Genomic DNA, 56,188 nt, shown 5'->3' with positions numbered 1-56,188 from the left:
GCGGCAGCCGGCGCCCAGCGCCATGACGTTGGCGGCCACGTTCCCGGCGCCGCCGAGCATGGCCGTCTCGCGCTCGATCCGCAGGACGGGGATCGGCGCTTCGGGGGACACGCGGTCGACCGACCCGTAGATGAAGCGGTCGAGCATGACGTCGCCGACGCACAGCACGCTGGCGCGGGACAGGGAGTCGATGTGACGGGCAAGGTCGCTCATGCAGTTCTACTACCAACCTTGCGCGCAGGGCGCCAGTGGGGAGCGCACGGCATCTGGTCCGATGCCCGCTCCTGCCCTATCCTCCGGCCTTTTCCGCCCTCCGGACGCCCCCGCTCCCGCCCATGCCCATGCCCCTGCCCTCCGTGACGCGAAGCCTGTCGGCCAAGCTGCTGGTGCTGACCGTGCTGTTCGTCCTGCTGGCGGAGGTGCTGATCTACACGCCGTCCATCGCGCGCTACCGCCTGACCTATCTGGAGGAGCGGCTGGCCGCGGCCCATCTCGCCGCCCTGTCGGTGGAGGCAACCCCGGACATGATGGTGGCGATGGAGCTTCAGAACGAGCTGCTGGCCCATGTCGGCGCCCACGCGGTGGAGCTGATCCGGCCCGACAGCCGCGTCTACATGCTTTCGCGCTCCATGCCGCCGGCGGTGGACGCCGTCTTCGACCTGCGCACCGCCATGGCGCCCCGGCTGATCGGCGACGCCTTCATGGCGCTGGCCCAGCGGCGCGACCGGGTGATCCGGGTCATCGGCCCGTCGCCCAAGGACCCCGCCTTCCAGGTCGACATGGTGATGGACGAGCGGCCGATGATCCAGGCCATGGCCGACTTCTCGTGGCGCATCCTGGCGCTGTCGGTGGCGATCTCGCTGATCGCGGCGGTGCTGGTCTTCGTCTCGCTGGCCCGGCTGCTGGTGCGGCCCATGCGCCGCCTGACGGAGGGGCTGGTCGCCATCCGCCGCGACCCGGACGGCACCCCGCCCTTCCAGCCCAGCGCCCGCACCGACGAGATCGGCGTGGCGGAGCGCGAGCTGGCCGACATGCAGACCACCGTCCGCACCGCGTTGCGCCAGCGGGAGCGGCTGGCCGCGCTGGGCACCGCGGTCGCCAAGATCAACCACGACCTGCGCGCCATCCTGTCCACCGCCGCCCTGCTGTCCGAACGGCTGGCCGAGAGCGCCGATCCGGAGGTGCGGCGGGTCACGCCGCGGCTCATGGCCTCCATCGACCGGGCGGTGGAGCTGTGCGGCCAGACCATGGCCTACACCCGCGACGGCGTGCTGCCCCTGGCGCGGGACGAGCTGGCGCTGCGCCCGCTGGTGGAGGAGGCCGGGGCCGCGGCGCTCGCCGCCCTGCGCCCGGACACGCTGCGCCCGGATGGGGAACGGGCGGAGCTGCGCTGGGACAACCGCGTGCCGGAGGGGATGACCGTCCGCGCCGACGCGGCGCAGCTTTCCCGCGCGCTGGTCAATCTGGGACGGAACGCGGTGCAGGCGGGGGCGGGCGCCCTGACGGTGACGGCGCAGACGCGGCCCGGCGGGGGGCTGGTCCTGCTGGTCGCCGACGACGGGCCGGGCCTGCCGCCGCGGGCGCGGGACAACCTGTTCCAGCCCTTCGCCGGTTCCGCGCGGGCGGGCGGCATCGGGCTGGGCCTCGCCATCGCGCGGGAGGTGCTGCGCGCCCATGGCGGGGACCTGCGGCTGGTGGAGAGCACCGCGGCGGGGACCGTCTTCGCTCTGGAGCTTCCCGCCGGGACGGTCGCCGCCGGGACGGTCACGGAAACCGCGATTCCGGCAACGGCCCCGCCCATGCCGGATTGATTTCCGCCGCCCGCTCCACCAGAATTCGCGCTACGGTCAAACCCGCCGGCCATCCGCCGGGCAGACGCCCCGCGCGGGACCGGCAGCAAAGGAAGGGGACGGGATTTTGGAAGGCACGGGCAAGTGGATCACCGGGGGTGTCCTGGGCTTCATGGCGTTCCTTGGGCTGCTGGCGGCGTCGCGTGCGGCGGACGAGGCGTTCTATTACGGCGGCTGGCTGCTGGCCATCGGCTGCGTCGTGGCGATCTTCTATATGGTCACCAAGCATTACGACCGCATGGACGACCGGATCGCCCGCCAGCGCGGCCACGACTGAGCGGGCCGGCGGTACGAGAGGGCCAGCGCTACAAAAGGAAAGAGGCCGGGCATGCCGTGGGACCCTGAACACTACGCGCTGTTCGACTCCTGGCGCCGCCGCCCGGCCCACCACCTCGTGGCGGCCCTGCCCTCCCTGACCCCGCGGACGGTGGTGGATCTCGGCTGCGGCGCCGGGCACCTCGCCCGCCTGCTGGCCGACCGCTGGCCGGACGCCGACGTGCTGGGGGTGGACAACTCCCCCGCCATGCTGGAGCGGGCACGGGCCACACCGTCCCGTGTGCGCTGGCAGCAGGCCGACCTGCGCGTCTGGCGGCCCGACCGCCCCGTCGATCTGCTGATCTCCAACGCCGCCCTGCACTGGCTGGACGGGCACGAGCGGCTGTTTCCCGAACTTCTGGGGTGTTTGACCCCCGGCGGGGTGCTGGCGGTGCAGATGCCCCGCAACTTCGAGGCGCCCTCGCACCGGCTGCTCTACGAGACGGCGGCGGACGGCCCCTGGGCAGAGCGGCTGGCGCCGGTCCTGCGCACCGCCCCGGTGCACGCTCCGGACAGCTATTACGGCTGGCTCGCTCCGCTCACCCGCCGCCTGGACATCTGGGAGACGGAGTATCTCCAGGTTCTGGAGGGCGACGACCCGGTCCTGCAATGGACGCGCGGCACCACGCTGCTCCCCGTCCTGGACACGCTGGCGGGCGCGGAACTGGACGCCTTCCTGGCGGCCTACCGCGCCCGGCTGGACACCGCCTATCCCCGGCGCCCGGACGGCGGCACGCTGTTCCCCTTCAAGCGGCTGTTCCTCGTGGCGCGGGTCTGAAGCGAAGCTCCGCGGGAATTCACGACGCCGGTTTGGGCTGCCGGCTCACACCGTCTCGATGTAGGCCAGCAGCGGCTCCCAATCGGCCCGGTGCTCCGCGGCGCGCTTGCCGGTCAGGTCGAACAGGCTGAGGCCGGAGGCCGCGGCGTCCGCGTAGATCTGGCTGTCGCGCAGCCGGGTCACCACGCTGTGCCCGACCCCGCCCAGGAACTGGTCCAGCCGGTCCGCCGCCTTGGTGCGGGCGCGCAGGCGGTTGCCGACCACCGCCACCGACTTGCGGTTCTTGGCGATGGACTTCAGCTCCTCCAGCTTGCCGAGGAAGCGCTGCGTGGCCTGCTCGTCGAAGGCGCTGGGCAGCACCGGCAGGACCACGACGTCGGCCATCCGCACCAGATCCTCGATCTGCCTCGTCTTCAGCGCGGCGGGCGCGTCGATGACGAGGCGCTGGATGCCCTTCGGCGCGTCGGACAGGTCCTTGGCCCAGTCCAGCCCCAGCAGGGCGGGGGCCGTCGCCGGACGGCGCGCCAGCCAGCCGAGCGAGGAGCGCTGGCGGTCCACGTCGGCCAGGGCCGTTCTGTGCCCCGCGGCGGCGCAGGCCGCGGCGAGGTGGGTGGCGATGGTGGTCTTGCCGCACCCGCCCTTGATGTTGGCGACGAGGATGGTCCGCATGGCCGGAGAGGTTACCCCTCCCGGTCGGGTTTTGACCAGAAGGCTTTCGCGTCGGCGAACCCGTCCCACAGGCCGAGCAGCGCCGGTTCGGAGTCCGTCACGCCGCGGGCGTGCCAGCCGATGACGATGCCGGCGGCGCGCGGCTCGCCCGGCTCGGAGCGGCTGCCGTCGTCGTGCAGCTCGTGCAGCAGGCGGGTCGCCGTCGCCACGTCGTTCAGGTGGCCCAGCGCGTCCTGGAAGGCCGACAACTCCTGGATGTAGCGGCGCGCCGGCTTGTCGTCGTAGAGGCTGCGGAAGAATTCCGCCGCATAGCGCAGCTTCTTCAAGGTGATGCGCAGTTCGTGCCGCTCGGTCACCGACAGGTGGGCAAAGCCGTGGCCAGCGCGGCGGGCCTTCTTGGCGCGGCGCGACAGCAGATGATCGGCCAAGCCCTCCACCGGGTCGAACAGGCGGGCGGAATGCTCGCTGACCGGCTGGTCGCGCCAGCCCCGCGACTCGACCCAGGCACCGAATTTCAGCAGGAAGGTGGTGTAGCGGTCGGACCGGATCGCCTCCCGCACCCCCTCGTAGGCACGGTCGCGCCGGGCGCGCGCCGCGGCGGCGAGCGCGTCGATGTCCTCCTGCAGCGGCTTGCCGTGGCCGTCGGCGCGGTGGAAGGCGTCGCGCACCGGCTCCAGCAGTTCGGCCAGGAAGACGTCCCAATCGCGCGCCGGGCCGAGGCTGCCGCCCAGCCACTTCACCTCCCCCACCAGCCAGGCGTAGGAGTCGGCGGGGATGAAATCCTTGAACAGGGCGAGCGCCGAGCGCAGGCGGCGCAGCGCCACGCGCATCTGATGGACGCCCTCCGGGTCCTGCCCGATCAGGGTGACGGCCTCGTTCGCCATCATGTGGCCGATGCAGGACCGCAGGATGCGGGCCAACGCGCCTTCCACCGTGGTGTCGGGACCGAATTCCAGCTTGCCCGCCTTGATCACCTTGTCCGCCGTCCCGTCGGCGAGCGCCCCATCGGCCAGGGCGTAGCCGCGCTCCGCCTTGGTCCGCGGGTCCAGGCGCAGGGGTGCGGCCAGAGCCAATTCCAGCGCCAGATCGTAGAGGGCGGCGGGGGAGCCCTCCAGAAGCTCCAGTTCCACCTCCGACACGGGGATGGCGGTGCCGTCCGGGGCGCGGATCTCGCCGCTGTCGAAAGCGACCTCGATTCGGCTGGCGGCTTCGCCCTCGCCCATCGTCACCACGCGGACGGTGCGCTGGATGACCGTGGTGAAGAGCGGCTGCAACTCCGCCTCGCCGACGGAGCCCAGCAGGTCCAGCGCCTCCTGCGCCGCGATGGCCGACAGGTCGGGCGCCGGGCCGGAGACGGGATGCTCCCACTCCGCCCGGCCAAGCTCGCCGCGCTCCGGCGCGCCCTTCACGGTCTGGAGATGGCGGTCGCCGACCTTGCGCACGCGCAACGTCACCAGACGCCCGGCCAGACGCCGGTCGGCGGTGTCGTAATAGGTGCTTTCCAGGGTCTTGGTGCCGGCTTTTCCCTTGGCGCGGGATGCGACCGCCGGGCAGGACCGGAGCTTCGCCATGTCTTCGGCCCTGACGGCCAGCTTCAGCTCGGTTTCCCGGTTGGACTCCGCTTCGACCACCATTCGTGCCCCGTGATTTCCGGTGGATTCCCGTTTTGCACAGGCCCCAGCCCCGGTCAAGTTACAGAACCATGACGCTTTTGTTGCACCCGGCGGATCAGGCTCCCGCCCTCTCCAGCACCAGGAGCTTGGACATGTAGGCCAGCGACGTTTCCCGCACGCGCAACCCGGCGGCGGCGAACAGGGCGGGCAGGTCGTCGCGGGCGTAATGGGCGTAGTAGGGCTCGTGGAAGGACTGCGGGAAGCGGTCGATCAGCCCGTCCATCATCGGGTTGTCGCCATATTGCAGGCTGTCCATGAAGACCAGGATGCCGCCGGGCTTCAGCACGCGGGCCATCTCCGCCACGGCCTGGGCGCGGACCTTCGGCGGCAGTTCGTGGAACAGGTAGATGCAGGTCACGATGTCCTGCGACCCGTCGGCCAGCGGGATCGCCTCCGCCGCCGCCTGCACCAGCGCGCTGCTGCGCCCCCCAGGGGGCGAGGTTGCGCCGCGCCTCCCGCAGATAGGCGGGGGAGAGGTCGAGCGCGGTGACCGGCAGGCGCGGGTGGTTGTCCTTCACGAAGGTCAGGAACCGCCCCGTCCCGGCGGCCACGTCGAGCAGGCGGCAATCCGCGCCGCGCCGCGTTCTCAGATGCTTGAAGATCGGCACCAGGACTTGGCGGCGCATGGCGTCGGCCCCGCCGCCGAACAGCACCTCCACCTGATGGTCGTAGAGGCGGGCGCTCTCCTCCGTCAGATAGCCGCCGGTCTGGTAATGGAAGTTCTGGCGGTAATAAGCGGGCAGGCCCCCGCTGCCGGGCGGCGGGGCGGCGCGCACCTCCACCGCGGCACGATCGCGGCGGCGGCGCGACACCTCCGGCACGTCGCGGAAGAAGGCCGCGGCGTCGGCCAGCAGCCGGCGCGGGTCGGGCAGCAGGTCGTGCGGCAGGCGGTAGTATCCCGCCTCGATGTTGGCGAGGTCGCGGGCCAGCAGGGCGCCCAACTCCTCCAGCACCGCGCGGGTGCCGGGCACCGGCACCTTGGAAGGCGCCTTGGGCGGCGGCCCGGTGATGCGCCGCCCGATCCGCGCGGCCATCATGTACTGGCCCAGGAACCAGGCGACGCGGGCGGACTGGCTGGCCGCGTAAGCCAGCCGGGGAGCCAGTTTCGGGGTCGGCTGGGCGGAGGAGGGATGCGGGGCGATCCTGTTCATGGACATAGACATGGGATCGACGGCCCCGCCCGCCCAGAGCCCCGTCTTTTCGCCGCATGGGGCAACCGGTCGCCCACGCGGGCCGTTGCAAAGCGGGCGCCCCTGTGCTGGATTGCCCGGCAAAAGTTCAACCCGTGGGAAACAGCAGCCATGACCGAGTTCAACACCATCGACGACCTCGACGTGAACGGCAAGACGGTGCTGGTGCGTGCCGACCTGAACGTCCCGATGCAGGACGGCAAGGTTTCCGACACGACCCGCATCGACCGTCTGGCGCCGACCCTGACCGAGCTGGCGAAGAAGGGTGCCAAGGTCGTCGTGCTGTCGCATTTCGGCCGTCCGAAGAACGGTCCGGACGCCAAGAACTCGCTGCGCAACGTGCTGGACGCGCTGAGCGCCGCCGTCGGCCAGACCGTCGCCTTCGGCGAGGATTGCGTCGGCGACAAGGCCAAGGCCGCCATCGACGGCGTGCAGCCGGGCGCCATCGTGCTGCTGGAGAACACCCGCTTCCACGCGGAAGAGGAGAAGAACGACCCGGCTTTTGCGAAGCGCATCGCCGAGCTGGGCGACCTCTACGTCAACGACGCCTTCTCCGCCGCGCACCGCGCCCACGCCTCGACCGAGGGCGTCGCCCGGCATCTGCCCGCCGCCGCCGGCCGCCTGATGCAGGCCGAGCTCGAGGCGCTGACCAAGGCGCTGGAGAAGCCGGAGCGTCCGGTGGCCGCCGTGGTCGGCGGCGCCAAGATCTCCACCAAGCTGGACCTGCTCGGCAACCTCGTGAAGAAGGTGGACATGCTGGCGCTGGGCGGCGGCATGGCGAACACCTTCCTCTACGCCCAGGGCGTGGATGTCGGCGCCTCGCTTTGCGAGAAGGACATGGCCGATCAGGCCCGCGCCATCATGGAGACCGCCAAGGCGTCCAACTGCGAGCTGCTGCTGCCCAAGGACTTCATCGTCGCCAAGGAATTCAAGGCCGGTGCGGCCCACCGCGCCGTTCCGGCGGACGGCATCGGCGCCGACGAGATGGCCCTGGACGTCGGCCCGGCGACCGTCGAGTTCCTGGGGCTGAAGCTCCAGGGCGCGAAGACCGTGGTGTGGAACGGCCCGCTGGGCGCCTTCGAAATCCAGCCCTTCGACGCCGGCACCAACGCCGTCGCCGGCCTCGTGGCCGAGCGCACGTCGGAAGGCGGCCTGCTGTCGGTGGCCGGCGGCGGCGACACGGTCGCGGCCCTGGCCCACGCGGGTGTCGAAGAGAAGTTCACCTACATCTCCGCCGCCGGCGGCGCCTTCCTGGAGTGGCTGGAAGGCAAGGACCTGCCGGGCGTGGCCGCGCTGAAGAAGTAAGGAAGGGTCATTAGGGGTGGGTGGTCGAGACGGGCCCCCACCCTTCCCGCTTCGCGGGCCCCTTCCCTCCCCCGCTTCGCAGGGGAGGGGATTTGAGCCCTCCCCCGCGAAGTGGGGGAGGGTTGGGAGGGGGCCCAACGCCTACCCCTCCCCACAAAATTCACAAAGGCCGTCGCGCCTTCAGCGCCGCGGTCAGCGTTCCATCATCCAGATAATCCAACTCCCCGCCCACCGGCACGCCGTGGGCCAGACGGGACACGGACACGCCGCTGCCGGACAGGCGGTCGGTCACCACATGGGCGGTGGTCTGGCCGTCCACCGTGGCGTTCAGCGCCAGGATGACCTCGGTCACCGCCGGGTCCTTCGCGCGCTCCACCAGGGACGGAATGTTCAGATCGTCCGGCCCCACCCCCTGCAAGGCCGACAGCGTGCCGCCCAGCACATGGTAGGTGCCGCGGAAGGCGCGCGTGCGCTCCAGCGCCCACAGGTCGCCGGCATCCTCCACCACGCAGATGGTCGAGCGGTCGCGGCTGTGGTCGGAGCAGACGGAGCAGGGGTCGCGGCTGTCCAGATTGCCGCAGACCGAACAATTGCGGATGGCCTCCGCGGCGAGCGCCATGGATTCGGACAGCGGTACCAGCAGACTGTCGCGGCGCTTCATCAGGTGCAGCGCCGCCCGCCGCGCCGACCGCGGCCCCAGCCCCGGCAGCTTGGACAGGAGCTGGATCAGGCGCTCGATTTCAGGTCCGATCATTCACGGCATCGTCTGTCAAAGGGTGGCCGGGCCATGGGTTCGGCCCGGCCTTTCAACGCTTAGAACGGCAGCTTCATGCCCGGCGGCAGCTTCATCCCGCCCATCAGGTTCTGGGTCTCCTGGGCGACGTGCTGCTCCACCTTGGCCTTGGCGTCGTTGAAGGCGGCGATGATCAGGTCCTCCAGAACCTCGATGTCCTCCGGATCGACGATCGACTTGTCGAGCTTGATCTTCTTCATCTCGCCCTTGCCGTTGACCGTGACGTTGACCATGCCGGCGCCCGACTGGCCGGTCATCTCGACCTCGCCCAGGCGGGCCTGCATCTCCTGCATCTTGGCCTGCATCTGCTGGGCCTGCTTCATCATCTGGCCGAGGTTCTTCATGGGTCAGAAATCTCCTTCATCGTCGAGCGGGTAATAGACCCCGTCGTCCTGCTGCATGACCATAAGGTCGGGATTCTCGCCGTCATCCGCAACCTGGGGCTCGGCCTCGACCGCCGCCTTGAGGTCGCGGACATCGGTGATCTTCGCGCCGGGAAAGGCGTCCAGAACGGCGCGCACCACCGGGTGGGCCTCCGCCTCCTCCAGAGCGCGCTTCTGCGCGGCCTGCTCCTGCTGGATCAGCGTCGGCTCGCCCGGCGCGTCCGACACGATGACGACCCAGCGCTGGCCGGTCCATTCCGTCAACAATTGGCCGACGCGATTCGGCAGGGTCGACGGTGCCAGCGTCGTCAGCCGCAGTTCCAGCCGCCCCGGCTCCATGCGCACCAGATGCACGCTGCCGGTCAGGTGGCCGTAGAGCGCGCCCTCGCGCTTCTCCGCGAAGACCTGGACCAGCGCGCGGAAGTCGCGCGGCATCGCCACGCGCTCCTCGTCCGCGGCGGCCACGGCCACGGTCTGCACCGGCTGGGGAGACGGCTGCGTGCTTGGCTGAGAACTCGGCTGTGCCTGGGCGACGGCGCGCACGGCGGAACCGCCCACCGCCACCGGCCCGCCGCCGGGGCCGCGCGGCGCCGAACCGCCACCCTGGCCGGAACCGCCGCCGTTCTGCACATTCTGGAACTGGCGGATCAGGTCGCCCGGAGTCGGCAGGTCGGCGGCGTAGGACAGCCGCACGATGACCATCTCCAGCGCCTGCTGCGGCACCGGGGCCGCCTGCACCTCGCCCAGCCCCTTCAGCAGGAGTTGCCACGCGCGGGTCAGCGCCGGCATGCCGAGCTTCGCGGACAGGGCGGCGCCGCGCGTGCGCTCCGCCTCCGGCAGGCCGGGATCGTTGGCGCTGTCCGGCACGACCTTCAGCCGCGTCAGATTGTGCACGAGGTCCAGAAGATCCTGGAGGATCACCACCGGATCGGCGCCGACGCGGTGCAGGTCGGACAGGAGGTCCATGGCCTCCGCCGGCTTGGCCGAGACGGCGGCCTCGAACAGGTCGATCACCTTGCTGCGGTCGGCCAGCCCCAGCATGTCGCGCACCTGCTGGGCGGTGACGGTGCCGGCGGCCAGCGCGATGGCCTGATCGAGCAGCGACAGCCCGTCGCGCACCGACCCGTCGGCGGCGCGCGCGATCAGGGCCGCGGCGTCCGGCTCGATCCCCGCCCCCTCCAGCCCGGTGACTCGGGTGAAATGCTCGTTCAGCACCTGGGCGTCGACGCGCCGCAGGTCGAAGCGCTGGCAGCGCGAGAGCACTGTCACCGGCACCTTGCGGATCTCGGTGGTGGCGAAGACGAACTTCACATGGGCCGGCGGTTCCTCCAGCGTCTTCAAAAGCGCGTTGAACGCGCTCTTGGAGAGCATGTGGACCTCGTCGATGATGTAGAGCTTGTAGCGCGCCGAGACGGGGGCGTAGCGCACGCCGTCGATGATCTCGCGGATGTCGTCCACGCCGGTGTGGCTGGCGGCGTCCATCTCCATCACGTCGACGTGGCGGTCCTCGGCGATGGCCCGGCAATTGTCGCAGACGCCGCAGGGCGTCACCGTCGGCCCGCCGGTGCCGTCCGGCCCGGTGCAGTTCAGCGCGCGGGCGATGATTCGGGCGGTCGTCGTCTTGCCCACGCCGCGCACGCCGGTCAGCATGAAGGCCTGGGCGATGCGGCCGGAATTGATGGCGTTGGTCAGGGTGCGGACGAGCGCATCCTGCCCGATCAGCTCCGCAAAGCTCTTCGGGCGGTATTTCCGCGCCAGAACCCGGTAGGCGAGGCCCCCGGACGATCCGGAAACGGAAGAGGAGATGTCGGCAACAGTGGTATCGGTCACGCGGCTGGCCCGGTAATCGGCTTCACGACGGAGCGCAGGATAGCGTCACGGCGCGGGGCTGTCGCCGTTTCAATTCGCTACAGCGAATTGGGTGGGAACGAATTGGATGGGAAGGTGGGAGACTGGACGAACGACCCGAGCCGAAACTCGTTACGGCTGCTTCCTTCCGGACCTGACCGGGTTGGCGAGGGACTCGTCCGCCGCCAGCCTCCCGCGCCTTATATCGGCGATGGCGCCGCCGGATGCAAGGCCAATCTGCCGGCCTTCCGTCTGACGCTGAACGAAAAAGCCCCGCGTCCGGACGGGACGCGAGGCTTTTCCTGATCCCGGATGGGGCCGGAGCGCCTTACTGCGGCAGCGGCGCCGGGCTGTCGGACAGCGAGCGCAGATAGGCGATGATGTTCGCCCGGTCCTGGTCCTTCTTCACGCCCGCGAAGGTCATCTTGGTGCCCGGCGCGTAGGCCTTCGGGTCGTAGAGGAAGTGGTTCAGTTCGTCGTAGTTCCAGGGACCGGCCTTGCCCTTGATGGCGTCGGAGTAGGCGAAGCCGTCGATGTGGCCGTGAGCGGCGCCGACGATGCCGTACAGGTTCGGACCGACCTTGTTCGGGCCGCCCTTGTCGAAGCTGTGGCAGGCGGCGCAGGCCTTCGCCGCGGTCTGGCCGGCGGCGGCGTCGGCCTTGGCGAGCAGCGGGGCGATCTCGCCGGGGCCGGACGGGGCCGCACCGCCGGTGGGTGCCGGAGCGGCGCCGTCCGGCATCGCCACCACATAGGCGGGCTTCTCAAGCGACTTCGGGTGCACCAGAACTTCCGCGGCGAAGCCCGCCAGCATGGCGATCAGACCCGCCAGCAGCACGGCGCCGAATATCTTGTTCCACTCCATGCTCATACGTCTCATTCCCCTTTGTGTCGTGCCCCGGGTCCGTCCGCCAGGAATGGCTGGTTCTCTCCGCCGCACGATAGCGTGACCGCGGCGGCTTGTCACCGCTTCGGCCCCCTCCCTTGCCACAGGAATGTTGGCGCCTTGAATGTTGGCATCGCACCGCTTGACGGAAAGGGCGATCCATGGTTCACCCGCGCCACCTTCCCGACGCGACAGGAGGCCGTTCCGACATGAACGCCGACGCAGACGTCCAGACGACGCCGAATCCGCCGCCTTCGAATCCAATCGTGGTGATTCCCGCCCGCATGGCCTCCACCCGCCTGCCGGGGAAGCCGCTGGCCGACATCGGCGGGGTCCCGATGATCGTGCAGGTGTGGCGCCGCGCCATGGAGGCGGAGATCGGCCCCGTGGTGGTCGCCTGCGCCGAGCCGGAGATCGCCGCGGCGGTGAAGGCCGCGGGCGGCACCGCCGTCCTGACGCGGCCCGACCATCCCTCGGGCTCCGACCGCATCTTCGAGGCGGTCGGCCTGCTCGACCCGGAGGGTAGATACGACGCGGTGGTGAACGTGCAGGGCGACCTGCCGACCATCGAGCCCGCCGTGGTGCGCGCGGCCTTCGCCCCGCTGTCCGACCCGCAGGTGGACATCGCCACCCTGGTGGTGGAGATCACGCGGGAGGAGGAGCGCACCGACCCCAACGTGGTGAAGGCCGTCCTGGAGCTGCCGCCCGGCGCCCGGCGGGGCCGCGCCCTCTATTTCAGCCGCGCCACCGCCCCCTGGGGCGACGGGCCGCTGTTCCACCACATCGGGCTGTACGCTTACCGCCGCGCCGCGCTGGAACGCTACGTCCGTCTGCCGCCCTCGGCGCTGGAGCAGCGGGAGCGGCTGGAGCAGCTCCGCGCGCTGGCCTTCGGGATGCGCATCGACGCCGCCGTCGTTGACGCGGTTCCGCTCGGCGTCGATACTCCCGCCGACCTGGAGCGCGCCCGCGCGATCCTCGCCAAGCGCGCCTCCCTTTAAAAGAAGAAGCCCCACCGATGCCGACCTCGAACGTGATCGCCTTCCAGGGCCTGCCCGGCGCCTATTCGGACCTGTCCTGCCGGACGGTCTTCCCGGACATGACGACCCTGCCCTGCGCCACGTTCGATGACGCCTTCGCCGCCGTGCGCGAGGGGCGCGCGGCGCTGGCGATGATCCCGGTGGAGAACTCCATCGCCGGGCGCGTGGCGGACAACCACCATCTGCTGCCCGAAGGCGGCCTGCACATCATCGGCGAGCATTTCCAGCGGGTGAACCACCAGCTCCTGGCCCCGAAGGGCGCCACGCTGGCCGGGCTGAAAACCGTGCGCAGCCACATCCAGGCGCTGTCCCAATGCCGCAACATGACGCGGGAACTGGGGCTGACGGCGATTTCCCACGCCGACACGGCGGGGGCCGCCGCCGAGATCGCCAAGCTGGGCGACCCGCAGCACGCCGCCATCGCCTCGTCCCTGGCGGCGGAGATCTACGGTCTGGACATCCTGAAGGGCGGCATCGAGGACGCGGAGCACAACACCACCCGCTTCCTGATCCTGTCCCGCGAGCCGAAGACCCCGCCGCTGCCCGTGGACGGGACCGGCGGCAAGATCATCACCACCTTCGTCTTCCGCGTGCGCAGCGTTCCGGCGGCCCTCTACAAGGCGCTGGGCGGCTTCGCCACCAACGGCATCAACATGACGAAGCTGGAAAGCTACATGGTCGGCGGGCATTTCACCCAGACCCAGTTCTACGCCGACGTGGAGGGCCATCCGGAGGAGCGTTCCCTGCGTCTGGCGCTGGAGGAGCTGGCCTTCTTCGCCCGTGCCGGCGAGGTGAAGATCCTCGGCGTCTACCCCGCCAACCCCTTCCGCCATCAGGAAAGCCAGCGCATCGGCGAGGATTGAGGGGCGGGAGAGGGGCGCTTGCCCCCACCCTTCCCACGGCTTCGCCGCGGGCCCCTTCCCTCCCCCGCTTCGCAGGAGAGGGAGCTTAATCTCCTCCCCTGCGAAGCTCTCGCGCAAACCTTTGGTTTGCGCTGACGCGGCAGGCGGACCTTCGGTCCGCCGAGAGCAGGGGAGGGTTAGGGAGGGGGCACGCGATGCAACGCCTTCACTCCCCCTCGGCGATCCACTCGTCGATCAGGCGGCGGGCGATGCTGTCGGGGCGGGCGAGGCGGAAGTCTTCGCTGGGGGTGAAGGTCCGCAGGAACGCGCGGTCGAACCAGCGCGCCTCCTCCAGTTCCTCCTGATCCGTCCGGATGTCCAGGCTCACCGCCCGCGCGCTGAAGCCCAGCATCAGAGAGGACGGGAATGGCCAGGGCTGGGACGAATGGTAGCGGATGTCCGTCACCTCCAGCCCCACCTCCTCCATCACCTCGCGCTTCACGCTGTCCTCCAGGCTTTCGCCCGGCTCGACGAAGCCGGCCAGCACCGAATGCATGCCCGGCGGAAAGCGGGAGTTGCGGCCCAGCACCATGCGCCCGGCCCCATCATGGACCAGCATGATGACCGCCGGATCGGTGCGTGGGAAATGGTGGGTGGCGCAATCCGGGTTGGTGCAGACGCGCACATGCCCGCCCTCCGCCCCCGCCGCCGCAGAGCCGCAGACGCCGCAGAAGCGGTGCCGGGCGTTCCACCAGGTGATGCCGCGGGCGTAGGCGCACAGCCCCGCCTCCGTCGCCTCCATCAGCGGGCCGACGGTGCGCAGGTCCTCGAAGCGGCCCAGCCCGGCGAGCGCCGGATGCTCCTCCGGCGCCTCCAGACCGGTCAGGTCCACGGTGAACTGCGGCACGCCGTCCAGCAGGCCGAGGAAGACGGGCTCCACGCCCCAGTCGCCCCCGGCGGGCACGCTGACCGCCCGGGCCGAGTCGGTGTCGCCGGTCACGAAGTTGCGCGATTTCGCCACGGGCAGCAGGCACGCCTGCGGCGAGGTCCAGGCGTCCTTCAGCCAGTCCATGTCCTTGCGGCGCAGGGCGGCGCGGTCGAGCGGGATGCCGGCATAGGCGTTCGGGCGGCCGGGGTTCGGGCGGCCAGGGTTCAGGCGGTCGGGTCGGGAGCGGTCGTGCATGGCGAAGAGGCTGCCACAACCCCGCAAGCCGGGGAAGCGGCGTCCTGCGCAACCCTCCCTTCGCAATGACGGTTTGCGGCGGAGCATCGCCCGATTAGGATGCGGCCTTTCCCACCACGCGCAACCCGGCGGAGCGATCATGACCGAACCCTGCCCCACCCCCCTGGTGACCCTGGCGGAGCGTCTGGCCGACGCCTCCGGTCCGGTCATCCGGCAGTATTTCCGCACGCCGGTGGCGGTGGACGACAAGGCCGACTCCTCCCCCGTCACCATCGCCGACCGCGAGGCGGAGCGGGCCATCCGCGCCATCATCGAGGCCGAACGCCCGGACGACGGCATCTATGGCGAGGAGTTCGGCACGAGGAATCTGGACGCCGAATGGGTGTGGGTGATCGACCCCATCGACGGCACCAAGTCCTTCATCACCGGGCGTCCGATCTTCGGCACGCTGATCGCCCTGCTGCACCGCGGGCGCCCGGTTCTGGGTGTCATCGACCAGCCCATCGTCAACGACCGCTGGCTGGGCGTCGAGGGCCGCCCCACCCTGTTCAACGGCCAGCCGGCCCGCGTGCGCGCCTGCGCCGGGGGACTGGCCGCGGCGACGCTGGGCACCACCTCGCCCGACCTGTTCCCCGGTTCGGACCAGGACGCCTTCCGCCGGGTGGCGGGGGCGGCCAAGGTGTCCGTCTATGGCGGGGACTGCTACAGCTACGGCCTGCTGGCGGCGGGCTATTACGACCTCGTGGTCGAATCGGGGCTGAAGCTCTACGACTTCGCGGCTCTGGTGCCGGTGGTGACCGGGGCCGGCGGGCTGATGACCGATTGGGACGGCAAACCGCTCGACGCCAACTCCAGCGGACGCGTGGTCGCCGCGGGCGATGCCCGCACCCACCGCGAGACGCTGGCCGCCCTGGCCGGCTGAGGAAAAGGGACGAAACGCATGGCAACCATCGCGAAGCCCGCCCGCTCCGTTTTCGAGACCTCACCGGAAAAGCTGCGCCCCTTCCTGCACTCGCTGGCCGACCGGGTGTCGGGCGGGGCGAACTGGATGGTCCGCAAGAAGACCGTCTGCGACCTGTTGCTGGGGCTGGACGCCTTCTTCGCGCTGCCGGCGGGGGAACGCCAAGCCCTGATGGGCGCTACGGACGACGCCTTCGCCGCCCACGGCAGCCAGGACGGCACAGGCCCGGAGGACTTCCGCAACGTCCTGCCGCTCTATGTCGGGGCGATCCTGGAAGGGCTGAACGAAAAGGCCGTCACCGGGCCGGAGCAGGCGGCGATCTACATGCTGTCCATCCACCCGGAGCACCAGATGGCCGCGGAGGAATGGATGCTGGCCGACCCGCGCAACGGCAAGGCGGTGCGCCGGATGATGCGGTCCGACCGCCGCTATCGCCAGCTCATGGAGCGCATGGCCGACCACTGGAGGAAGGCGAGAGCCGGTCAGGGCAGCAGCGAGACGGCCAGCAGCCCCAGGTAAATGCCGATGAACAGGCCGAGGACGATCCCGTAATCCTCGTCGGTCATCGGGTTGGAATCGGGGTCGAACTGCCGCATGATCTACTCCCTGTGCGTCAACGGATGCCCATAATAACCGTTGACGCACAGGGAGTTCCCGCGACAAGGCCGTGACCTTCCGCCGGGCGGGGATGAACCACGGAGACACGGAGACACGGAGGTCCTCCGCGTCCACGCCTCTCTGTGCCTCTGTGGTGAAAATCCCCACAAAAAACGGACCGCACCGGAATGGCACGGTCCGCGAAAGTCGGGAGGGACCCGAAGGAAAACGGTTCAGGCGGCAGGCATCATGCGGACGGGCGGGCCTCGCCGGTGATGGCGGGCTTGGGCGGCATCTCCTCGGCCAGCGCGCGGTAGGCCAGCCCGCCGAGCACCCCGCCCACCAGAGGCGCCACCCAGAAGACCCAGAGCTGTTGCAGCGCCCAGCCGCCGACCACCAGCGCCGGCCCCGTGCTGCGCGCCGGGTTCACCGACGTGTTGGTGACCGGGATGCTGATGAGATGGATCAGCGTCAGCGCCAGCCCGATGGCCAGCGGCGCGAAGCCCGCGGGCGCCCGCCGGTCGGTGGAGCCCAGAATGACGATCAGGAACATGAAGGTCAGCACCACCTCGGCCACCAGACCGGAGGTGAGGTTGTACGCGCCCGGCGAATGCTCCCCGTACCCGTTGGCGGCCAGCCCCTTGGCGGCCAGCGACCAGTCGGCCTTGCCGCTGGCGACGACGTACAGCACCATCGCCGCCAGGAAGGCGCCGACCACCTGCGCGATGACGTAGGGCAGGATGTCCTTGGCCGGGAACCGCCCGCCGGCCCACAGCCCCACCGTCACCGCCGGGTTCAGGTGGCAGCCGGAGATGTGGCCGACCGAATAGGCCATGGTCAGCACCGTCAGCCCGAAGGCCAGGGACACGCCGGTCAGCCCGATCCCGACCTCCGGAAAGGTGGCGGCCAGGACGGCGCTGCCGCAGCCGCCGAAGACCAGCCAGAAGGTGCCGAGAAACTCCGCGGACGTGCGCCGGAACATCGACATGTCGCCACCTCGTCGGGCTGCCGCATTTCCGCCGTTTTTGCGCCCGCAAGAGAGCGGACGCCAGCGGACGGGCGTAAGATACCGTTGCGTACGCGGACTTGACGCGCCGCGGGGCGCGTACATGCTTAGGGCTGATCCGCCAACCATGTCGGGATTGACGATGCGCCGAGTTCTCGCTGCCGCCCGGATGACCGCTTTTCTGGCCCTCCTCGCGCTGTCGGCACCCGCTCTAGTTGAGAGCGCCCGGGCGGAAACGGTCACCGTCCCCGCCCTGAAGCAGTTCGGAGAGCCGGAGTTCAAGCCGGGCTTCCCCCATTTCCCCCACGCCAACCCCGACGCGCCGAAGGGCGGCTCGATCACGCTGGCCGCGCAGGGCAGCTTCGACAGCCTGAACCCGATCATCCTGCGCGGCGTCACCCCGCGCACGCTGGGGCTGATCGGCAGTTCGCTGATGGTCGGCTCCGGCTGGGAAATGGACGCCGCCTACGGGTCGCTGGCGGAGACGGTGGAACTGCCCGACGACCTGAGCTGGGCCGTCTTCCACCTGCGCAAGGAAGCCCGCTGGCACGACGGCGTTCCGGTCACCGCCGGGGACGTGGTGTTCGCCTGGGAGTCCATCCAGGCGCACGGCAACCCCTTCCTGAAGTCCTTCCTGGACCGCGTCGGCGCGGTGGAGGCTCTGGACGACCATCGGCTGAAGATCACCCTGAAGACCACGGGGGAGATGAAGCCGATCATCGACTTCGCGACCAGCATCGCCCCCCAGCCGAAGCATTGGTGGACCGCGGAGGGGCGCGACATCTCCCGGACGACGCTGGAGCCGGTGCTGGGCAGCGGCCCCTACCGCATCAAGACCGTCGACCCGGGCCGCTCCATCACCTTCGAGCGGGTGGCCGACTGGTGGGGCCGCGACCTGCCCACGGCGAAGGGCTTTTACAACTTCGACAGCGTGAAGGTCGATTACTACCGCGACGACGACGTGATGTTCGAAGCCTTCAAGGCCGGCGCCTACGATTTCCGGACCGAGCACCGGGCGCAACGCTGGACCACCGGCTACGACTTTCCCGCCGCGAAGGACGGGCGGGTGAAGCGGCTGGAGGTGAAGAGCGACCTGCCGCTGGGCGCCCAGGGCTTCCGCCTGAACACCCGCCGCGCCAAGTTCGCCGACCCGCGGGTGCGCGAGGCGCTGGGTTATCTGTTCGACTTCGAATGGATTCAGAAGAACATCCTGTACGGCCAGTATCTCCGCACCGCGTCCAACTTCCCCAACTCCGATTTCGGCGCCAAGGGACCGCCGACTCCCGAGGAGTTGGCCCTCCTGGAACCTTTCCGCAGCCAGTTGCCGGAGCGCGTCTTCACCACCGCCTTCGAACCGCCGAAGACGGACGGCAGCGGCAACAACCGCAACAACCTGCGCGAGGCCATGCGCCTGTTCCGCGAAGCCGGGTGGGAGTTGAAGAACGGCCGGATGACCAGCGCCAAGACCGGCGAGGCGCTGAGCATCGAGTTCCTCGACGGCACCGGGGCGCTGACCCGCGTGATCCAGCCTTATGTGGAGGCGCTGCGCAAGGCGGGCATCGACGCCGTCCTGCGGGTGGTGGACACCGCCCAGTTCCAGGCGCGCACGGACGAGTTCGACTTCGACGTGGTGGTGGCGAACTTCAACTTCTTCACCCCGCCGGGAACGGAACTGCGCAGCTATTTCGGCTCCGCCGCCGCCGACGTCCGGGGATCGGCCAACTACGCCGGCATCAAGGAGCCGGCGGCGGACGCGATGATCGAAAAGGCGCTGGCGGCGAAGGATCTGGCCTCCGTCCAGGCGGCGACCCGCGCGCTCGACCGCGTGCTGCTGTGGGGCTTCTACATGGTGCCTCACTGGTACAACCCGGAGAGCTGGATCGCCTACCGGACGCGGTTCGGCTTCCCGGAAAAGACGCCGAAATACGACCTGGGCTTCCGCAACACCGGCTTCCCCGAGGCGTGGTGGGCGCAGCCCTGATACGGCCAAGCCGAGGCTCCGCCTTGATTGTGCCACAGGGGAGCCCCTACCTTACGGGAAACAAAGGACCGAGAGGGGCATGAGGAAGACCGGTAAAGCGATCCTGGCCGCCGTCATGTGCCTGTATCTGGCGGAGCCCTTCACCCTGGCCCACGCCCAGACCGCCCGGAACGAAACCGCCCGGAGCGAAACCGGCGAGCACGCCGTCACGGCCCACGGGACGCCCAAATACGGGCCGGACTTCCAGCATTTCGACTACGTCAACCCCGACGCGCCCAAGGGCGGCGAGGTCAAGCTGGCGACCTACGGCAGCTTCGACAGCCTGAACCCCTTCATCCTGCGCGGGTCGCCGGCGGGCGGCGCCTCCCTGCCCTTCGAGACGCTGACGGTGGGCAGCGGCGACGAGGTGCTGACCGAATACGGGCTGCTGGCCGAAACCATCACCGTCGCCGAGGACCGGAGCTGGGTCCGCTTCACGCTGCGCCCGCAGGCGCGCTTCCACGACGGAAAGCCGGTGACCGCCGACGACGTGGTGTGGAGCTTCGAGACGCTGCGCGAGAAGGGCCACCCGATCTACCGCACCTACTACGCCGATGTGACGAAGGCGGAGAAGACGGACGGGCGGACCGTCACCTTCACCTTCCGCGACGGCGGCAACCCCGAGCTGCCGGTCATCATGGGCCAGTTGCCGGTCCTGCCGAAGCATGTCTTCGAGGGCGACGGCAACGGGGTGCGCGACTTCGCCAGCACCACCCTGGACCCCATCGTCGGCAGCGGCCCCTACCGGATCGCGGAGGTGCAGCCCGGACGCTCCCTCGTCTATCAGCGGGTGGAGGACTGGTGGGGCCGGGACCTGCCGGTCAACCGCGGGCGCTACAACTTCGACCGCATCCGCTTCGACTATTACCGCGACCTGGACGTGGTGTTCGAAGCCTTCAAGGCGGGTGCCATCGATTTCCGGGTCGAGCATTCGTCGAAGAACTGGGTCACCGGCTACGACGTGCCCGCCGTCCGCGACGGCCACATCGTGCGCGAGGAGATCAGGCACCAGGACCCGCAGGGCATGCAGGCCTTCGTCCTCAACAGCCGCCGCCCGGTCTTCGCCGACCGCAAGGTGCGCGAGGCGCTGAATCACCTGTTCGATTACGAATGGACGCGGGCGAACCTGTCCTACGGCCTGTTCAAGCGCACCAAGAGCTTCTTCTCCAACTCCGAACTGGCGGCCACCGGCCTGCCCTCCCCGGAGGAACTGAAGCTTCTGGAGCCCTTCCGCGGCAAGGTGCCGGAGGAGGTCTTCACCAAGCCCTTCGAGCCGCCGCAGACCGACGGGAGCGGCAACATCCGCCCGAACCTGCGCACCGCCCTGGCCCTGCTGAAGGAGGCGGGGTGGGAGCTGAAAGGCAACAAGCTGCTGAACGCGCGGACCGGCGAGCCGATGCGCTTCGAGATCCTGCTGGTGCAGCCGGACATGGACCGCATCGTCCAGCCCTTCGTCCGCAACCTGGAGCGCGCCGGGATCGAGGCGGCCATCCGCGTGGTGGACACCGCCCAGTACCAGAACCGCACCGACCGCTACGACTTCGACATGATCGTCCAGCGGATGCCGCAGTCGCTGTCACCCGGCAACGAGCAGCGCGACTATTGGCAGTCCGCCCGCGCCGACCAGCCGGGAAGCCGCAATCTGGCCGGCATCAAGGACCCGGTGGTGGACGCGCTGATCGACCGGCTGATCCAGGCCCCCGACCGCGAGAGCCTGATCGCGGCGACCCGCGCGCTGGACCGCGTGCTGCTGTGGGGCTGGTACGTCATCCCGCAATGGCACGACGACGTGCGGCGCGTGGCCTATTGGAACCGTTTCTCCCATCCGGCGGTTGCGCCCAAATACGGCTTGGCCTTCACCGACACCTGGTGGGTCGATCCGGAGAAGAACGCGAAGCTCGGCGGCACGGCCCGCCGCGCGGCTCCCTGAGACGGTTGGACTAGGAAAGGCGAACCCGCGCGATGCTGGCCTACATCATCCGCCGTCTGCTGCTGATCATCCCGACTTTGTTCGGGATCATGGTCATCAACTTCCTGATCGTGCAGATCGCCCCCGGCGGCCCGATCGAGCAGATGATCGCCCGCGTCCAGGGCACCGCGGTGGAGGCGACCGCCCGCATCGGCGGCACCGGCGGCGGCGAGACCGGCGGCCCCGGCGCGCAGCAGCAGGCCCCCGGCGGCGACACCGGCAGCCGCTACCGCGGCGCCCAGGGGCTGGACCCGGAATTCATCAAGCAGCTCGAACGCGAGTTCGGCTTCGACAAGCCGCTGCACGAACGCTTCATCCACATGATGTCGAACTATCTGATGTTCGACTTCGGCAAGAGCTATTTCCGCGACCGCAGCGTCGTCGATCTGGTGATCGAGAAGATGCCGGTGTCGATCTCGCTGGGCATCTGGACGACTCTGATCGTCTATCTGGTGTCCATCCCGCTGGGCATCGCCAAGGCGGTGCGCGACGGCCAGCCCTTCGACGTCTGGACCTCCGGCGTGGTCATCGTGGGCTACGCCATCCCCAGCTTCCTGTTCGCGGTGCTGCTGATCGTGGTCTTCGCGGGCGGGCGCTATTTCGACCTGTTCCCGCTGCGGGGGCTGGTATCGGACAACTGGTCGGAACTGCCCTGGTGGCGGCAGATCCTGGATTATGCGTGGCACATGGTGCTGCCGGTGCTGTCCATGGTGATCGGCGGCTTCGCCGGCCTGACCATGCTGACCAAGAACTCCTTCCTGGAGGAGATCAACAAGCAGTACGTCGTTACCGCCCGCGCCAAGGGGCTGGCGGAGCGGCGGGTTCTGTACGGCCACATCTTCCGCAACGCCATGCTGATCGTCATCGCCGGCTTCCCCGGCGCCTTCATCGGCATCCTGTTCACCGGCGCCCTGCTGATCGAGGTGATCTTCTCGCTGGACGGGCTGGGGCTTCTGGGCTTCGAGGCGGCGATCAACCGCGACTATCCGGTGATGTTCGGCACGCTGTATTTCTTCACGCTGCTGGGGCTCATCATGAACCTCGTCGGCGATGTCACCTATGTGGCCGTCGATCCCCGCATCGACTTCGAAGCGCGGAGGGTGTGATGGGAAAGAGAAATATTCACCACAAAGGCACGAAGGACACGAAGGGGCGCCTGACCGGTAGCATGGACGCCCTTTGTGTTCCTTCGTGTTCTTCGTGTCTTCGTGGTGAAATCCTTTCCGGTGGCGAGGACCGCCCATGACCGGCGACCGCTTCCTCGGCATGCGCGTCACGCCGCTCACCCGGCGGCGGCTGGCGAATTTCCGGGCGAACCGGCGGGGCTTCTGGTCCTTCTGGATCTTCCTGGTGCTGTTCACCCTGTCGCTGGGCGCGGAGTTCATCGCGAACGACCGCCCGCTGCTGGTCAAGTACGACAACGCGCTCTACTGGCCCGTCTTCACCGCTTACCCGGAAACCACCTTCGGCGGCGAGTTCGAGACGGAAACCGATTACCGCGACCCCTACGTGCGCCAGTTGATCGAGGAGAAGGGCTGGATCGTCTGGCCGCCGATCCCCTACGGCTACCGCACCATCAACTACAACCTGCCGGTCCCCGCCCCGGCCCCGCCGTCCGCCGACAACTGGCTGGGCACCGACGACCAGGGGCGCGACGTGACGGCGCGGCTGATCTACGGCTTCCGCATCTCGGTCCTGTTCGGGCTGGTGCTGACCGCCTTCTCCTCGGTCGTCGGCATCATGGCGGGGGCGGTGCAGGGCTATTTCGGCGGCATGACCGACCTGCTGTTCCAGCGCTTCATCGAGATTTGGCAGGGCCTGCCCACCCTGTTCCTGCTCATCATCCTGTCCAGCGTGGTGACGCCGAACTTCTGGTGGCTGCTGGGTCTGCTGCTGCTGTTCTCCTGGACCTCGCTGGTCCATGTGGTGCGGGCGGAGTTCCTTCGGGCGCGCAACTTCGACTATGTGCGCGCCGCCCGCGCTCTGGGCGCCACCGACGCGACGATCATGTGGCGGCATGTGCTGCCCAACGCGATGGTGGCGACGCTGACCTTCCTGCCCTTCATCCTGAACGGCTCCATCACCACCCTGACGGCGCTGGACTTCCTGGGCTTCGGGCTGCCCCCCGGCTCCCCCTCGCTGGGCGAATTGCTCGCGCAGGGCAAGGCGAACCTCCAGGCGCCCTGGCTTGGCCTGACCGCCTTCTTCGTGCTGGCGATCATGCTGAGCCTGCTGATCTTCATCGGCGAAGCGGTGCGCGACGCCTTCGACCCGCGCAAGACCATCGGCCAGCTCTCCACCGCCACCGGAACCGCCAACGAGGCGGCGGCGGTGGCCGCGAAGACGGCCGCGGAATGACAGGCGTTCTTGACGAAGCGACGGATCGCAGTCATCTTGTAGGCAAATTCACTACATTGAGTGCGGACCGCATGGAAGAAGCTGTTTCCGCCGCGGAGGCCAACCGGAATTTTTCCCAGATCCTTCGTAGCGTGAAGGAGGGCCATAGCTATGTCGTGACCTCCCATGGCACGCCAGTTGCGCGAATCGTTCCCACCAAGCGGAGCAGCGCCTTGTCCGATGCTGCCAAGGCCACCTTGATGGCGCGGCTGAGAACGCAGCCGGTGCAAATCGTCGGCCAGCGCTTGAGCCGTGACGAGCTGTACGAGGATTGAGCATGCGCGTCGCCCTCGACACGAATCTGCTCGTCTATGCCGAGGGCGTCGCTTTCCTGCCGTCCGACATGCACAAACCGGCAGTCGCCCACGACCTTCTGGACGCCATACCGTCCGAAGACGTCGTTCTTCCGGCACAGGTTTTGGGCGAGCTGTACCGGGTTCTGACCGGAAAAGCCAAGCGCCCGGCGTCCGAGGTGCGGACCGCTCTTCTGAACTGGTGCGATCTCTACGCACCGGTGGACACGACCGCCGCGGTGATGATGGCAGCGGTCGATCTGGCCTCAATCCACCGTCTGTCGATCTGGGACAGCGTCGTTCTGTCGGTGGCTGCGGAAGCCGGCTGCCGCCTGATGCTATCGGAAGACATGCAGGAAGGTTTCACATGGCGCGGCCTGACCGTCGTCAATCCGTTCTCCTCCTCGCCGCACCCCTTGCTGTCGGCTTTGCTGGCCGGCAAACCGGCCTCCTAGGATGGAAACCATGACCGACAGCGACGATCTCCTCCAGGTCCGCAACCTCCATGTCGAGTTCCGCTCGGGCGGCGGGGTGATGCACGCGGTGAAGGGCGTGTCGTTCGACATCGCCAAAGGGGAAACCCTGGCGCTGGTCGGCGAGTCGGGGTCCGGCAAGTCGGTCACCGCCCTGTCGATCCTGCAACTGCTGCCTTACCCCATGGCGCGCCACCCGCAAGGCTCCATCCGCTTCCGCGGGACCGAACTGGTGGGGGCGGAGGAGAAGGTTCTGCGCGACGTGCGCGGCGACCGCATCGCCATGATCTTCCAGGAGCCGATGACCTCGCTGAACCCGCTGCACAGCATCGAGCGGCAGATCAACGAGACGCTGTTCCTGCACAAGGGCCTGTCCCGCGCCGCCGCGCGCAAGCGCACGCTGGAGCTGCTGCGGCTGGTCGGGCTGCCCAACCCGGAAAAGCGGCTGAACGCCTACCCGCACGAGCTGTCGGGCGGGCAGCGCCAGCGCGTGATGATCGCCATGGCGCTGGCCAACGAGCCGGACCTGCTGATCGCCGACGAGCCGACCACCGCGCTGGACGTCACCATCCAGGCCCAGATCCTGGAACTGCTGAAGGATCTTCAGAGCCGTTTCGGCATGGCGCTCCTGCTCATCACCCACGACCTGGGCGTGGTGCGCAAGATGGCCGACCGGGTCTGCGTCATGAACCAGGGCGAGATCGTCGAGCAGGCCGACGTGGCCGACATCTTCATCCGCCCGCAGCATCCCTACACGCAGAAGCTTCTGGCCGCGGAGCCGAAGGGCAACCCGCTGACCCCGCCCGCCGACGCGCCGGAGATCATGGCGGCGGACAACCTGAAGGTCTGGTTTCCCATCAAGAAGGGCCTGCTGCGCCGCACCGTCGATCACGTCCGCGCCGTGGACGGCGTGTCGGTCAACGTGCGGCAGGGGCACACGGTCGGGGTGGTCGGCGAGTCCGGCTCCGGCAAGACGACGCTGGGGCTGGCGCTGCTGCGCCTGCACGCCAGCGAGGGGGCCATCCGCTTCGACGGCAAGGACATCCAGGGCTGGCAGGCGAAGCGGCTGCGCGCGCTGCGGCGGGAGATGCAGGTGGTCTTCCAGGACCCCTACGGCAGCCTGTCGCCCCGCCTGTCGGTCGGCCAGATCATCGGCGAAGGGCTGAAGATTCACGGCATCGGCTCCGGCTCGGAACGCGACGCCATGGTGGCGAAGGCGCTGGAGGAGGTGGGCCTGGACGCCGCCAGCCGCCACCGCTACCCGCACGAGTTCTCCGGCGGCCAGCGCCAGCGCATCGCCATTGCCCGCGCCCTGGTGCTGAAACCGAAATTCGTCGTTCTGGACGAGCCGACCAGCGCGCTCGACATGTCGGTGCAGGCGCAGATCGTGGATCTTCTGCGCGACATCCAGGCGCGCAACAACCTCGCCTACCTCTTCATCAGCCACGACCTGCGGGTGGTGCGGGCGCTCAGCAGCCATGTCATCGTCATGAAGGACGGCAAGGTGGTGGAGCAAGGCCCCACCCGCCGCATCTTCGAGGAGCCGCGCGAGGACTACACCCGCGCCCTGCTCGCCGCCGCCCTGAATCTGGAGACGGTCAAGTCCGACGCCGTGCGGATGTAGCGCCGCGCGGGCGCTTCGCCTTCGTGACAGGCCGGGACGGCGTCTTCGGGGCTTCCCTCCCCGCCACCGCGACCTCCCGCCATTCCCCCGGCGCCAGACCGTCCAAAGTCCAGTCGCCGATGGACCAGCGGATCAGCCGCAGCGTCGGGAAGCCGACCGCGGCGGTCATGCGGCGGACCTGCCGGTTCCGCCCCTCGCGCAGGGTCAGCGCGATCCAGCCCGTCGGGATGGCGGCGCGGAAGCGCACGGGCGGGTCGCGCGGCCAGAGGCCGGACGGCTCCTCCATCCGGCGGGCTTCGGCGGGCAGGGTCGGGCCGTCGTTGAGCGTCACCCCGTCGCGCAGGCGCTGCAACGCCTCCTCGGTCGGGATGCCCTCCACCTGCACCCAATAGGTCTTGGGCAGCTTGTGCTTCGGCGAGGCGATGCGGGCGATCAGCGCGCCGTCGTCGCTCAGCGCCAACAGCCCCTCGCTGTCGCGGTCCAGCCGCCCGGCGGCGTAGACCCCCTTGACCGGCACATGGTCGGCCAACGTCGGGCGCCCCTGCTCATCGGTAAACTGGGGAAGCACGCCATAGGGCTTGTTCAGCAGGATTAAACGCGGCACTGTCTAACCTGTTGTTATAAATGTGTTTTTCGCCACGAACCCGTCTACACATTTCAGCACGCGCGTTGACGGGACCTCAATTTCCATATACCCTAGCACACGTCCAGCACAACCCTTGGCGCGCCCATGACGACCATCCAAAACGAAAAGGTGGAGCTGGAAGACGGTAACGTTGTGCTCTACCGCAGAGACGACGTGAAGAAGCCCGTATGGCACTGCCGCATCTCCATACCGGAAATTCCCTACAAGAACAAACGCTTCACAACGCGAAAGACGGACCTCGAAGAAGCGAAGAAGGTTGCATTGCGGGAATATCAGCGCATGGTGTTTCTGCACGGCGAAGGGCTTCCCGTTTACACCAAAACCTTCGAACAGGTTTGGGCCGCCTTTCACAAGGAGCAACAGACCCGCGTGGCGCGCGGCGACCTATCCAAAGGTCGGCTCCGTTCCATGGCGATCACGGGCAACACCTACTTCGTCCCGTTCTTTGGCTCCAAGCAAATTAGCCGCGTCAGCGAAGCTGACGTTCACGCCTATTGGGATTGGCGACGGCGCTACTGGACGGATGGACCCGGCAAGGAACGCTTGGCGAAGGCACGCGACCCCAAACGTCGGAACGACCCGGACAGCCGGATACACCGCATTGCCGAGGTTCCCGCCTCGACCACGCTGCACATTGAGGCGGGTCTGCTGAAACAGATTTTCGACCTTGCGCGCCGAAACAAGGATGTGCGCTCCGATCAAGTTCCTCCCATTGATCCACCGGAAGCCCTGGTCACCAACCGGCGACCGGCCTTTACGATGGACGAGTGGAACCACCTCTGCACGTTCATGCCCGCCTGGGTCGAACGCGCGGCCAGCGCAAAGCACCGTTTCTCACGCGAACGAATGCAGTGTTACGTTCACATCATGTACGGCACGGGGATGCGCGTCCCAAACGCCTACAACCTGCGTTGGAAGCACTACAACACGTTCTTTGCCACAGACGGCAAGGAGTACATCAAGCTTGAGGTTACGGGCAAGATCAGGGTTGGTAAGCCATACACAGTTGTCGGCTCAATCGAATTGAAGAAGTGGTTCGACAGGCTGCGTACCTTGTCCAATCACACCAAGCCTGACGACTATATCTTCGTCAATGAGAACGGATCACAGCTCAAAGCGGTGCATGACCACTTTGCACGTCTTCTTGTGGAAGCGGATTTACGCACGGACGGCCACGGCCAGGAGCGCACGACCTACAGCCTACGACACACCTTTGCAACCCACGCACTGTTGGACGGCGTGGACGTGTTCAAACTCGCGAAGGCCATGAACACAAGCGTCAAGATGATCGAGGAGCATTACGGTCACGTAAAGAACGAGCAGAACGCCCCTGCCCTTCACGGCAACCGCACCAAACAAATTACGCTGGGTAGCACGCTCGGCATCACGGTCAGCGTGCCGCCTGAAGATCAGTGGGGGAACCAAGCGCCGGTCAAGACTGTCCAGACACGGAAGAACAAAAAATGAACTCCCAGAGTCTCCGGTTGCGTAAAGCAACTGGGCCCGTCGTCTCACCAAGTCGTGCAATTCAGATAGATACCGGCCCGGCGGCGGTCATTTGACCAACGGCTAAATATCCGTATTACGAAGACAATACGGAGCACCCCAGTGCAGATCGATGACTCTATGGACGTTGATGTCCTATTCCCATGGCCCACTCCCGGAACACGCTCGATGACCGACGATGAATTCGCTGCCCTGAGCGCACGCCTACAAGCTGCGGTTCACCGAGCTCATGGCGCGCATAGGAGCACGCGCCATACGCTTCGCCGCCCTGCCCCGCTACAGCAGTAGCAGCCAAGTCAGAACGTAATGGCTATACACCGCAGGTGTCACGATCCGCGCGCCTTTTCGGTGCTGCGGCCAAAGCACGGGCGCGCACCTCGTCCCAAAGGTCATCAATCAGTTTGTTCAGTAGGCGAACATGCTCGTGGTAGCGGGGATCAACCGCGAGCCGGTCGGCAAGCAGTTCCAGCCGGGCCGTCAACCCCACCAATGCCGTCATGTGAGGTTGCCGAGCTCTTGCTTCCATAGACGTTAAATAACTTGCCGAAGCCCCAAGCCACTCTCGACTGAATCCAGATTTCGACTCACATAGCCCAAACCGCCTCAATGTACAGTAGGCGTTATTCAGTATATCCATAGCACAACACCTTGAATTAGACTCCGCTTCCGATGCAGCTTCCCCGCTATTTATTCGTTCCATGCTTTCGCGGCAGTAAACTTTGCGTCCGCTCGCGCTTTTTGGGCGTCAGCCATCGCCGCCATGGTTTCGGCACGCACCTTCTCGATTTCCCAGCACGCCTGTTCGGCCTCAAACTCCGTTTTACGGATTTCAGCCCTCGCCTTGCGGAGGTCCAATTCCTCACGCTCAACCTCGGGATCGCCGAAGATTAGGGCGATAGTTTCCTCCTCCCGTCGCCGTTCAAGATCACGCGCCTGACGTATCTGCTTCTCTCGATTCAAATCGCGAAGTGTCTTGCGAGATTTTCGTGCGTCATTGGTGTGGTTTTTGATCAGTTGGTCCTGGCCAGGATCGTAGATGCCAAGTTCTATAGCTCTCATTGTAGCACCTTCTTTGCTTTCTCCTTATTTATTCATATGTAGGCTACTGGATTGTGTGCCGCCCTTTACGGGCGATCAGGCGCCAGCCATGATGGTGACCAGCGATCTGCATTTTGCCGTGCAACGTCACTCGACCATTCGTAAAATGGGATCGTTCAACCGAACCGCGCGATGTAGGGTATGGCTACAGCAGGCACCGTTCTTCATGCACTGTCCACTCGTCTTTTTGGGAGGGCGACCAAAGGCACCCGGATCGCTGTGGCCGCATGCGTGTATGTTGGGTTGTGGATCATCCTGTATGAGGTGGCACACCTCTTCGACATCGCCCACTCCGCGAGCGCATGGTACCCCGGCCCCGGACTGACTATCGCGTTCTGTGCCGTCTATGGGCCGCGCTACTTTCCCGCCGTTATACTGGGCGCTTTCCTGTATGAAAACACCTTCACACACCTGGACATTGCCAGTGGACTGCGGCATGTGATCGTGTATGGCTCCGCTGGTTTTCTGCTCCGCCGCCTGATCGCGCCGGCATTCCCGTTGCGGACCAAGGATCACGTTAGCGTTTTTCTCCTCGTCGCCTGCGTCTCCACCTTGGCGTCGGCGGCGCTCGCCGGAGCAACCTTCCAGCCCTATTGGACCAACTCCACCTTCACCGACATTCTGGTGTCGTTCTGGATCGGCGACCTCGCGGGCGTTCTGCTCGCCGGTCCAGTCTTCCTCATCACGTTCTCATGGCTCGGGACGACTGGATGGACCGCGCCCATGAGATGGGTGCCGCGGGTGTCCGCGTCTACCGGCATCGGTGCGGTTTGCATCGTCGTGTTCGCCATCGTCGCCTTTGAGATCGACGCCACCCTCGGCACCAACGGCAAGGCATGGTTCGTCGTCCTGTTCCCCGTCGTGTTGCTCGCTTTGCGTCAGGGATTTGGCGGTGCTGTCGCCGGCATCATTGTGGTGAACATCACGGCCGTACTGCTCTTCAAGGTTCTCGGGCGTGTCGGTGATCCCGCGCAGTTGCAAGTTTTGCTCATCATGATCGATATCGCGGCGCTTCTGATCGGTGCCACGATCAGCGAGCAGAAAGCCACCGAGCAGGGGTTGCGGGCGAGCGAACGTCGCCAACGCGATGTGGCGGCGGCAGTTCACGCCAGTCCCGTCGGAACCACGATTGTGAACGCAGCCGATCCCAATCTGCCCTTCGTGTTCGCCAACGACGCCTTCCACCACTTGAGCGGGTACAGCCCAGAGCATCTGCTGACGGTCGGCCTTGCCGATCTGCTGGCTTCCGATTCGCGGCACTGCCTTGAGGAGATTCATCGAGCTATCGGGCAGAAGGAGTCCACGAATTGCGAGGTCACTTTGAGGACCGCCAATGGCGAATGGGTCCGAGACCGCCTGACCGTTGCCCCTATCTCCGACAGCGAGGGCGGGCCGGGCTCCTATCTGGTCCTTCATGAGGATGTTGCGGTGACGAGAAACCGGGAGCGACAGGAACGCGAGCGTGAAAAGCTGGTCGCGCTCGGTCAACTCGCCGGCGGCGTCGCGCACGAGATCAACAACCTGCTCCATCCCATGATCAACCTCGCCATGGAAGCTGAGCATCTGTGGGGCCAGGAAGGGCGGGACGCTCGCCGTCACCTGCGCATGATCCGCTCCAGTGGCTCCAAGGCCGCCGACATCGTGCGCAAGGTCCTAGGTTTCGCCCGACAAGGTACTGGCCCGCGCGTGCCTCTCGATTTCGGGGACGCCGTCCTCTCCGCCGTCGATCTCAACCGGCGCAGCCTACCCCCAAGCGTCACTATCCACACCCGGATCGACGCGACGGGTATGATTTGGGCATCGGCAACGGAGGTATCGCAGGTGCTGACCAATCTGCTGCTCAATGCGTCGCAAGCTATGGACGGCCTGGGGACGGTGGATGTTGTCCTCGACCGCAACGACGGAGAGGCTGCCGATTCCTCGTTCCGCTTGACCGTGGTTGACGACGGTCCCGGCATGGACGAAGCGGTGCGCGCACGAGTCTTTGAGCCGTTCTTCACCACCAAGCCTCTAGGAAGTGGCACGGGCTTGGGATTGTCTGTGGTCTACGGCATCGTTAAGGATTGGGGCGGCGGCATCGACGTGCGCACCGCGCCAGACAAAGGGACAACCTTCATCATCACCGTGCCAGCCGCCGACACGAACACCTGACCGAGGACCACCCATGCCCAACATTCTGCTGGTTGACGATGTCGAAGAAGTGCGCTTCTCCATTGCCAGCACCTTTCTGCGTCACGGCTTTGAAATCACCGAAGCGCAGGACGGCGGTGAGGCGCTGGACAAACTTCGCAGTGGCAGCTTCGACGCCGTGATTACCGACATTTGGATGCCCGGCACGGATGGCCTCGAACTGCTGCGTCAAATCCGCTCGTCGCACGAGGACCTGATTGTCGTTGCTATTTCGGGCGGCGCTCCCAAATCGCCCATCGATTTCTCAGTGGCCCTGGCCGACACCTGGGGCGCCGATGCGATCTTTATTAAGCCTTTTGACAACGAAGAACTGGTCGAGAAGGTGAGCGGCTTGCTCGGTCACTGATCCTCACCAACCTCCTCCGAAGGATTGCTCGAAGCGTCCGTTTCCACCATGCCCTGAATGACGGTCTGAAGGGCCAGCGCAAGGGAGGCCAACTGGTCCGGAGGGAGTTGGCCGAGCAAACTCTCCAAGTCGTTCCGGGGATCGAACCGCAGCAGCGCGTGCCCTTCCGACGTCAACTCGATCAGGTCCGAACGCCCATCGCGAGGGTTGGGCTGTCTCGACACCAAGCCCTTTTCAACCAAGGCCCGCACTGTTCGTGCGACAGGACTCATTGCCATATTCTGGAAGCGCATGAGGCCCGTTGCCGTACGCGCCTGTGGCATCGCTTCCGCAAAGTAACGCAAGGCCGTCCACTGCGCCGGATAGAGGCCATGGCTATGTCCGGCGCCATGAATAAGCCGGGCGGATTGTTCGAGCAGGCTTGCCACGCCTTTTACACGAACGCGTCGGGACATGGCTGCGGGATTCCATTCTTGAAGCCGTCGGACTGACCTTGGCAAAGCGGACGACGCTGCGCAATGGGAACAGTTTGCCGAACGAACGCGGCAAAAACTGCTCACTGATCACTTATCTCCGCGCCGACGGAGGCGTTCCTTCCAACACATCAACGAGTTGCCCCCCTGCTTCCTGGCACGGCGCCTGCATAGTGACCATGGATCACTATGCGTCAGGTCTGGAGAGGACTGATCCGGCCTGCGCGATACCGGAAGTACAGGGGCAGCCATGAGTTTCGCAGACGTCCGGCTTTCAAGTGGCATCCGAAGCAACCTGCTCACCCTCCAGACGGTGCAGGACAAGATGGCGCTGACCCAGCGCCGTTTGGCAACAGGATCACGTGTGAATGACGCGCTGGAGAATCCCCCCACCTACTTTGCTTCGAAAGGATTAACCAATCGCGCCGAAGACCTGATGTCCCTCAAGAGCGCCATGGGACAAGCCGTGAGCACGGTGACAGGTGCCGCGAAGACGGTTGATCGCATTGAGGAATTGGTTCAGCAGGCGCGCGGATTGACCACGGCGGCGTTTGCCGCGCTTGGCACCGATCCCGGATCGGTCACAACCCGCGCCGCGCTTGCAAAGCAATTCGACGTGCTTCTTGAACAGATCGATAAGTTGGCCGGCGACAGTCAGTATGGAGGCAAGAACCTCCTGATTGGAAATGGTCAGCGGCTGGATGCCACATCCGCATCTCGAATGGCCATAAACTCGATCAGCGGAATCGACAACACCAGAGTTACCAACGTCGTCACGCCTGACACCTATCAAGTGCGAGTAACGGGCGAAAGCACCGTTTCGGCCAACGCCGCCGATATTGCGAACGCCGAAGCCGCACGGGGCATCTTCGATCTGGACGTCACTGGCTTTCTGATGCGCCAGCACGGCAACTTCGACGATGTCACGATCAGCGTGACGGGCGCCGCTGGCCGCGACCGCAGCTTTCAAGTCTCCTGTGGCGGCCAGACATTCACGCAAACGTTCACCCGTGATGCCTGGGAGACGGCAAAAGCCCGCAACGAAAATCTCCTCTTCAACCAAGTTTTTTCGTCTGGTGTGCAGGTGAAATTCAGCGTGGATCTTGATGCGATGGACGCCGTGCAGCCATCCGGTGGCGCTGGAGTCTCAATCATCGAGCGCAACACCGATCTTCGAATCACAACGACCAACCTGTCGGGCGCCACGGAGTCACGGGACGCGGCGAACCAGCGCGGCGCCGGAAAGCTGACCTATGGCAAGAACGACTTCCCCTTCGATACCGGAACCGTTCGCCTGACTGTCGATCCGGCACAGTTGATGGAGGCTGCCTCCTTTCCCGACCGGGCCGGGCTGATTCGTGGCGGTCAGGCTTCTGCAGTCAATTCCGTTGGCCCGGTAACCGGACGGACCGCCGACACCAACTACACGCTCAGGATCGTCAACAATGAAACCAATGGAGAAGCGGCGATGTCCCTCGTGCTGACCAGCAGCACGGGTGCGCAATCCTCCCCGATTCTCGTCAACGCTACAACGGAGCCGGGTCAGATGACCTTCGACTTCGGCGCGGGGCATACCGCTACGATGGACATCGATCCTGCGAAGCTCAGCTACACCAACAACGAGAACATCCAGACACCGCTCTTCGTGTCAGGAAAAGTCGCCGCCACGGTGTCGGGCGTGTCCGGCCTTGGGACACACTATTATCGGGTGTCTACCGGCAAGCTCGGCAGTGCGCAGGACCCAAACCCACCGAACGCCTGGATCTATAAGGAGGTCACCGTTGAAACCTCCCCTGACGGCATCAACTGGGTGCCCTTTGCAAGCGGCAACGTTCCCGACGGCGGAGGCAGCGTCAGTGCAGGCGCGTTGAGCTTTTCGGTGAATGAGAGGGGCGATGTCATGGATCGCCTGAAGATCGATGTGTCGACCGATCCAAACCCTCCCTTTTCCGTCACGAGAAGACTGTCTTACATGGCGGCGGCGGACGGCACCCTTCCATCGACAAGCATCGACGGATTCGACAGTGCGAGTGGTGTTGGGAATGTCGCGTCCATCAGCGATCAGAACCATGCGGCCTTCTCCGGTATCCAGCAAAACACCAGGATGAGGGTGATCACGGGGCTTCCGGATGCCCTCACCGGCATGAAGACGGTGACCGTCGAATGCTACGCCCTTGACGGAACGCTGACCGAAACGGCGTCCGCCACCATTCCGAACGGCGGCCAGAGCGACGTGCCGCTGACCCTGCTTGGCAACGGAGCGAATGCGACCAAGAATGCCGGGGCGATGATTCGCATGAATTTCTCTGCCGGAAGCGGTGTCAACGAATTCAGTCTTGCTGTTGATACGCCCACCGTTGTCCGAGACTATGACCCGTCCGCCATTCCCGCGTCGATCGGGATATCGAACGGCTATCAGGGGGAATTCGCCGGATGGTCGCTGAAGCACAATACCCTAACGGTGACTGTCGGCGATAACGACAGCGCTGCCCCCGGCTTCAAAACGGTAAGCTTCGATGATGGCATGGGGGGCATCAGCACGACCCGCGTGCCCAATGCCGGCCAGACGGCTGTCGCTTTCAAGCTCGGCGGCACCGGCCCGAACGCTGGCGCGACAGGGCAGTTTGACATTGGCGCCAACCCTTACTCACCAGTTGGTGGCACCGCCCTTTTCCGTATCGATTCGCCGCTGACCGAAAAAGCCGGATTGACGCCGGAGTCCAGCATGGGCGTTTCGTCCTTCGACAAGCTCGACGACCGCAAATTTAACGGCTTCAAAGGCACATCGACGGCTTTGACGGTGGTGGTGGACGCCCCCGACAGCGCCGGTCCTGGAATGCGCTATGCGTCCTTGCTGGATGACAACGGCGGCCTTTCGATGGTCAAGGTTCCCAACATTGGCCAAAGCGATGTCGTGTTCACGCTGGGGGGCACAGGTCCGAATGTCGGCGCCACGGCACGCCTCGACATTACCGGCAAGACGGGGCGCGACACTTACCGCTTGTTCACGCCGGCAATGGAACCGAAGGATACGGTGCAATTCACTTACCGTGCAGCCAACACCCCTGCCGTTCCGGCAGCCGCCATATCCACCGTACAGGTCAACGCCCCCTCGTCTTCCAATGACCTTACCGTTGCCTTCAACACGGCTCATTCGGACTTGCTTGTTGTCGAAAGCCTGAACGTGACGACAAACGGGCAAGGGCTCCGGCTTGATCGGGCACAGAACGGCTGGATGGACCGAGACGACATTGATCGGGCTATGAATGGTCTCGACACGGCCCATGCGACACTCCGCAGCGCCGCCCAGAAGCTAACCACAAACCTCAACATCATCACCACCCGAGAAGATTTCACCAAAAACTTTTCGGATATTCTCGTCGAGGGAGCCAACAAGCTGACGCTGGCCGATCAAGGCGAGGAAGGCGCAAAGCTGCTGATGCTGCAAACGCGGCAGCAGCTTGGAACCACCAGCTTGAGCCTCGCCAATCAGAGTCAGCAGTCAATCCTTCGCCTGTTCGGGTAACCCAACCCAGGGCGTGTTTTCCCACACCCCCAATCACACACGAGCACCTTCGTTCCCAAAAAGCTGCTTTGAAACTGTGGTTACCGGTTCGAGGCTGCTGCCAAGCTGCGGAATCAGTGGGTTGAATATAGTGACCACTGATCCTATCTTGGCGCTGAGCAGTAAGCTGCAGGGTCGAAGTGAAAAGGATTTCTCCATGTTGGCACGAGTATCCGAGCGGATATCTCAGCCCCACCTCGACAACCTTCTGCATGCCCATCTGCTATTTCTCAGGCGCAAGAAGGGTGGGCAGCGGCTGAACCTTGGCATGAAGCGCGCAGACCGGCTCGATTTCTCTCAAAAGTTGCTAATGGGCGCGGATATGACGGGGGCTATGCTCGACGGCAGCCGGTTCATCCGTGCCAACCTGGCTGAGGTCAACCTGTTCGGCGCCAGCATGATCAATTGCGATCTTCGCTACGCCAAGCTGGAAAAGGCGGACCTCCGGGGCGCGCGCCTGCGCAGCGCCAACCTGTCGGAAGCGATCCTAGACTTTGCCGACTTCCGAGAGGGGGTGCTTCTCACCAAACAGCAGGGCGGCGATCTGACACGCGCATGGGCTGACGACGGAAAGGCCCGGATGGCGGGAGCCATGTTCCGCAACGTTCAGGCCAAAAGCGCCAAGTTCTCAAGGGCCATCGGCGCCGGCACCGACCTGAGCAACGCGAATTTCTCCAACGCCCGCCTCAACGGAGCTGACTTCGCCGGCAGCGTCCTGCGCAAGGTCAACTTCACCGGCGCCGACCTTTCGAATTGCAGTTTCGTTGGTGCGAACCTGCAAGGCGCTCTCCTGGTCAACGCCGTTCTTGATGGAGCGGTGTTTGCCGACGCCGACCTCACCACCACCGTCATCAGCCAGGGCGCGCAGATGAAGGCGGACATGAGGAAGGCACGTCTGCCGCGCGGGCTGGATTCGCTGGAACAGTCCATTCAGGACATCATCCTGGCGCACGCCCGATGGGTGGCCTCGCTGGGAGCCGAGGGCGCCCAGGCCGACCTGTCGCGGGTTGATCTGCGCAACGTGGACCTAGGGGGTACGGACTTTTCGGCCGCAAACTTCCATTCGGCGATGTTGATGGACAGCCGCTTGGCCGGTTGCTGCTTCACCATGGCGGACCTGTCTTACGTCAACCTTATGCAGGCGGACTTTACCGACACTGTGTGCCGGGGAACCAACTTCAAGGGAGCGACCCTGCGGAAGGCGACGCTCACGCACGCGGACTGCTCCCCCATGGCGATTACTGTCGGCATCACAACGCGCGACTGGCCCGCGAACTTTTCGGAAGCCGATCTTGGAAACGCCGACCTGTCCGGGGGAAACTTCCGCTTGGCGAACTTCGCACAGGCGGACCTTCAGGGAGCCGACCTTCGGGATTGCAATCTATGCGGCGCCATCCTGACCGATGTCGATCTTACCGGTGCTGATCTTCGGGGCGCAAATCTCGACGGCGCCGACCTGCGGGGAGCAATCGGAGTCAAGCGGCAATAGGCAAAAAATTTATAAAATGCCTTCACCATCGAGCGCTCCCCTTCCTCAACTCAACTTTTCGGCCCGATCCGACGCCGAAGCCTTTTTGCGTTCACTTGGTTGGCGCAAGACCAGTAAAACAGGCGTGTACAAACGCCTATCCAATACCGGGATAATGTATGCCCTGGTTCGCAGCACCCCGCTTGGAGCTGTTGTGTGGCTGTCGAAATCCGCCCCTCGCGTGATCCCAGAAAGCGATTAATCAGAAATATAAGAAAATGCAGCTTTTCTTAGGTTTCCGCTGAACCCCGCATCAACCCTCAGCTTCTTTCTTGCCTTGAGCGAGTCCGCGCCTGAAAACATAATCTTAAGTGCGGAATAACTGCGCACCTTGAGGTTATGATGAAGCAGGCGCGGGTGCTCACGGAGCAGGAACAGAAGCGGTTGCTGGCGGTGGTCGCACAGGGAAGGCACGCAGCCCGCAACCGGATGGCCGTCATGCTGTCCTACCTCGCGGGTCTACGGGTCGGGGAAATCGCGGCACTGACCTGGGGCGACGTGCTGGACAGCAACGGCACGGTTCGGGAGCAGGTCCGTTTGGCCGCCGAAATCACGAAGGGCGGTCATGCCCGCGTGGTGTTCGTCAACGACCGGCTGCGGAAAGAGCTTGAGCGCTACCGCGCAACGCTGGGCAGCGAAATCAAGTCGGAACGCCCCCTGTTGCTCACGCAGAAGCGAACCGCCTTCAGCCCCAACACGCTTTGCCAATTGATGGGACAGCTTTACGAGCAGGCGGGCCTTGATGGAGCGACTTCCCATAGTGGGCGGCGCTGGTTCATCACCAAGCTCGCCCACAGCGGCATCAGCCCGAAGGTGATCATGACGCTGGCTGGTCACAAACACCTGACCACCACCCAGCGGTATATCGAGGTCAACGACGAACTGATGCGGGCAGCGGTCGAGGTGCTGTGAACGCGGCGGCAAAAACCGATGACACCTAGAACCTCCGTATAACGGATGTGACCGCCGGTACGTTGACGCCCCGATGACTGGCCATTGCTGAATATACGAAGCTACGAATCTAAGTGCTCCGTTCGAATTTCCTAGGCACTTATAATATTGAAGAACGATACAGGAAGTGCTATAAATATCAATATTGCGGGTTGACGAGAGCCCAAAGCAGATGCAGACATTGATTCGTTAGAGATTTGGCCGCACATCGGGGCGCGTGCGGCTCAACTTCACTGCCCCTTTTCTATATGTCGCATCTGTACCCTGCCCCATGGCGCTCGTCACGCCATGGGGCTTTTTATTTCAAGGACATTTCAGATGACGAAATCACCATCTTGGTTCCTGTATTGCGAGCGGATCGCCGTCGCGGCATGGACAGAACACAAGCGGATGCAGGAATGCGGCGGCAAGGCCAAAGGCAACATCACCACGACGTTGAGCGTGCTGGAGGGGGCGATGTGTCGGCTCCTGAATGGGCAGGCCCTAACAGAGAAACAGAGAGCGAACATTTTGAAATGGATTCGCCCGGATTGGTATCTTGGTCGTGGCGTGTCGAAGGCTGCATTGACCTGGGCTGGCGAGATCAGGTTGAGCGACCGTCAGACTCGGCTGGCTCATAACGAGGTACGCCAGCAAGGGTTTGATCCCACATGCTATCGACTGGATACCCATACGGTCGAAGCATTACGGCTTCGCCACAGAGCGAAGTGCAATAAACACGATGTCGCCAACATCATCAATGCCGAAGTCACTTCATCGTCAGGCGGATGTCGAGTCAATGTCACCCCACTGTCAGGCGAATGTCAGGCCGATGTTAGCTCATTGTCAGGCGAATGTCACCAACAGAGCCTTCAATCTCTTGCCATTCCTCATTCTTTTGGCTCCTTATATAAGAGTAGAGAAGAGAAGAAGAGAGAAGAACAGACCAGCCGCGTGGTGACTTCGTCACCGGCTCAGCCTTCGGCTTCGCCCACGCTCGCGGCTGCGCCGCTCGCTGGTCCGTCTGTGGGGTTCCCCCTTATGGCTTCGCCATTGAGCTGGGGAGATGAGGTCACCTCGGCCATTGGTGGGGAGATGGAGGTGGTCATGCCTTCGGCCAGGAAGAATGATGCCGGGGACATGATCGCTCGCTTTGCTCGGCAGCGCCAATCGAAGGTAGAAATGGAAGACGCATTGGTGAGCGAGGTGCGGCGCGCCTCCACCCCTGGCACAGCTATCGCCCCCGACCAACTCGGCAGCGGCCTTGGATGCTCCCACCCCGTGTTCGACCTCGATCCCAATCTACACGCGCTGAAGGCAGAGCGGACCGAGTTGCCGAGCACAGAACTCACGACGGGCTGGCACGAAGCCATCGAGACGGCGCGCGTCGTCATTTGGATTGGCGACACGGTCACCGGCGTAGTGACCATCAACGGAAATGAGGAACGCCAGTTCGTCCTTGGAACCTACGAGGCCTTCAGTGAAGCGATGTGTCGGCATTATCCCGAACCGGAAAACCGTGCGTGGCGAAGGGCTATAGATGACTACTATGGAGGCGTATTCCGAAACGAGATGACAAGGACCAAGGCCGGACACAAGCCAGTCGAACTATTCCACGCATGGAGCCCGTTGTATGCAGCCGGCGACCGATATGGCCGCCGCGGCCCTTGCGAGTCTAGAATGGGATTACTGATCTACTGGAAAGAAACGACCCCCATACAGGCAATTATATTTAACGGATCACAAGAGATACCGGTTAACGTCTTTGTTAATAGCTCCAGGAATGTAAAGGCACCACACTTCGAGGGAACATTACGCTGCCTCACGTCTTCTGCATCAGACAAGGCGGCGGCCTGACAGTATCTGCTCTAATCGAGCAGATTTGGTCATGGTAACACCGATGAGCGGCGCCGTTGGCGGTGGTGCGACCCACCGCCAGCAGCACCACGTGGAACGACGCTTATCCGTTACACGGATATTTTATTGCAATCGTCTTCGGCGAGTATCTTGTCAGCCTTCTCGTTTCTGAGATCCCGCTTAAGGTGTTTGATGACGGTCATTGGATCGGACGTCTTGAAGACACGTCGAGCCGCTTCACGCGCGAACATGAGCCACCGGGGGCTGTGATTTTGTGCATCAAGATCATCCAAGGCAGAGATGTTGTGGGCTATTTCCAGGCCGCGCAGATAGGCGTCGAGGTTATGGTGCTTTATCATCACGTGCGATAGTGCATCCCAGCTTGAGGCTTTGAGCACTCCTCGTTGAACACAGATATCCCCGAGCGTGATCAGCCGCCCCACCGCGCTTGTAAATGGAAACGGCACAGCAGACCCAACATAGCATTGGCCTTGGAACACCTTGCCCGTCGACATTCCGAAGCATTTCGATGTGAAAGCAGGATTGGTATATTGGTTGCCATATTCTCCCGTCATGCGGAAGGGACTACTGGTATCGAAGGTAATCGTGATATCGATACCAGCCTGACGCATTGCCTGTTGTACCTCGGTATAGAAACATGCCAGAGAGATGCTTCCTTTTCCGAACTGGTGAAAGATCTCACGTCCATCAAGGAGGCCATTGTCGCGAAGATAAATCATTAGCTCAAGGAGGTTCGCTGGATTAAGCGTAAACTCTCCGCCAGCAGCCCAGCCAACGGAATCAAACCACTTCACGCTCTCAATCCACACGGCAATTTCCTTCATATCACGCCCCTGAATCACGTTGATCCACTTCGTTCGTCCTTGCCTGCCGCGATCAAAGAACTTGAGATTGACATTCGTTTTGTCGAGGCAGTTCTGGAGTTCAGCGTGGTCAAGCTTGTCACCCTTTACACTGGGGGGCGGATGATCCAAGGTCATGCTGTAGTCGGCGTAGGTCTCCAGGAACTCAAGGATGGCTTGACGGGTCCGGTCCTCCCGCCACGTCAACTTCCCCTTCTTGATCTGATAACCGCCACTGTCGCCAATAAGCGTGCTTTTCGTGCGGTCACGATCCCGAATGATGGCGGGCGGCGGATTTTCCGGGTCGTGACCGGCGCTGTACAGTGCGATGGGGTGGGTAAGCAGCGCGCCACCGGGGTTCAGGAAGTTGAAATCCGAAAGCGCAAGACCTGCGGGGATGTTGCCATCACGAATTTTGGAAGGGTCGCACGAAACAGTCGCCGCGTAGTCGGGCTGAAGGGCAGGCGTATAGGTGGCTCGATCAGAGCGAGGAAGCATCGTCATTTTTTTCTCCAGGAGTTTTTGGGTGTGGCCTCACGATGAGGCCACATGCCCGGTCAGTCTTAAGAAGGAGGGAGCGCTTACTTGCGCGTGGTGCTGTAGAGGTCGAAGTGCTTTGTATTGAGCGTGCCGCTCTTTGCGTCCAGCACGGTAGGGAGATAGACCGTGTAGGCCGCCAGCTTGGTTTGGAAGGCAATCCGCCACAGACCGGACTTCAGACCGCTGATCGTGATGTTCCCATCCAGTTCAAGTTCGTCCATCTGGCGGAGCAGATCGTTCCAGTGTTGTCCCAGAGCCAGCATTGAAACCGACGTTGAGGGCGCCATTCCGGTTTCGATATCGAAGTCAATCCGATGGCTCCGGTCGTAGCCAATCGTCCAGCCGGTGTCCGCGAAGGTCATTCCCAGAGTGATCGCACTAGTCTTGGACTTCCGCATCTTGGACCACCTGTCGAAGAACTCGCCTTTCAGTTTCTTGAGCTGCTCGGTAGTGATCGAAAATTCGAAGTCCCAGATATGGTCGGAGGTTTCGATTGAAATCGGGTCAATCTGTTCGATGGGCAGCTGGCGCAACTTCACCGACCTTTCCTTTTTTGTCAGAGCTTCGGTGAAGTTGAATTCACCAACCCACGTCTTCGTTGATCCGGCAACCGAAGGATGAAAGCTGAACTTTCCCCTCTTGTTCTCAGGAACGACTTCTTCCTCAAACCACTTACGGTCCTTCGTATCGATCACAACATCTCCAGTTGCCGGAACAGTAAAAGACACAAGAGGTGATGCGTGAAGAACCGGCCCAGCCTTGACGCGCATGTTGCTGACGTGGAAATGACAGTCTCGATCCGTATTACGGAGCATGATGATGCGCGTTTCCGGCAGGAACTTCGTAGTCGTCAGTCTCACATCGGCATCCGAAATGGTCGGCTCGGCGCTGTCCTTTTCAAGAATGAACCTTGAAACCATCGAAATTTCGCTTAACAGGTTCACCTCAGAGGCCACGTTCGAGAGATCGTGCCCTTGACCGTGAGCGACTAACCTGCGCAGAAGGTTGTCATCGCCAGACTGCACCAGCACGATCTTTCCCTTTCCGTCGTCAGACGGAACCACGACCAAGGCGAAGGGGGCGGAACGATTCTTCAGGCGCTCCGGAAGATCAAACTCACCCATCGGGTTGATGTCCTTGACGATTTCTTCAATGTCGGGCTCGTTTTTCATGGCGGGTTCCGACTGCGACTTAGCAAGCGCATCAATGCCATGCTTTTCGATGTAGCTCTCGATCCGATCAATCGTGGTCGTGTCGTTGCTTTCCTTGAAGTGACGCACACAGGCATCAATCACGTTAGCGTAGCGATTGACCGTATTGCTGATGCGCTGGTTCTCCTTCTTCGCTTTTTCAGTCTTCCCCTTGCACTGCTTGAACCCGAACGAAACTCGGACAAGCGCAGCGCTTTCGCGCGCCTTATACTTTTCTTCGAGCCCGCGCTGGGTCAGCAGCTTGCTGACAAAATCCGAATTCGGTCCTGCCTTCACCAGAATGAAAGCCAGATCAGCCAGAGCTTTGCGTCGCGCCGCTTCCGACTTGGTTTCAAGCGTAATGCTCTTTCCCGCCTGCTCGCAGCTGTCCTTGAACGCCGCGTCCAGTTCATTCACCGCAGGGTTGGTGCCGGCGGTCTCGGCAGTGTTCTCGTGCTGTTGTTCCCGGCCAACGTCGTTGATGTTCACCATCGAAGTGGCTGCGTTTTCAGTGCCGGCGGCGGCATTGGTGTCGATGATGTTCATGGGATTCTCCTTTCGATTGGCATGGTTTGGGCGTTATCGCCATCACGTGATGGCAATTTTCACGAATTCTGAAGTTGATGAGTTAGATAACTCGCCGCATCAGCGTAACATGGCGCTGTCTTCGGCGCTTTTTTAAAGACCAGATCAGGGCTTTTACCGATTCGTCTCTTGTGATCATCCGTTTTACGGATGCTGCATCTATGGAGGTTCGTTCATCGTCGCGCATCCTTTCTTGCCTTGTTTGCGTCTTGGCTCGCGTCGGCCACATGACTATTCAAACACAGGTCCAAAAAAAGGGTACGTTGTGGCGAGCGCAGAATTGTAAAGGGCGGAAAACTATTATTCTGTAAGGGATTGTCAGCACCTCAGGTCTGCCTCGGCGGCCAAAACTCGCGAGTTTCTCGACGGACAAGCGGCCGAGGTGACGGCACTCCCTGGAGTCTGATGGTCTACGTGTCGGATTGCCGGAAACGGTTCAGGCAGGCTTGTATCCCGCCTTGGGCTTTTATCCATGCCGGCATGTCGGCGGGAGCCACGTCGTCCTGGTCCGCCAGCGTGAGGACCGAAGCGACCTTGTTGACGAGCCGGTCGTCCCAGACCCACACGAGCCGATCGGGCGGACCGGGTGTCTCTGGGTAGCAGGGTTCGCCCAGAACCAGCTTGACCAGCCGCGTCGCTGGAACCGCATGTTTGCGGCTTGCCGGCACGTCTCGGCCTGAGCAGAGACGGTCGAAGTAGGCGGGGGCCGCTTTTGCCGCGCAATGAAATGCGCGAAGCTGACGGTAGGCAAAGTAGAGGTCAGCACGTGGGTTCGATGTCTCGACACAGCCAAGCCACGGCGAGAGCTCATTGTATTTCAATGAACCACCCCCACGTCGCAACATTATGTTTTTTCTCTCCTTGGTCGCGTACGCGGCGATAGACAGAAGCTCTTTGTGATTTTGCTGTAAGAAGACGTTATCCAGCAGCTTAAGCCCTTGTTTTTCCAATACTTCTCGCTCCCAGGACAAGACATCCTCTCGCCGCTCGAGATACTCAGGTTCCAAATCACGGTAGAAATCCTCACGCTCTCTAGGCGTGAGGTAGTGAAAGACCCAGCGTGCCCTTCGCGCACGTCGATAGGCGAAGAGCACATTGGCTTCCGCAAGGTTCTTCCACCTCCGCTTTGTCCGTTTTTTCGGCGGCATCGACCTCAGACAGCCTCAACATCAGAAACATCGAGTTCACACGACGTTCCCACTCTGGCGGCCAATGATGCGGCCGGCAAGGGTTCTATCCTGTGGTACTTGAGGATAGGCGGAAACCTGACCGGGGCGTCGGCAGCCTCGGCCACCCGACCATCCGTAATACGGAGGTTCGCGGGCGGACACGTCATGGCGCGATGGAATGCGTTACGCTGCCCTGGTAGTTGCCGGCGCCGGAACACAGCCTTGGCGCTTCCTACGCGCGCCAGGAGCCCATTTTTCGGTAATGGTGCGGGCACTTGGACCCGCGTCCATCAAGGAGTTCTATGCTGGGTTATTCGAGGACCGACCGCGCCTGATGGGCGGTGAGGTGGCTATAGTGCCGCTCGATCATCTCCACCGACGTGCCCATGTTGATCGCCAACGTGTGGATGGGCACGTGCCGCACGGCCAGCATGTTCGTCGCGTAGGTGTGGCGCAGACTGTAGGCGGTTCTGGGGTCGCCGTATGGATCATGGCGAAGCCCGACCTCCGCGAGGAAATTCACCATCTGGTGCTTGAGGCTGCTGGGGAACACCTTCCCGCCCTCAACGATTTCCCGCAGCAGGCGAAGGTGCCGCCATGCGGCACGAAGAGGAATGAGTTCGCGGCGCTTGCCCTTGCCCCGCACCCACAGGCACCGTCCCCACTCGACATCGGTCCAGCGCAGATTGGCGGCTTCAACCGGCCTCATGCCGGTGAGATACATGATGGCGAACCAGTGGTGGAAAACCCGCCTCTCCCAGCGCAGGTGCCCATGGGTGGTGTCGAGATAGCGTTTCCGAGTCGCCCGACGCAGCGTCATCAGCTCCTTCATGGTGAAGTGCGGTCTACGCCGCTGCTTGACCTTGGGCCTGACGATCATCGGCGGCTCGGCCACCCAGCCCCGCAACTGCGCCCACTTGAACACGGCGGCGATGATCGACAGCTCGCTGGCGAGACGGCTTGGGCTGATGGTCTTGATCCGGCGGCTGATCCCCCGCCGCACCCATCGTCCTTCACGCATGCAGGAGATGTGGGTGATGTCGCGACCCGGCCCTTCGGTCCAATAGCGGCGGCGCCAAGCGATCCAATCCTGGATATCGGCGTTGCCGATCTCATCGACGCGGCGCTCCCCCATGTACGGCAGGAGGTAACGGTCGATGGTCTGCCGGTAGTCGGCGACTCGCCACCCCGTCACCTCCTCCATGAGACCGGCGCAAGCTTCGCCGAAGGTGTGGGCTTCGGTCGAAAGCCCACGCCGCAGCCGAGAAGCCAACTCGTGCCAGAGATCGACAGCACGCTGGCGCGCGACGTGGATATCGGTGGTCTTCAGGCTGCGACGCAGAGGCTCATGATCCGTAAAACGGAGCAACGCCTGCCATATAGGCTGTTCAGTGTTTGTGCGAACGTACAGCTCGATGCGGCCGTCCATGAGCACGACTCGCGCATCAGCGGGCATGGATGTTGCTCCACGCTCGCATAGCTCGGGCACTGTCGGGGCATTCTCGTGCAGACCCTACAAGGCGCGCCCGTAGCTCAGCAGGATAGAGCACAGGATTTCGAATCCTGTTCAATGTTGCGAGCCGGCAACTCTGATGAGCGCCAGCCAACTTCTTGAAAAATATATCAAATTCGCCGTGAGCCGAGCTCTGTCTGAACTTATAACGTGAGTGTTGCTGGCGATTCCGCAACGCTCGCGAGCAGTGGGCTCGCACGGGAGGTTCAGGTGGGCACGTACAACGCCAAGCTTCTTCACACCAGCCAACGCGCGGAACTGCTCCAGCTGGAAAAAGCCGGGAAGGCCAAGGTGGAACGCAAGGGCGACCAGTGGACGGTGACCTACACCTCCCAGCTCATGAGAGAGGTTCCCATGACCAAGAACGGCATCCTCAGCACCATGAAGTTCGTGACCGTTGAGAAGCACGAGGACACGGACCCGGTGATCGCCCGTCGCAACAACATGGTGCGCGGGCTGAAGGAACAGATCGCGATCTTCGATGCGAACGCAAGCGGCTCTGCCTACCGTGAAATACGCAAGGTGTTCGTTGACCAGAAGCAGGATGACGGAACCACCACGCGCGTAGAGGTCGAGCGGGACAAGCGCCTGCGGCGGCACTGGTTCACCAAGGGCGGCAACTATTTCGTGGAAATCCGCTATGGCAACCGCCCGCTGCCTGTCGTGAACGGCCAGCACGTCATCGCGTGCGGGGACGTTCTCACCAACGTGCGCAAGACCTTTGAAACGCTGATCCGGGCCGTCGAGGCGGGTGAGCTGGACGAGCACCTTCGCACCATCAAGGTCAACCGCGCGAAGGAAACCGCATGATGCGCGGCGCGGAGAAGCGGGAAACGGTTGCCCGCCTTAACGACAACCTTCGCCGCACGTTTTCTGGCGGTCGGGTGATGATGAGCCGGGGCGTGGCCGCTCTGCCCGATCACAAACGGGAAGCCGTTGTCCAGGCAGTGCGTGTGTTCGACCGCTTCGACGCCAACAACGATCCCTATGGGGAACACGACTGCGCAGCGTTATCGGTCGCGGGTCTAACCGTGCTGTGGAAGATCGACACCTACGCAGACAGCACGCTCACGTTCGGTGCCGATGACCCTCTCTCACCAACGGCGGTGCGCGTCCTCACCATCATGTTGTCGGACGAATATTGATGAGCGATGATGAGGCGGGTCTTAGACCCGCCTCATCCATGACCAGCTTGAGCTTGACCGTCTTCGCAACACAGATTTTGCACGCAATTTTATTACGCTTTAACAAGTTGATTTTAAACAGATTTTTCCATGTACTGTTAAGCAGGATCAGACGGGGCACGGTTGGCTCGGAAGGGTTCGACGACGAACGATAGCGACGAACGACAACAACAGAGTCAACAACAATACAGGGGTTTGCGCCGTGACGCTGCTTTTCTGCTCCACCACCGACCGCTCCGACCGCTGGCTGAGCGAGCTTGACGCCCGCCTGCCCGGCCTGGAGGTGCGGGTGTGGCCCGAGATGGGGGACCCGGCGGACATCGAAATGGCGCTGGTGTGGAAGCCGCCGCACGGTCTGCTCGCCAGCCTGCCGAACCTGAAGCTGATCGTCTCGCTGGGCGCCGGGGTGGAATCGCTTCTGCTCGACCCCACCCTGCCCGACGTGCCGCTGGTCCGCATGGTGTCGGAGGGGTTGACCGTGGACATGGCCGGCTATGTGGCGCTCCAGGTGCTGCGCTGGCACCGGCTTCTAGAGGAGTACAAGGCGCTCCAGCAGGCCGGGCGGTGGGAGCCGCTGGACCACAGGCCGGCGCCGGAGGTGAGCGTCGGCATCCTCGGCCTGGGCGAACTGGGCATGGCGTCGGCGCGGACGCTGCTGAGCATGGACTACCGCGTGCTGGGCTGGAGCCGGACGCCGAAGACGCTGCCGGGGGTGGAGAGCTTCTCCGGTCCCGATGGGCTGGCGGCGATGCTGGGGCAATGCGACCTGCTGGTCTGCCTGCTGCCGCTGACCGCGGAGACGCGCGGCATCCTGAACCGCAAGCTGTTCGCCGCCCTGCCCAAGGGGGCGGTGGTCGTCAACGCCGCGCGCGGCGGGCATCTGGTGGAGGGCGATCTGCTGGAGGCGCTGGACAGCGGGCACGTCGCCGGGGCCAGCCTGGACGTGTTCGTGGAGGAACCGCTGCCCGCCGGCCATCCCTTCTGGACCCACCCGAAAGTCCATGTGACGCCGCATGTCGCCGCCATCACCCACCCCTCGCGCTCCGCCGCGGTGGTGGCCGACGCGATCACCGCGTTCCGCGAGGGACGCCCGCTGCCGAACCTCGTGGACCGCAGCCAGGGTTATTAGGCCGCTTCGCTCGGGACCGTTAGGCTGTTGGAGGCGTTCATCTGCGCCTCCAGCCGCGCCTTGGCGGCGGCGGCCACCTCCTCCTCGGCGCGGATGACGGCCATGTCCTCCGGCGCCACGGCGCCCGCCGCGACGACGAGTTCGGCGAAGTCGGACAGGAAGACGCTGCCCTTCACGGTGCGCTGGACGAGCACGCTGCGCTTGTCCTCCGCGTCGCGCTTGCGCTTGATGAAGCCCAGCAGCGACAGCCGGTCGAGCGCGCGGGTCACCGCTGGTTTCGAGATGTTCAGCGTCGCCGCCAGCCCGCGCACGGTGTGGGGCGGATCGGTCAGATAGACCTGGAGCATAATCGCCATCTGCCGCGCCGACAGGTCCGGCCCATCCTGCCGGACGCTGGCGATCAAGGCCGTGCGCCACAGGCCGAGCGCCTTCAGGTTGCGTGCCATGTTTCCCCCCGCATGCCGCGCTTCTTGCCCCTGAAGACCCCCGTTCCAGGCGCGCGCGGCGAACGAGTGTCCCTCAACCCGGCCCGGACAGGCAAGCGTTTCGCAACCGGATCGATCGGTCAGTTCGTCGCGGAAAGGTGCAATGTTCGGGGAGCGGGTGCCCCGCGCAGAAGCCCTTCGGTGCTGAGGTCCTCATCCACATCGGGCCAGTGGATGCCGTAGCCGCCCCCGGCGATCTCCCAATTCCGGCGCTGCTCCGGCGTGGCATCGAACAAGCGGGGATACCAAGCGAGCGGCACGGCGATGGACCGCCCATCCATCAGGTCAACCGTCAGCCGCTCGTCATCGAGCAACACGGACTTGATGCGCAGATCAACCTTGGGTGCCGAAAAAGCCATGCCATTCCTCCAGGAACCGCGCCCGATGCTTCCGCAATGAAAGCGCCAGCATCGGCTTGCCCCCTCCCTAACCCTCCCCCGCTCTCGGCGGACCAAGGGTCCGCCTGCCGCGTCAGCGCAAACCTCTGGTTTGCGCGAGAGCTTCGCAGGGGAGGGAACTCTGCATGCCCGGACGCCCTCCCCTGCGCAGCGGGGGAGGGAGGGGACCCATGCGGCAGCATGGGGAGGGTGGGGGCACTGCGGAGAGACCCGCTCAATAAATCAGCTCGTTCTCGCCGCTGCCTTCGGAGATGACGATTTCGCCGCGGGCCGCCAGATCCTTGGCGAGTTGGACCATGTACATCTGGGATTCGTCCACCTCGCGGACGCGGACGGGACCCATGGCGGCCATGTCCTCGCGCAGGATCTTTGCCGCGCGTTCGGACATGTTGGAGAAGAACAGGTCCTTCAGCGTTTCCGACGCGCCCTTCAGGGCGGTGGCGAGCTTCTGCTTGTCCACGCTGCGCAGCAGGGCCTGGACGCCGGAGGGGTCGAGCTTGGACAGGTCCTCGAAGGTGAACATCAGCGACTTGATGCGCTCGGCGCTGTCGCGGTTGCGTTCCTCCAGGGCGGCCATGAAGCGGTGTTCGGTCGTGCGGTCCAGGCCGTTGAAGATTTCCGCCAGCATCTCGTGGCTGTCGCGGCGGCTGGTGCGGGCGAGGTTGGTCATGAACTCGGTGCGCAGCGTGCGCTCCACGTCGTCCAGAACCTCCTTCTGCACGGCCTCCATGCGCAGCATGCGCATGATGACCTCCATCGCGAAGCTTTCCGGCAACTGGGTCAGCACGCGGCCCGCATGTTCCGGGCGGATCTTGGACAGAACCACCGCCACGGTCTGCGGGTACTCGTTCTTCAGATAGTTGGACAGGACCGACTCGTTGACGTTGGCCAGCTTGTCCCACATCGTGCGGCCGGCGGGACCGCGGATCTCCTCCATGATGGAGTCGACCTTGTCCTTCGGCAGCGTCTTCAGCAGCAGGCGTTCGGTGGAGTCGAAGGAGCCGACCAGCGAGCCGGTGGCCGACATCTGTTCCGCGAACTCGACGAACAGGCGCTCGATCAGATTGGCGGAGACCGTGCCCAGGTTCGCCATGACCTGCGACAGCTCCTTGATCTCCTCGTCGTCCATCATCGCGAACAGCTTGGACGAATGCTCCTCGCCCAGCGCCAGCATCAGAATGGCCGCCTTCTCCGGACCGGTGAGGGTGCGATAATCCTCACGAACCTTCAGCGCCATGACTCCGCCTCCAAAAACCCGGCCGGCACCCGAGTCCACCGGTCCTACCCGAAGGTTTTAGTCCTTTCCGAATCGCCACGCCACCCCCGCGACGCGCGCGGGAGTGACAATTTTAACCATATGCCGGATGTCGGACCGGCTTATCGCCGGAACCGGCCGGTCATCCGAACCGCTTGGCGATCACAGCGTAGGCGGCGCGCAGGCCCAACGCCTCTCCGCCTTCCGGACGGCCCGGGCGGGCGGCGCTGTTCCAGGCGAAGGTGTCCAGATGCGCCCAGGGCGTGTCCTTCGACACGAACTCCTGAAGGAACAGCCCCGCGGTGATCGCCCCGGCCATGCCGTTGCTGGTCACGTTGTTGAGGTCGGCCACCTTGCTGTCCAGCCCCTTGCGGTAGGGCGCCCACAGCGGCAGGCGCCACAGCGGGTCGCTCTGCTCCTCCCCGGCGGCCAGCAGGTCGTTTGCGAGCGCGTCGTCGTTGGCGAACAGAGCCGGCAGGTCCGGCCCCAGGGCGACGCGGGCGGCCCCGGTCAGGGTGGCGAAGTCGATCAGCAGGGCGGGCTTCTCCGAATCCGCCTCGGCCAGGGCGTCGCACAGGATCAGGCGGCCCTCGGCGTCGGTGTTGCCGACCTCCACGGTCAGGCCCTTGCGCGTCTTCAGCACGTCCATCGGCTTGAAGGCGTTGCCGGAGATGACGTTCTCCACCGCCGGAATCAGAACGCGCAGCCGCACCGGCAGCCCCGCCATCATCACCATGCGGCCCAGCGCCAGCGCGTGCGCCGCGCCGCCCATGTCCTTCTTCATCAGCAGCATGCCCGACGACGGCTTGATGTCCAGGCCGCCGCTGTCGAAGCAGACGCCCTTGCCGACGATGGTCACCTTCGGGTGCGTCGGGTTGCCCCAGCGCAGGTCGATCAGCCGCGGCGCCCGCGGGCTGGCGCGGCCCACCGCGTGGATGGCCGGATAGTCGCGGTCGAGCAGCCCGTCGCCGACGATGACGTCCAGCCCCGCCTCGAACTCCGAGGCCAGCGCGGCGGCGGCGGCGGCCAGCTCCGCCGGGCCGAGATCGTTGGCCGGTGTGTTCACGAGGTCGCGCAGCAGATACGTCGCGGTGGCGGTGCGCTGCACCTCGCCCTGGTCGGCGTGCTTCGGCCAGACGAGGTTGGCGAAGGACTTCTCCGACGCCTTGTAGCGTCCGAAGCGGTAGCTGCCGAGCGCCCAGCCCAGCGCCAGACGGGTGGCGGCGCGGCGGTCGAGCGCGGCGTCCACCGCCTCGTCCAGCCGGTAGCTGCCCGGCGGCAGGCCGGCGGGCAGCCCGGCGAGGCCCCACAGGTCGTCCAACGCCGACACGCCGGCCAGCACGCGGGCGACCGCCCCGCCCTCCCCCGGAAGGAAAGCGCCCGGCAAGAAGGCGATAGAACCGGCCTCCGCCGTGAAGTTCACGGCCTTGACCCAGGCCGCGGTGGCGGGCGGCTGGCCCTCCAGCCATGTGGCGAGGCCGGCCTTGGTCAGCGGGGTGATGGTCACGGTGCCGGGGCCGGCCGTGGCGAGCAGGGTGGCGAGCAAGACGGGCGTCCTTCGTCAAAACGGAACGGGTACCAAAAGCATGGCGCGGCGGGGCGCTCCTGAAAAGGGGGATTGCGGGGCGGCTTGCCGGATGGGCGTGGGGCAGGCATGCTCCGCACCTCTCCTTCGCCACCCCCTCCCATCGCAACCGAGACGCACCCATGGACGACCTGACGCTGGTCATCGGCAACAAAGCCTTCTCTTCCTGGTCACTGCGGCCCTGGCTAGCGCTGAAGCGGACCGGCCGGCCGTTCCGGGAGATCGTGATCCCGCTGCGCCAGCCCGACACCGCGGCGCGCATCGCGGAGCACTCGCCGTCGGGCCGCGTGCCCTGCCTGCGGCACGGCGACCGGGTGATCTGGGATTCGCTGGCGATCTGCGAGTATCTGGCGGAGACCTTCCCCGACGCCGCCCTCTGGCCCGCGGACGCCCACGCCCGCGCCGTGGCGCGGTCGGTCTCCGCGGAGATGCATTCGGGCTTCGTCGCCCTGCGCACCCACATGTCCATGGACCTGAAGGCCTTCCGCCCCGGCGTCGGCCGCAACGCGGAGAGCGGGGCCGACATCGCCCGCGTCTTCGACCTGTGGCGCGACACGCGCGCCCGCTTCGGGGCGGGCGGCCCCTACCTGTTCGGAGACTTCTCCATCGCCGACGCCATGTACGCGCCGGTGGTGACGCGGTTCCTCACCTACGGGGTGGAGATGGACGGGCTGTGCGGCGACTACGCGCGGGCGGTGATGGACCTGCCGGCCATGACGGAGTGGGTGGAGGCCGCCAAGGCCGAGCCGTGGGACATCTACGCCGACGAACGGAGCCTCTGAGGAGAGATCAGGGCGACGCCCCGCCCGTCGGCTCGTTGGCGGCGTTGCCGATCAGCCCGACCTCGCGGTAGTAGCGCTCGGCCCCCGGATGCAGCGGGACGGAGACGTTGGCGACCGCCTTCGTGGCGTCGAAGCTGCGCCCCTTGGGGTGGCCCTCGATCAGCAGGCGGCGGGTGTTCTCGTGCCACAGCGCCCTGGTGATCCCATGGATCAGGCCGGGGTCGCGGTCGGCGCGGACCAGCAGTTCCGCACCCACCCCCAGCGTGCGGATTTCCGGAACGCCGGGGTAGGTGTCGGCGGGAATGGTCTGGACCATGTAGAAGCGCTGGCTGGCGCGCAGCCGGTCGGCGGTCTCGCCGTCCAGAGGGATCAGGCGGATCGGTTCGCGGTTCGCCACGTCGGCGACCGCCGCGACCGGAAAGCCGCCGACCATGAAGAAGGCGTCCAACTCCTTCTTGGCCAGACGGTCCGCCGCGGTGCCGGGCTTCAGATAGGCGGGAGGGCGCAGCTCCGCCTCCTTCACGCCGAAGGCGTCGAGGATCATCCGCGCCTCCACCAGCACGCCGGACCCCTCCTCACCCAGCGAGACGGCCTTGCCCTTCAGGTCGGCCACGCCGTGCAGGTCGCTGTCGGCGCGCACGACGAGCTGGACCGCCTCCGCGTAGAGCATGCCGATGGAGCGCAACCCCTCGAAGGGCGCCTTGCCCTGGAAGATGCCGGAGCCGGTGTAGGCCCAATAGGCGATGTCGGCCTGGGACAATCCGGCCTCCACCGCGCCGGAGCGCAGCAGTTCGATGTTCTCCACCGAGCCGAGCGTGGCCTGCGCCACCGCGATCAGCCCCGGCACGCCGCAGCTTCCCCCGCGGTCGCAGGGACGGGAGCCGGGCGGGTTGGAGATGGCGTTGGCGATCAGCCCGCCGATCGGAAAATAGGTTCCCGACGTGGTGCCCGTGCCGATCCGGAAATAGCGGATGTCCTGCGCCCACGCCCCCCGCGGCAGAAGCCCCAGCAGAGCGGCCCCCGCGGCACCGGCCAGAAGATGGCGGCGGCCGAAGGGGTGGCCGTCCTGGCCATCAGCGTGGCCATCGGGGGAAAGGCGGGGGTTGGCTGCTGCGCGCGGCACCGGCGGGTCCACCTTTTCGTCTGGCCAGCCGCCCCGGCGGTATGGATCATGGGCGGCCCATGTTGGACACGCCCTTACAAGAATACCCGCACTCGGTCATTTTCAAGGCATGAGGGGCCTAAAAGACGCCCGCGAGATCAAGAACCCCGGCAAGTGCTACCGCGCCGCCACACATTTGCACCACGCGGCCCGACGCCGCCTGCCCCAGCGCCGCCGACAGGCCCAGCCCGGCGAGGATGACCAGAAGCACGCCGGACGACAGCCCCGCCCAGAACAGCGGTCCGCCCATATGCACATAGCCGTGGAAGGCCCCCGCCGCGGCGACCGTCAGCACCCCCAGAGCCAGCGGCGCCCGCAGCCCCAGAGCGACCAGCCCCCCCATCAGGATCAGCGACGCCGACAGCCCCTCCGCGGCGTAGGGCAGCTTTATACCGATCTGCGCGGCCAATCCGGCGGACAGCACCGCCGTCAGCGCCGCCACCGGAAGCTGCCAGACGGCGGCGGCGCCGTTCTGTCCGCTCCACAGCCCGATGGCGAGGAAGCCCAACAGGTGCTGCAGCACCCACACGGGTTCGGTCAGGCCGGTGCCGAACGGCCCGGTCACCGTCATCCGCGCCAGCGCGGGCGCGGCACCGGCGCTGGTCAGCCAAACGCCGGCCAAAAGGAGCGCCAGAAGAACCGACCGGATCGCCACCATGCCCTACCCCTTTCCCGCCGTCCCTTTTGCGCGGCACCGGGCCGGTATGGCGGTTGAGCGGAGTGGGGTCAAGTGACCAAGGCCGTGGAACTAATAACCCAGGGGGCCGGGGCCGTACTGGCGGAGATCCTGCTGCTTGCGGAACAGCTCGCGCTGCTGCAGGGGGTCGAGCCGGCCCAGCGCGTCGTCGGTGCGCATCCGGTCGACCTCCGGGCTCATCAGGTCGCGCTTGGCGCGGTTGGTCAGCGCCTCGGTGGAGCCGGGAGGCGGCAGGGACGGCGTGGCCGGCTGGTCGATGGGCGGGGGCGGCGGAGACGAGCTGCCGCGGCGGCGGATCGGCGGCTGGTTGGGCGGCGGCTGGCCGGGCGCCTGCGACGCGTCGGAGAGTTTCTGCGGCGGGGCGGGCGGAGGCTGCTGCGCGGGGGCTTGGCGGGCGTTCTCCTCCGCCTGGATCTGCCGCAGGGTCTTCAACCCGCCGCCTTGCGCGGCCACCGGCGGTGCCGCCTGGGCACGCCCCGGCATGTCGTCGCGCACCTCCGCCGCGCAGGCCCCCAGCGCGAGCGCGGCAAACGTGGCGGCGACGGGCAACAGCGCGGCAATGGGGCGTGCGGTTGGGCGGATCGGTGTCATACCAACCAATGTCGTGCCCCACGGGGGCGGGACAAGGCCCTCTTCCCCAGTTCCCTCTTCTTGGTGAGGCCATAAGGGGACTCCCGCCCGCTGGCTTTTGCCGCTAGAATGTTCTTGTTTTGTTCGAATAAAAGCGGCTTGCGAAGCGAACGGTGAAGGGAGGGTGGGCATGGCGGAACGGACGGCGGAACGGACGGCGCGGCGCATCCTGTCCCTGTGGCTGCCGCGCCTGCCCACCGACGCCCACGGCCGGCGCCATCCGGAGCGGCGCGGCCATCCCCTGGCCGCCATCCTGGCGGAGCGCGGGCGGCTGGGCGTGGCCGCCGTCAACCGCGCCGCGGAGGAGGCCGGGGTGCGGCCCGGCATGAGTCTGGCCGACGCCCGCGCCATCGAGCCCGGTCTGGCCGTCTTCGACGCGGCCCCCGAGTCGGATGCCCGCCTGCTGGAGCGGATCGCCGGCTGGTGCACGCGCTACACCCCCTGGACCACCCCGGACGGCCCCGACGGCGTGGCTCTGGACATCACCGGCTGCGCCCATCTGTTCGGCGGGGAGAAGGCCATGGCCGCCGACCTGACCGCCCGTCTGGGCGCGGCGGGCTTCGAGTCGCGGGTCGCGGTGGCCGACACCCCCGCGGCGGCCTGGGCGCTGGCGCGGTTTGGTGCGAACACCCCCACCCTCCCGCTTCGCGGGTCCCTCCCTCCCCCGCTGCGCAGGGGAGGGACAGAAAGCTCCCTCCCCTGCGCAGCGGGGGAGGGCTGGGGTGGGGGCAAGGGTTTCCCCTCTCTGGCCCTCTCCCCCCTCCCCGTCGCCGCGTTGCGCCTGCCCGCCGCC

The 56,188-nt window shown here is 65.3% G+C and carries 53 protein-coding genes and 1 other RNA gene (2 of these 54 only partly in view); 28 read left to right on the top strand and 26 right to left on the bottom strand.

The window, feature by feature from the left end; all coding sequences use genetic code 11:
* On the bottom strand, window positions 1–213 hold the 5' portion of the coding sequence (gene rfaE1 / locus DS843_RS09205) for a D-glycero-beta-D-manno-heptose-7-phosphate kinase (protein WP_149468581.1). Its footprint begins 1,233 nt before the window's first position; only the first 213 of its 1,446 coding nucleotides appear in the window; its start codon is at window positions 211–213; its stop codon lies beyond the left edge, outside the window.
* Window positions 214–341: 128 nt separating this feature from the next.
* Here rfaE1 and DS843_RS09200 point away from each other — a divergent pair, with 128 nt between their 5' ends.
* The 3 genes from DS843_RS09200 to DS843_RS09190 all read left to right on the top strand — a co-directional run bounded on the left by DS843_RS09200 (window position 342) and on the right by DS843_RS09190 (window position 2,943).
* Window positions 342–1,811 (top strand): sensor histidine kinase, encoded by a 1,470-nt coding sequence (locus tag DS843_RS09200; RefSeq protein WP_286192018.1) that lies wholly within the window; start codon window positions 342–344, stop codon window positions 1,809–1,811.
* A gap of 151 nt (window positions 1,812–1,962) precedes the next feature.
* Window positions 1,963–2,127: a hypothetical protein gene (locus tag DS843_RS09195; protein WP_167525247.1), complete on the top strand. Its 165-nt coding sequence runs from the start codon at window positions 1,963–1,965 to the stop codon at window positions 2,125–2,127.
* Window positions 2,128–2,178: 51 nt separating this feature from the next.
* Complete coding sequence (locus DS843_RS09190) at window positions 2,179–2,943, top strand: methyltransferase domain-containing protein (RefSeq protein WP_149468579.1); 765 nt, start codon at window positions 2,179–2,181, stop codon at window positions 2,941–2,943.
* 45 nt (window positions 2,944–2,988) lie between these two features.
* Here the strand turns inward: DS843_RS09190 and DS843_RS09185 are convergent, their stop codons facing one another.
* From DS843_RS09185 to DS843_RS31540, 3 genes are all read right to left on the bottom strand, one after another.
* Window positions 2,989–3,612, bottom strand: a complete 624-nt coding sequence (locus DS843_RS09185; protein ID WP_149468578.1) for a ParA family protein — start codon at window positions 3,610–3,612, stop codon at window positions 2,989–2,991.
* A gap of 11 nt (window positions 3,613–3,623) precedes the next feature.
* Entirely contained in the window at window positions 3,624–5,246 is a 1,623-nt protein-coding gene (locus DS843_RS09180; RefSeq protein ID WP_149468577.1) for a CYTH and CHAD domain-containing protein, read from the bottom strand.
* A 94-nt stretch (window positions 5,247–5,340) separates the two neighbouring features.
* The gene (locus tag DS843_RS31540) at window positions 5,341–5,694 is read right to left on the bottom strand and encodes a class I SAM-dependent methyltransferase (RefSeq protein WP_208852209.1); all 354 of its coding nucleotides are present in this window, start codon (window positions 5,692–5,694) and stop codon (window positions 5,341–5,343) included.
* A 497-nt stretch (window positions 5,695–6,191) separates the two neighbouring features.
* Between DS843_RS31540 and DS843_RS31535 the strand changes: the two genes are divergently transcribed.
* Window positions 6,192–6,371, top strand: coding sequence for a hypothetical protein (locus DS843_RS31535; RefSeq protein ID WP_208852208.1), 180 nt, complete (start codon window positions 6,192–6,194; stop codon window positions 6,369–6,371).
* A 215-nt stretch (window positions 6,372–6,586) separates the two neighbouring features.
* On the top strand, window positions 6,587–7,780 hold the full coding sequence (locus tag DS843_RS09170; protein ID WP_149468576.1) for a phosphoglycerate kinase: 1,194 nt from the start codon (window positions 6,587–6,589) through the stop codon (window positions 7,778–7,780).
* A 160-nt stretch (window positions 7,781–7,940) separates the two neighbouring features.
* On the opposite strand, the gene recR is transcribed toward DS843_RS09170, so the two are convergent.
* The 5 genes from recR to DS843_RS09145 all read right to left on the bottom strand — a co-directional run bounded on the left by recR (window position 7,941) and on the right by DS843_RS09145 (window position 11,672).
* Window positions 7,941–8,534, bottom strand: coding sequence for a recombination mediator RecR (gene recR, locus DS843_RS09165; RefSeq protein WP_094301833.1), 594 nt, complete (start codon window positions 8,532–8,534; stop codon window positions 7,941–7,943).
* A gap of 59 nt (window positions 8,535–8,593) precedes the next feature.
* Window positions 8,594–8,917 carry a YbaB/EbfC family nucleoid-associated protein gene (locus tag DS843_RS09160; RefSeq protein ID WP_149468575.1) on the bottom strand — a complete coding sequence of 108 codons (324 nt, stop codon included), beginning with the start codon at window positions 8,915–8,917 and terminating at the stop codon, window positions 8,594–8,596.
* Between the two features lie 3 nt (window positions 8,918–8,920).
* Window positions 8,921–10,786: a DNA polymerase III subunit gamma/tau gene (locus tag DS843_RS09155; RefSeq protein WP_149468574.1), complete on the bottom strand. Its 1,866-nt coding sequence runs from the start codon at window positions 10,784–10,786 to the stop codon at window positions 8,921–8,923.
* A 114-nt stretch (window positions 10,787–10,900) separates the two neighbouring features.
* An RNA gene (gene ffs / locus DS843_RS09150) (signal recognition particle sRNA small type) lies at window positions 10,901–10,998 on the bottom strand.
* 134 nt (window positions 10,999–11,132) lie between these two features.
* Window positions 11,133–11,672, bottom strand: coding sequence for a c-type cytochrome (locus tag DS843_RS09145; RefSeq protein ID WP_149468573.1), 540 nt, complete (start codon window positions 11,670–11,672; stop codon window positions 11,133–11,135).
* Between the two features lie 224 nt (window positions 11,673–11,896).
* Here DS843_RS09145 and DS843_RS09140 point away from each other — a divergent pair, with 224 nt between their 5' ends.
* Together DS843_RS09140 and DS843_RS09135 are read left to right on the top strand one after the other, a co-directional pair.
* Window positions 11,897–12,685 (top strand): 3-deoxy-manno-octulosonate cytidylyltransferase, encoded by a 789-nt coding sequence (locus DS843_RS09140; protein WP_149468572.1) that lies wholly within the window; start codon window positions 11,897–11,899, stop codon window positions 12,683–12,685.
* Between the two features lie 17 nt (window positions 12,686–12,702).
* Entirely contained in the window at window positions 12,703–13,587 is an 885-nt protein-coding gene (locus DS843_RS09135) for a prephenate dehydratase (RefSeq protein WP_149468571.1), read from the top strand.
* Between the two features lie 205 nt (window positions 13,588–13,792).
* Here DS843_RS09135 and nudC read toward each other — a convergent pair whose 3' ends face one another.
* Complete coding sequence (gene nudC, locus DS843_RS09130; RefSeq protein ID WP_149468570.1) at window positions 13,793–14,749, bottom strand: NAD(+) diphosphatase; 957 nt, start codon at window positions 14,747–14,749, stop codon at window positions 13,793–13,795.
* Between the two features lie 139 nt (window positions 14,750–14,888).
* On the opposite strand from nudC, the gene hisN reads away from it, so the two are divergent.
* Complete coding sequence (gene hisN / locus DS843_RS09125) at window positions 14,889–15,671, top strand: histidinol-phosphatase (protein ID WP_149468569.1); 783 nt, start codon at window positions 14,889–14,891, stop codon at window positions 15,669–15,671.
* 18 nt (window positions 15,672–15,689) lie between these two features.
* Window positions 15,690–16,229 (top strand): hypothetical protein, encoded by a 540-nt coding sequence (locus DS843_RS09120; RefSeq protein ID WP_149468568.1) that lies wholly within the window; start codon window positions 15,690–15,692, stop codon window positions 16,227–16,229.
* A 325-nt stretch (window positions 16,230–16,554) separates the two neighbouring features.
* On the opposite strand, the gene aqpZ is transcribed toward DS843_RS09120, so the two are convergent.
* Complete coding sequence (gene aqpZ / locus DS843_RS09115; protein WP_149468567.1) at window positions 16,555–17,295, bottom strand: aquaporin Z; 741 nt, start codon at window positions 17,293–17,295, stop codon at window positions 16,555–16,557.
* Between the two features lie 160 nt (window positions 17,296–17,455).
* On the opposite strand from aqpZ, the gene DS843_RS09110 reads away from it, so the two are divergent.
* From DS843_RS09110 to DS843_RS09080, 7 genes are all read left to right on the top strand, one after another.
* Complete coding sequence (locus tag DS843_RS09110; protein ID WP_149468566.1) at window positions 17,456–19,294, top strand: extracellular solute-binding protein; 1,839 nt, start codon at window positions 17,456–17,458, stop codon at window positions 19,292–19,294.
* A gap of 79 nt (window positions 19,295–19,373) precedes the next feature.
* A complete protein-coding gene (locus tag DS843_RS09105) occupies window positions 19,374–21,263 on the top strand; it encodes an extracellular solute-binding protein (protein WP_149468565.1) in 1,890 nt (629 codons plus the stop codon).
* Window positions 21,264–21,295: 32 nt separating this feature from the next.
* Window positions 21,296–22,408, top strand: a complete 1,113-nt coding sequence (locus tag DS843_RS09100) for a microcin C ABC transporter permease YejB (protein WP_149468564.1) — start codon at window positions 21,296–21,298, stop codon at window positions 22,406–22,408.
* Window positions 22,409–22,544: 136 nt separating this feature from the next.
* A complete protein-coding gene (locus DS843_RS09095) occupies window positions 22,545–23,660 on the top strand; it encodes an ABC transporter permease (RefSeq protein ID WP_167525246.1) in 1,116 nt (371 codons plus the stop codon).
* Complete coding sequence (locus tag DS843_RS09090; protein ID WP_286192017.1) at window positions 23,657–23,974, top strand: type II toxin-antitoxin system Phd/YefM family antitoxin; 318 nt, start codon at window positions 23,657–23,659, stop codon at window positions 23,972–23,974. Before DS843_RS09095 ends, DS843_RS09090 begins: the two co-directional genes overlap by 4 nt.
* 2 nt (window positions 23,975–23,976) lie before the next feature.
* A complete protein-coding gene (locus DS843_RS09085; RefSeq protein WP_149468563.1) occupies window positions 23,977–24,447 on the top strand; it encodes a PIN domain-containing protein in 471 nt (156 codons plus the stop codon).
* 10 nt (window positions 24,448–24,457) lie between these two features.
* Window positions 24,458–26,089: an ABC transporter ATP-binding protein gene (locus DS843_RS09080; RefSeq protein WP_149468562.1), complete on the top strand. Its 1,632-nt coding sequence runs from the start codon at window positions 24,458–24,460 to the stop codon at window positions 26,087–26,089.
* On the opposite strand, the gene DS843_RS09075 is transcribed toward DS843_RS09080, so the two are convergent.
* Window positions 26,064–26,693, bottom strand: a complete 630-nt coding sequence (locus DS843_RS09075) for a pseudouridine synthase (RefSeq protein ID WP_286192016.1) — start codon at window positions 26,691–26,693, stop codon at window positions 26,064–26,066. The two genes, DS843_RS09080 and DS843_RS09075, sit on opposite strands and share 26 nt — an antisense overlap.
* A gap of 126 nt (window positions 26,694–26,819) precedes the next feature.
* Here DS843_RS09075 and DS843_RS09070 point away from each other — a divergent pair, with 126 nt between their 5' ends.
* Complete coding sequence (locus DS843_RS09070) at window positions 26,820–28,202, top strand: tyrosine-type recombinase/integrase (RefSeq protein ID WP_149468561.1); 1,383 nt, start codon at window positions 26,820–26,822, stop codon at window positions 28,200–28,202.
* 349 nt (window positions 28,203–28,551) lie between these two features.
* On the opposite strand, the gene DS843_RS32025 is transcribed toward DS843_RS09070, so the two are convergent.
* Both DS843_RS32025 and DS843_RS09060 read right to left on the bottom strand, forming a co-directional pair.
* Window positions 28,552–28,878 carry a DUF6626 family protein gene (locus DS843_RS32025; RefSeq protein WP_353618341.1) on the bottom strand — a complete coding sequence of 109 codons (327 nt, stop codon included), beginning with the start codon at window positions 28,876–28,878 and terminating at the stop codon, window positions 28,552–28,554.
* A 50-nt stretch (window positions 28,879–28,928) separates the two neighbouring features.
* Window positions 28,929–29,300 carry a hypothetical protein gene (locus tag DS843_RS09060; RefSeq protein WP_149468559.1) on the bottom strand — a complete coding sequence of 124 codons (372 nt, stop codon included), beginning with the start codon at window positions 29,298–29,300 and terminating at the stop codon, window positions 28,929–28,931.
* 180 nt (window positions 29,301–29,480) lie between these two features.
* Here DS843_RS09060 and DS843_RS09055 point away from each other — a divergent pair, with 180 nt between their 5' ends.
* Together DS843_RS09055 and DS843_RS09050 are read left to right on the top strand one after the other, a co-directional pair.
* Entirely contained in the window at window positions 29,481–31,490 is a 2,010-nt protein-coding gene (locus DS843_RS09055) for an ATP-binding protein (RefSeq protein ID WP_149468558.1), read from the top strand.
* A 13-nt stretch (window positions 31,491–31,503) separates the two neighbouring features.
* Complete coding sequence (locus DS843_RS09050; protein ID WP_149468557.1) at window positions 31,504–31,875, top strand: response regulator; 372 nt, start codon at window positions 31,504–31,506, stop codon at window positions 31,873–31,875.
* On the opposite strand, the gene DS843_RS09045 is transcribed toward DS843_RS09050, so the two are convergent.
* Window positions 31,869–32,330: a MarR family winged helix-turn-helix transcriptional regulator gene (locus tag DS843_RS09045; RefSeq protein ID WP_149468556.1), complete on the bottom strand. Its 462-nt coding sequence runs from the start codon at window positions 32,328–32,330 to the stop codon at window positions 31,869–31,871. The genes DS843_RS09050 and DS843_RS09045 overlap by 7 nt on opposite strands.
* Window positions 32,331–32,598: 268 nt before the next feature.
* Here DS843_RS09045 and DS843_RS09040 point away from each other — a divergent pair, with 268 nt between their 5' ends.
* The 4 genes from DS843_RS09040 (at window position 32,599) to DS843_RS09025 (ending at window position 40,228) form a co-directional block, all read left to right on the top strand.
* Window positions 32,599–35,874, top strand: coding sequence for a flagellin (locus DS843_RS09040; protein WP_149468555.1), 3,276 nt, complete (start codon window positions 32,599–32,601; stop codon window positions 35,872–35,874).
* A gap of 148 nt (window positions 35,875–36,022) precedes the next feature.
* Window positions 36,023–37,402 carry a pentapeptide repeat-containing protein gene (locus DS843_RS09035; RefSeq protein WP_149468554.1) on the top strand — a complete coding sequence of 460 codons (1,380 nt, stop codon included), beginning with the start codon at window positions 36,023–36,025 and terminating at the stop codon, window positions 37,400–37,402.
* A 378-nt stretch (window positions 37,403–37,780) separates the two neighbouring features.
* Window positions 37,781–38,353 (top strand): tyrosine-type recombinase/integrase, encoded by a 573-nt coding sequence (locus DS843_RS09030; protein WP_475849062.1) that lies wholly within the window; start codon window positions 37,781–37,783, stop codon window positions 38,351–38,353.
* 357 nt (window positions 38,354–38,710) lie between these two features.
* A complete protein-coding gene (locus DS843_RS09025; protein ID WP_149468553.1) occupies window positions 38,711–40,228 on the top strand; it encodes a hypothetical protein in 1,518 nt (505 codons plus the stop codon).
* Window positions 40,229–40,338: 110 nt separating this feature from the next.
* Here the strand turns inward: DS843_RS09025 and DS843_RS09020 are convergent, their stop codons facing one another.
* The 4 genes from DS843_RS09020 to DS843_RS09005 all read right to left on the bottom strand — a co-directional run bounded on the left by DS843_RS09020 (window position 40,339) and on the right by DS843_RS09005 (window position 46,031).
* The gene (locus DS843_RS09020; RefSeq protein WP_149468552.1) at window positions 40,339–41,595 is read right to left on the bottom strand and encodes a hypothetical protein; all 1,257 of its coding nucleotides are present in this window, start codon (window positions 41,593–41,595) and stop codon (window positions 40,339–40,341) included.
* A gap of 77 nt (window positions 41,596–41,672) precedes the next feature.
* A complete protein-coding gene (locus DS843_RS09015; RefSeq protein ID WP_149468551.1) occupies window positions 41,673–43,367 on the bottom strand; it encodes a hypothetical protein in 1,695 nt (564 codons plus the stop codon).
* Window positions 43,368–43,816: 449 nt separating this feature from the next.
* A complete protein-coding gene (locus tag DS843_RS09010) occupies window positions 43,817–44,500 on the bottom strand; it encodes a hypothetical protein (protein WP_149468550.1) in 684 nt (227 codons plus the stop codon).
* A gap of 385 nt (window positions 44,501–44,885) precedes the next feature.
* A complete protein-coding gene (locus tag DS843_RS09005; RefSeq protein ID WP_149468549.1) occupies window positions 44,886–46,031 on the bottom strand; it encodes a tyrosine-type recombinase/integrase in 1,146 nt (381 codons plus the stop codon).
* 267 nt (window positions 46,032–46,298) lie between these two features.
* Between DS843_RS09005 and DS843_RS09000 the strand changes: the two genes are divergently transcribed.
* The 3 genes from DS843_RS09000 to DS843_RS08990 all read left to right on the top strand — a co-directional run bounded on the left by DS843_RS09000 (window position 46,299) and on the right by DS843_RS08990 (window position 48,401).
* Window positions 46,299–46,898, top strand: coding sequence for a hypothetical protein (locus DS843_RS09000; protein WP_149468548.1), 600 nt, complete (start codon window positions 46,299–46,301; stop codon window positions 46,896–46,898).
* Window positions 46,895–47,233: a DUF3768 domain-containing protein gene (locus DS843_RS08995; protein ID WP_149468547.1), complete on the top strand. Its 339-nt coding sequence runs from the start codon at window positions 46,895–46,897 to the stop codon at window positions 47,231–47,233. Before DS843_RS09000 ends, DS843_RS08995 begins: the two co-directional genes overlap by 4 nt.
* Window positions 47,234–47,474: 241 nt before the next feature.
* The gene (locus tag DS843_RS08990) at window positions 47,475–48,401 is read left to right on the top strand and encodes a 2-hydroxyacid dehydrogenase (RefSeq protein ID WP_149468546.1); all 927 of its coding nucleotides are present in this window, start codon (window positions 47,475–47,477) and stop codon (window positions 48,399–48,401) included.
* Here DS843_RS08990 and DS843_RS08985 read toward each other — a convergent pair.
* The 4 genes from DS843_RS08985 to DS843_RS08970 form a co-directional block, all read right to left on the bottom strand.
* Window positions 48,398–48,847 carry a MarR family transcriptional regulator gene (locus DS843_RS08985; protein ID WP_149468545.1) on the bottom strand — a complete coding sequence of 150 codons (450 nt, stop codon included), beginning with the start codon at window positions 48,845–48,847 and terminating at the stop codon, window positions 48,398–48,400. The two genes, DS843_RS08990 and DS843_RS08985, sit on opposite strands and share 4 nt — an antisense overlap.
* Window positions 48,848–48,966: 119 nt before the next feature.
* Complete coding sequence (locus DS843_RS08980; RefSeq protein ID WP_149468544.1) at window positions 48,967–49,245, bottom strand: DUF2442 domain-containing protein; 279 nt, start codon at window positions 49,243–49,245, stop codon at window positions 48,967–48,969.
* Between the two features lie 253 nt (window positions 49,246–49,498).
* On the bottom strand, window positions 49,499–50,521 hold the full coding sequence (fliG, locus tag DS843_RS08975) for a flagellar motor switch protein FliG (protein WP_014239388.1): 1,023 nt from the start codon (window positions 50,519–50,521) through the stop codon (window positions 49,499–49,501).
* 160 nt (window positions 50,522–50,681) lie between these two features.
* On the bottom strand, window positions 50,682–52,085 hold the full coding sequence (locus tag DS843_RS08970; protein WP_149468543.1) for a leucyl aminopeptidase family protein: 1,404 nt from the start codon (window positions 52,083–52,085) through the stop codon (window positions 50,682–50,684).
* A gap of 161 nt (window positions 52,086–52,246) precedes the next feature.
* On the opposite strand from DS843_RS08970, the gene DS843_RS08965 reads away from it, so the two are divergent.
* Window positions 52,247–52,906 carry a glutathione S-transferase family protein gene (locus DS843_RS08965; protein ID WP_149468542.1) on the top strand — a complete coding sequence of 220 codons (660 nt, stop codon included), beginning with the start codon at window positions 52,247–52,249 and terminating at the stop codon, window positions 52,904–52,906.
* A gap of 7 nt (window positions 52,907–52,913) precedes the next feature.
* On the opposite strand, the gene DS843_RS08960 is transcribed toward DS843_RS08965, so the two are convergent.
* The 3 genes from DS843_RS08960 to DS843_RS08950 all read right to left on the bottom strand — a co-directional run bounded on the left by DS843_RS08960 (window position 52,914) and on the right by DS843_RS08950 (window position 55,356).
* Entirely contained in the window at window positions 52,914–54,029 is a 1,116-nt protein-coding gene (locus tag DS843_RS08960) for a TAXI family TRAP transporter solute-binding subunit (protein ID WP_149468541.1), read from the bottom strand.
* Between the two features lie 118 nt (window positions 54,030–54,147).
* On the bottom strand, window positions 54,148–54,726 hold the full coding sequence (locus DS843_RS08955) for a HupE/UreJ family protein (RefSeq protein ID WP_149468540.1): 579 nt from the start codon (window positions 54,724–54,726) through the stop codon (window positions 54,148–54,150).
* Between the two features lie 90 nt (window positions 54,727–54,816).
* Window positions 54,817–55,356 carry a hypothetical protein gene (locus tag DS843_RS08950; RefSeq protein ID WP_149468539.1) on the bottom strand — a complete coding sequence of 180 codons (540 nt, stop codon included), beginning with the start codon at window positions 55,354–55,356 and terminating at the stop codon, window positions 54,817–54,819.
* A 169-nt stretch (window positions 55,357–55,525) separates the two neighbouring features.
* On the opposite strand from DS843_RS08950, the gene DS843_RS08945 reads away from it, so the two are divergent.
* On the top strand, window positions 55,526–56,188 hold the beginning of the coding sequence (locus DS843_RS08945; RefSeq protein ID WP_149468538.1) for a Y-family DNA polymerase. The gene runs 996 nt beyond the window's last position; the window shows 663 of its 1,659 coding nt (coding positions 1–663); its start codon is at window positions 55,526–55,528; its stop codon lies off the right edge, out of view.

Source organism: Roseomonas genomospecies 6 (assembly GCF_008365375.1).
Classification (GTDB): Bacteria; Pseudomonadota; Alphaproteobacteria; order Azospirillales; family Azospirillaceae; genus Azospirillum.
This window is presented reverse-complemented; position numbering and strand designations above follow the sequence as displayed.

What these genes read in the sequence shown, in the direction of transcription:
- DS843_RS09045 (WP_149468556.1), bottom strand. Translation starts at nt 32,330, where the DNA reads ATGTCCCGACGCGTTCGTGTAAAAGGCGTGGCAAGCCTGCTCGAACAA.
- DS843_RS08950 (WP_149468539.1), bottom strand. Translation starts at nt 55,356, where the DNA reads ATGACACCGATCCGCCCAACCGCACGCCCCATTGCCGCGCTGTTGCCC.
- DS843_RS09145 (WP_149468573.1), bottom strand. Translation starts at nt 11,672, where the DNA reads ATGAGCATGGAGTGGAACAAGATATTCGGCGCCGTGCTGCTGGCGGGT.
- DS843_RS09060 (WP_149468559.1), bottom strand. Translation starts at nt 29,300, where the DNA reads ATGAGAGCTATAGAACTTGGCATCTACGATCCTGGCCAGGACCAACTG.
- DS843_RS09070 (WP_149468561.1), top strand. Translation starts at nt 26,820, where the DNA reads ATGACGACCATCCAAAACGAAAAGGTGGAGCTGGAAGACGGTAACGTT.
- DS843_RS09040 (WP_149468555.1), top strand. Translation starts at nt 32,599, where the DNA reads ATGAGTTTCGCAGACGTCCGGCTTTCAAGTGGCATCCGAAGCAACCTG.
- DS843_RS09005 (WP_149468549.1), bottom strand. Translation starts at nt 46,031, where the DNA reads ATGCCCGCTGATGCGCGAGTCGTGCTCATGGACGGCCGCATCGAGCTG.
- fliG (WP_014239388.1), bottom strand. Translation starts at nt 50,521, where the DNA reads ATGGCGCTGAAGGTTCGTGAGGATTATCGCACCCTCACCGGTCCGGAG.
- DS843_RS08980 (WP_149468544.1), bottom strand. Translation starts at nt 49,245, where the DNA reads ATGGCTTTTTCGGCACCCAAGGTTGATCTGCGCATCAAGTCCGTGTTG.
- DS843_RS31535 (WP_208852208.1), top strand. Translation starts at nt 6,192, where the DNA reads ATGTTGGCGAGGTCGCGGGCCAGCAGGGCGCCCAACTCCTCCAGCACC.
- DS843_RS09195 (WP_167525247.1), top strand. Translation starts at nt 1,963, where the DNA reads ATGGCGTTCCTTGGGCTGCTGGCGGCGTCGCGTGCGGCGGACGAGGCG.
- DS843_RS09050 (WP_149468557.1), top strand. Translation starts at nt 31,504, where the DNA reads ATGCCCAACATTCTGCTGGTTGACGATGTCGAAGAAGTGCGCTTCTCC.
- DS843_RS08955 (WP_149468540.1), bottom strand. Translation starts at nt 54,726, where the DNA reads ATGGTGGCGATCCGGTCGGTTCTTCTGGCGCTCCTTTTGGCCGGCGTT.
- DS843_RS09110 (WP_149468566.1), top strand. Translation starts at nt 17,456, where the DNA reads ATGCGCCGAGTTCTCGCTGCCGCCCGGATGACCGCTTTTCTGGCCCTC.
- DS843_RS09095 (WP_167525246.1), top strand. Translation starts at nt 22,545, where the DNA reads ATGACCGGCGACCGCTTCCTCGGCATGCGCGTCACGCCGCTCACCCGG.
- DS843_RS32025 (WP_353618341.1), bottom strand. Translation starts at nt 28,878, where the DNA reads ATGGATATACTGAATAACGCCTACTGTACATTGAGGCGGTTTGGGCTA.
- aqpZ (WP_149468567.1), bottom strand. Translation starts at nt 17,295, where the DNA reads ATGTCGATGTTCCGGCGCACGTCCGCGGAGTTTCTCGGCACCTTCTGG.
- DS843_RS09120 (WP_149468568.1), top strand. Translation starts at nt 15,690, where the DNA reads ATGGCAACCATCGCGAAGCCCGCCCGCTCCGTTTTCGAGACCTCACCG.
- DS843_RS08995 (WP_149468547.1), top strand. Translation starts at nt 46,895, where the DNA reads ATGATGCGCGGCGCGGAGAAGCGGGAAACGGTTGCCCGCCTTAACGAC.
- DS843_RS09200 (WP_286192018.1), top strand. Translation starts at nt 342, where the DNA reads ATGCCCCTGCCCTCCGTGACGCGAAGCCTGTCGGCCAAGCTGCTGGTG.
- DS843_RS09030 (WP_475849062.1), top strand. Translation starts at nt 37,781, where the DNA reads ATGATGAAGCAGGCGCGGGTGCTCACGGAGCAGGAACAGAAGCGGTTG.
- DS843_RS09105 (WP_149468565.1), top strand. Translation starts at nt 19,374, where the DNA reads ATGAGGAAGACCGGTAAAGCGATCCTGGCCGCCGTCATGTGCCTGTAT.
- DS843_RS09025 (WP_149468553.1), top strand. Translation starts at nt 38,711, where the DNA reads ATGACGAAATCACCATCTTGGTTCCTGTATTGCGAGCGGATCGCCGTC.
- DS843_RS09185 (WP_149468578.1), bottom strand. Translation starts at nt 3,612, where the DNA reads ATGCGGACCATCCTCGTCGCCAACATCAAGGGCGGGTGCGGCAAGACC.
- DS843_RS09190 (WP_149468579.1), top strand. Translation starts at nt 2,179, where the DNA reads ATGCCGTGGGACCCTGAACACTACGCGCTGTTCGACTCCTGGCGCCGC.
- DS843_RS08965 (WP_149468542.1), top strand. Translation starts at nt 52,247, where the DNA reads ATGGACGACCTGACGCTGGTCATCGGCAACAAAGCCTTCTCTTCCTGG.
- DS843_RS08985 (WP_149468545.1), bottom strand. Translation starts at nt 48,847, where the DNA reads ATGGCACGCAACCTGAAGGCGCTCGGCCTGTGGCGCACGGCCTTGATC.
- DS843_RS09180 (WP_149468577.1), bottom strand. Translation starts at nt 5,246, where the DNA reads ATGGTGGTCGAAGCGGAGTCCAACCGGGAAACCGAGCTGAAGCTGGCC.
- DS843_RS09090 (WP_286192017.1), top strand. Translation starts at nt 23,657, where the DNA reads ATGACAGGCGTTCTTGACGAAGCGACGGATCGCAGTCATCTTGTAGGC.
- DS843_RS09020 (WP_149468552.1), bottom strand. Translation starts at nt 41,595, where the DNA reads ATGACGATGCTTCCTCGCTCTGATCGAGCCACCTATACGCCTGCCCTT.
- DS843_RS09135 (WP_149468571.1), top strand. Translation starts at nt 12,703, where the DNA reads ATGCCGACCTCGAACGTGATCGCCTTCCAGGGCCTGCCCGGCGCCTAT.
- DS843_RS09160 (WP_149468575.1), bottom strand. Translation starts at nt 8,917, where the DNA reads ATGAAGAACCTCGGCCAGATGATGAAGCAGGCCCAGCAGATGCAGGCC.
- DS843_RS09055 (WP_149468558.1), top strand. Translation starts at nt 29,481, where the DNA reads ATGGCTACAGCAGGCACCGTTCTTCATGCACTGTCCACTCGTCTTTTT.
- DS843_RS09100 (WP_149468564.1), top strand. Translation starts at nt 21,296, where the DNA reads ATGCTGGCCTACATCATCCGCCGTCTGCTGCTGATCATCCCGACTTTG.
- DS843_RS09140 (WP_149468572.1), top strand. Translation starts at nt 11,897, where the DNA reads ATGAACGCCGACGCAGACGTCCAGACGACGCCGAATCCGCCGCCTTCG.
- DS843_RS09015 (WP_149468551.1), bottom strand. Translation starts at nt 43,367, where the DNA reads ATGAACATCATCGACACCAATGCCGCCGCCGGCACTGAAAACGCAGCC.
- nudC (WP_149468570.1), bottom strand. Translation starts at nt 14,749, where the DNA reads ATGCACGACCGCTCCCGACCCGACCGCCTGAACCCTGGCCGCCCGAAC.
- DS843_RS09170 (WP_149468576.1), top strand. Translation starts at nt 6,587, where the DNA reads ATGACCGAGTTCAACACCATCGACGACCTCGACGTGAACGGCAAGACG.
- hisN (WP_149468569.1), top strand. Translation starts at nt 14,889, where the DNA reads ATGACCGAACCCTGCCCCACCCCCCTGGTGACCCTGGCGGAGCGTCTG.
- recR (WP_094301833.1), bottom strand. Translation starts at nt 8,534, where the DNA reads ATGATCGGACCTGAAATCGAGCGCCTGATCCAGCTCCTGTCCAAGCTG.
- DS843_RS09080 (WP_149468562.1), top strand. Translation starts at nt 24,458, where the DNA reads ATGACCGACAGCGACGATCTCCTCCAGGTCCGCAACCTCCATGTCGAG.
- DS843_RS09085 (WP_149468563.1), top strand. Translation starts at nt 23,977, where the DNA reads ATGCGCGTCGCCCTCGACACGAATCTGCTCGTCTATGCCGAGGGCGTC.